The 56044-nt window shown below is 71.8% G+C and carries 51 protein-coding genes and 1 tRNA gene (1 of these 52 cut by a window edge); 28 read left to right on the forward strand and 24 right to left on the reverse strand.

The features are described 5' to 3' along the window. Nucleotides 1–113: 113 nt before the first annotated feature. From ACWCQM_RS23095 to metH, 3 genes are all read right to left on the reverse strand, one after another. Nucleotides 114–1706, reverse strand: coding sequence for an ABC transporter substrate-binding protein (locus tag ACWCQM_RS23095; RefSeq protein WP_450917041.1), 1593 nt, complete (start codon nt 1704–1706; stop codon nt 114–116). Between the two features lie 300 nt (nt 1707–2006). After that, entirely contained in the window at nt 2007–2705 is a 699-nt protein-coding gene (locus tag ACWCQM_RS23100; protein ID WP_450917042.1) for an HAD family hydrolase, read from the reverse strand. 139 nt (nt 2706–2844) lie between these two features. Then, nucleotides 2845–6357, reverse strand: a complete 3513-nt coding sequence (gene metH / locus ACWCQM_RS23105; RefSeq protein WP_450917043.1) for a methionine synthase — start codon at nt 6355–6357, stop codon at nt 2845–2847. Between the two features lie 240 nt (nt 6358–6597). Between metH and ACWCQM_RS23110 the strand changes: the two genes are divergently transcribed. The 6 genes from ACWCQM_RS23110 (at nt 6598) to ACWCQM_RS23135 (ending at nt 13815) form a co-directional block, all read left to right on the forward strand. Continuing rightward, the gene (locus tag ACWCQM_RS23110; RefSeq protein WP_450917044.1) at nt 6598–7362 is read left to right on the forward strand and encodes an IclR family transcriptional regulator; all 765 of its coding nucleotides are present in this window, start codon (nt 6598–6600) and stop codon (nt 7360–7362) included. Between the two features lie 271 nt (nt 7363–7633). After that, a complete protein-coding gene (locus tag ACWCQM_RS23115) occupies nt 7634–8425 on the forward strand; it encodes an MIP/aquaporin family protein (protein ID WP_450917045.1) in 792 nt (263 codons plus the stop codon). 40 nt (nt 8426–8465) lie between these two features. Continuing rightward, the gene (glpK, locus tag ACWCQM_RS23120; RefSeq protein WP_450917046.1) at nt 8466–9995 is read left to right on the forward strand and encodes a glycerol kinase GlpK; all 1530 of its coding nucleotides are present in this window, start codon (nt 8466–8468) and stop codon (nt 9993–9995) included. 12 nt (nt 9996–10007) lie between these two features. After that, nucleotides 10008–11618: an FAD-dependent oxidoreductase gene (locus ACWCQM_RS23125; RefSeq protein WP_450917047.1), complete on the forward strand. Its 1611-nt coding sequence runs from the start codon at nt 10008–10010 to the stop codon at nt 11616–11618. Between the two features lie 120 nt (nt 11619–11738). Beyond that, nucleotides 11739–12704 (forward strand): LLM class flavin-dependent oxidoreductase, encoded by a 966-nt coding sequence (locus ACWCQM_RS23130; protein ID WP_450917048.1) that lies wholly within the window; start codon nt 11739–11741, stop codon nt 12702–12704. A gap of 28 nt (nt 12705–12732) precedes the next feature. After that, entirely contained in the window at nt 12733–13815 is a 1083-nt protein-coding gene (locus ACWCQM_RS23135; RefSeq protein WP_450917049.1) for an LLM class flavin-dependent oxidoreductase, read from the forward strand. 9 nt (nt 13816–13824) lie between these two features. Here the strand turns inward: ACWCQM_RS23135 and ACWCQM_RS23140 are convergent, their stop codons facing one another. From ACWCQM_RS23140 to ACWCQM_RS23160, 5 genes are all read right to left on the reverse strand, one after another. Continuing rightward, nucleotides 13825–14982 (reverse strand): LLM class flavin-dependent oxidoreductase, encoded by a 1158-nt coding sequence (locus tag ACWCQM_RS23140; protein WP_450917050.1) that lies wholly within the window; start codon nt 14980–14982, stop codon nt 13825–13827. Nucleotides 14983–15004: 22 nt separating this feature from the next. Continuing rightward, nucleotides 15005–16186: an SfnB family sulfur acquisition oxidoreductase gene (locus ACWCQM_RS23145; RefSeq protein ID WP_450917051.1), complete on the reverse strand. Its 1182-nt coding sequence runs from the start codon at nt 16184–16186 to the stop codon at nt 15005–15007. Further along, nucleotides 16179–16733: an NADPH-dependent FMN reductase gene (gene ssuE, locus ACWCQM_RS23150; protein WP_450917052.1), complete on the reverse strand. Its 555-nt coding sequence runs from the start codon at nt 16731–16733 to the stop codon at nt 16179–16181. Before ssuE ends, ACWCQM_RS23145 begins: the two co-directional genes overlap by 8 nt. A gap of 63 nt (nt 16734–16796) precedes the next feature. Beyond that, complete coding sequence (sfnG, locus tag ACWCQM_RS23155) at nt 16797–17918, reverse strand: dimethylsulfone monooxygenase SfnG (protein WP_450917053.1); 1122 nt, start codon at nt 17916–17918, stop codon at nt 16797–16799. 230 nt (nt 17919–18148) lie between these two features. Next, nucleotides 18149–18277 (reverse strand): putative leader peptide, encoded by a 129-nt coding sequence (locus ACWCQM_RS23160; protein ID WP_382566187.1) that lies wholly within the window; start codon nt 18275–18277, stop codon nt 18149–18151. 76 nt (nt 18278–18353) lie between these two features. Between ACWCQM_RS23160 and ACWCQM_RS23165 the strand changes: the two genes are divergently transcribed. From ACWCQM_RS23165 to mtnB, 5 genes are all read left to right on the forward strand, one after another. Next, nucleotides 18354–19250 (forward strand): LysR family transcriptional regulator, encoded by an 897-nt coding sequence (locus ACWCQM_RS23165; RefSeq protein WP_450917054.1) that lies wholly within the window; start codon nt 18354–18356, stop codon nt 19248–19250. Nucleotides 19251–19340: 90 nt separating this feature from the next. Beyond that, nucleotides 19341–20012, forward strand: a complete 672-nt coding sequence (locus ACWCQM_RS23170) for a FadR/GntR family transcriptional regulator (protein ID WP_450917055.1) — start codon at nt 19341–19343, stop codon at nt 20010–20012. 321 nt (nt 20013–20333) lie between these two features. After that, the gene (locus ACWCQM_RS23175; protein WP_450917056.1) at nt 20334–20918 is read left to right on the forward strand and encodes a 1,2-dihydroxy-3-keto-5-methylthiopentene dioxygenase; all 585 of its coding nucleotides are present in this window, start codon (nt 20334–20336) and stop codon (nt 20916–20918) included. Then, complete coding sequence (gene mtnC, locus ACWCQM_RS23180) at nt 20915–21640, forward strand: acireductone synthase (RefSeq protein ID WP_450917057.1); 726 nt, start codon at nt 20915–20917, stop codon at nt 21638–21640. Before ACWCQM_RS23175 ends, mtnC begins: the two co-directional genes overlap by 4 nt. Further along, nucleotides 21633–22238: a methylthioribulose 1-phosphate dehydratase gene (mtnB, locus tag ACWCQM_RS23185; protein ID WP_450917058.1), complete on the forward strand. Its 606-nt coding sequence runs from the start codon at nt 21633–21635 to the stop codon at nt 22236–22238. The genes mtnC and mtnB overlap by 8 nt, the downstream gene beginning before the upstream one ends. 36 nt (nt 22239–22274) lie before the next feature. Here mtnB and mtnA read toward each other — a convergent pair whose 3' ends face one another. Next, nucleotides 22275–23321, reverse strand: a complete 1047-nt coding sequence (gene mtnA / locus ACWCQM_RS23190; RefSeq protein ID WP_450917059.1) for an S-methyl-5-thioribose-1-phosphate isomerase — start codon at nt 23319–23321, stop codon at nt 22275–22277. 429 nt (nt 23322–23750) lie between these two features. Between mtnA and ACWCQM_RS23195 the strand changes: the two genes are divergently transcribed. Genes ACWCQM_RS23195 through ACWCQM_RS23230 form a run of 8 tightly spaced genes read left to right on the forward strand, consistent with a single transcriptional unit; the run spans nt 23751 to nt 31873 of the window. After that, nucleotides 23751–24800, forward strand: coding sequence for a BMP family ABC transporter substrate-binding protein (locus ACWCQM_RS23195; RefSeq protein WP_450917060.1), 1050 nt, complete (start codon nt 23751–23753; stop codon nt 24798–24800). After that, nucleotides 24784–26463, forward strand: a complete 1680-nt coding sequence (locus tag ACWCQM_RS23200) for an ABC transporter ATP-binding protein (protein WP_450917061.1) — start codon at nt 24784–24786, stop codon at nt 26461–26463. Before ACWCQM_RS23195 ends, ACWCQM_RS23200 begins: the two co-directional genes overlap by 17 nt. Nucleotide 26464: 1 nt before the next feature. Continuing rightward, the gene (locus tag ACWCQM_RS23205) at nt 26465–27580 is read left to right on the forward strand and encodes an ABC transporter permease (protein WP_450917062.1); all 1116 of its coding nucleotides are present in this window, start codon (nt 26465–26467) and stop codon (nt 27578–27580) included. After that, nucleotides 27580–28488 carry an ABC transporter permease gene (locus ACWCQM_RS23210; protein WP_450917063.1) on the forward strand — a complete coding sequence of 303 codons (909 nt, stop codon included), beginning with the start codon at nt 27580–27582 and terminating at the stop codon, nt 28486–28488. Before ACWCQM_RS23205 ends, ACWCQM_RS23210 begins: the two co-directional genes overlap by 1 nt. Further along, entirely contained in the window at nt 28485–29243 is a 759-nt protein-coding gene (locus ACWCQM_RS23215; protein WP_450917064.1) for a nucleoside phosphorylase, read from the forward strand. The genes ACWCQM_RS23210 and ACWCQM_RS23215 overlap by 4 nt, the downstream gene beginning before the upstream one ends. Then, a complete protein-coding gene (locus ACWCQM_RS23220; RefSeq protein ID WP_450917065.1) occupies nt 29240–30529 on the forward strand; it encodes an amidohydrolase in 1290 nt (429 codons plus the stop codon). Before ACWCQM_RS23215 ends, ACWCQM_RS23220 begins: the two co-directional genes overlap by 4 nt. Next, nucleotides 30526–31137: a sulfite oxidase-like oxidoreductase gene (locus ACWCQM_RS23225; protein WP_450917066.1), complete on the forward strand. Its 612-nt coding sequence runs from the start codon at nt 30526–30528 to the stop codon at nt 31135–31137. Before ACWCQM_RS23220 ends, ACWCQM_RS23225 begins: the two co-directional genes overlap by 4 nt. Beyond that, on the forward strand, nt 31130–31873 hold the full coding sequence (locus ACWCQM_RS23230) for a ferredoxin reductase (RefSeq protein ID WP_450917067.1): 744 nt from the start codon (nt 31130–31132) through the stop codon (nt 31871–31873). Before ACWCQM_RS23225 ends, ACWCQM_RS23230 begins: the two co-directional genes overlap by 8 nt. Before the next feature lie 12 nt (nt 31874–31885). Here ACWCQM_RS23230 and ACWCQM_RS23235 read toward each other — a convergent pair whose 3' ends face one another. Then, complete coding sequence (locus tag ACWCQM_RS23235; protein WP_450917068.1) at nt 31886–32662, reverse strand: SDR family NAD(P)-dependent oxidoreductase; 777 nt, start codon at nt 32660–32662, stop codon at nt 31886–31888. Then, nucleotides 32662–33981 carry an L-fuconate dehydratase gene (locus ACWCQM_RS23240; protein WP_450917069.1) on the reverse strand — a complete coding sequence of 440 codons (1320 nt, stop codon included), beginning with the start codon at nt 33979–33981 and terminating at the stop codon, nt 32662–32664. Before ACWCQM_RS23240 ends, ACWCQM_RS23235 begins: the two co-directional genes overlap by 1 nt. A gap of 232 nt (nt 33982–34213) precedes the next feature. Here ACWCQM_RS23240 and ACWCQM_RS23245 point away from each other — a divergent pair, with 232 nt between their 5' ends. Next, complete coding sequence (locus tag ACWCQM_RS23245; protein ID WP_450917070.1) at nt 34214–35254, forward strand: PAC2 family protein; 1041 nt, start codon at nt 34214–34216, stop codon at nt 35252–35254. A gap of 138 nt (nt 35255–35392) precedes the next feature. Here ACWCQM_RS23245 and mshC read toward each other — a convergent pair whose 3' ends face one another. From mshC to ACWCQM_RS23265, 4 genes are all read right to left on the reverse strand, one after another. Further along, nucleotides 35393–36622: a cysteine--1-D-myo-inosityl 2-amino-2-deoxy-alpha-D-glucopyranoside ligase gene (gene mshC / locus ACWCQM_RS23250; RefSeq protein WP_450917071.1), complete on the reverse strand. Its 1230-nt coding sequence runs from the start codon at nt 36620–36622 to the stop codon at nt 35393–35395. A 153-nt stretch (nt 36623–36775) separates the two neighbouring features. Beyond that, nucleotides 36776–37648 carry an SCO1664 family protein gene (locus ACWCQM_RS23255; protein WP_450917072.1) on the reverse strand — a complete coding sequence of 291 codons (873 nt, stop codon included), beginning with the start codon at nt 37646–37648 and terminating at the stop codon, nt 36776–36778. After that, nucleotides 37612–38202, reverse strand: coding sequence for a DUF3090 domain-containing protein (locus ACWCQM_RS23260; protein WP_450917073.1), 591 nt, complete (start codon nt 38200–38202; stop codon nt 37612–37614). The genes ACWCQM_RS23255 and ACWCQM_RS23260 overlap by 37 nt, the downstream gene beginning before the upstream one ends. Nucleotides 38203–38308: 106 nt before the next feature. Next, on the reverse strand, nt 38309–39019 hold the full coding sequence (locus tag ACWCQM_RS23265) for a histidine phosphatase family protein (protein ID WP_450917074.1): 711 nt from the start codon (nt 39017–39019) through the stop codon (nt 38309–38311). Between the two features lie 44 nt (nt 39020–39063). Here ACWCQM_RS23265 and ACWCQM_RS23270 point away from each other — a divergent pair, with 44 nt between their 5' ends. Continuing rightward, nucleotides 39064–40059: a magnesium and cobalt transport protein CorA gene (locus ACWCQM_RS23270; RefSeq protein WP_450917075.1), complete on the forward strand. Its 996-nt coding sequence runs from the start codon at nt 39064–39066 to the stop codon at nt 40057–40059. A 19-nt stretch (nt 40060–40078) separates the two neighbouring features. On the opposite strand, the gene ACWCQM_RS23275 is transcribed toward ACWCQM_RS23270, so the two are convergent. Together ACWCQM_RS23275 and ACWCQM_RS23280 are read right to left on the reverse strand one after the other, a co-directional pair. After that, the gene (locus ACWCQM_RS23275) at nt 40079–40867 is read right to left on the reverse strand and encodes a ferritin-like domain-containing protein (RefSeq protein WP_450917076.1); all 789 of its coding nucleotides are present in this window, start codon (nt 40865–40867) and stop codon (nt 40079–40081) included. A 284-nt stretch (nt 40868–41151) separates the two neighbouring features. Next, nucleotides 41152–42204, reverse strand: a complete 1053-nt coding sequence (locus ACWCQM_RS23280) for an LLM class F420-dependent oxidoreductase (RefSeq protein ID WP_450917077.1) — start codon at nt 42202–42204, stop codon at nt 41152–41154. A 143-nt stretch (nt 42205–42347) separates the two neighbouring features. Here ACWCQM_RS23280 and ACWCQM_RS23285 point away from each other — a divergent pair, with 143 nt between their 5' ends. Beyond that, the gene (locus tag ACWCQM_RS23285; protein ID WP_450917078.1) at nt 42348–43331 is read left to right on the forward strand and encodes an aldo/keto reductase; all 984 of its coding nucleotides are present in this window, start codon (nt 42348–42350) and stop codon (nt 43329–43331) included. Further along, nucleotides 43328–45637: a helix-hairpin-helix domain-containing protein gene (locus ACWCQM_RS23290; RefSeq protein WP_450917079.1), complete on the forward strand. Its 2310-nt coding sequence runs from the start codon at nt 43328–43330 to the stop codon at nt 45635–45637. Before ACWCQM_RS23285 ends, ACWCQM_RS23290 begins: the two co-directional genes overlap by 4 nt. A 3-nt stretch (nt 45638–45640) precedes the next feature. Here ACWCQM_RS23290 and ACWCQM_RS23295 read toward each other — a convergent pair whose 3' ends face one another. Continuing rightward, nucleotides 45641–46312 (reverse strand): hypothetical protein, encoded by a 672-nt coding sequence (locus ACWCQM_RS23295; RefSeq protein WP_450917080.1) that lies wholly within the window; start codon nt 46310–46312, stop codon nt 45641–45643. Nucleotides 46313–46359: 47 nt separating this feature from the next. Here ACWCQM_RS23295 and ACWCQM_RS23300 point away from each other — a divergent pair, with 47 nt between their 5' ends. Then, entirely contained in the window at nt 46360–46548 is a 189-nt protein-coding gene (locus ACWCQM_RS23300) for a DUF5703 family protein (RefSeq protein WP_014157168.1), read from the forward strand. Between the two features lie 56 nt (nt 46549–46604). Here ACWCQM_RS23300 and ACWCQM_RS23305 read toward each other — a convergent pair whose 3' ends face one another. The 3 genes from ACWCQM_RS23305 to ACWCQM_RS23315 form a co-directional block, all read right to left on the reverse strand. Then, nucleotides 46605–47348 (reverse strand): chaplin, encoded by a 744-nt coding sequence (locus ACWCQM_RS23305; protein WP_450917081.1) that lies wholly within the window; start codon nt 47346–47348, stop codon nt 46605–46607. A 140-nt stretch (nt 47349–47488) separates the two neighbouring features. Further along, nucleotides 47489–47722 carry a chaplin ChpH gene (chpH, locus tag ACWCQM_RS23310; protein ID WP_014157166.1) on the reverse strand — a complete coding sequence of 78 codons (234 nt, stop codon included), beginning with the start codon at nt 47720–47722 and terminating at the stop codon, nt 47489–47491. Between the two features lie 147 nt (nt 47723–47869). Then, nucleotides 47870–49204 carry a M20/M25/M40 family metallo-hydrolase gene (locus ACWCQM_RS23315; protein WP_450917082.1) on the reverse strand — a complete coding sequence of 445 codons (1335 nt, stop codon included), beginning with the start codon at nt 49202–49204 and terminating at the stop codon, nt 47870–47872. A 183-nt stretch (nt 49205–49387) separates the two neighbouring features. Between ACWCQM_RS23315 and ACWCQM_RS23320 the strand changes: the two genes are divergently transcribed. The 3 genes from ACWCQM_RS23320 (at nt 49388) to ACWCQM_RS23330 (ending at nt 51417) form a co-directional block, all read left to right on the forward strand. Beyond that, nucleotides 49388–49472 (forward strand) — tRNA-Leu (locus tag ACWCQM_RS23320). A 506-nt stretch (nt 49473–49978) separates the two neighbouring features. Beyond that, nucleotides 49979–50602 (forward strand): hypothetical protein, encoded by a 624-nt coding sequence (locus ACWCQM_RS23325; RefSeq protein ID WP_450917083.1) that lies wholly within the window; start codon nt 49979–49981, stop codon nt 50600–50602. Nucleotides 50603–50646: 44 nt separating this feature from the next. Further along, a complete protein-coding gene (locus ACWCQM_RS23330) occupies nt 50647–51417 on the forward strand; it encodes a hypothetical protein (protein ID WP_450917084.1) in 771 nt (256 codons plus the stop codon). A gap of 300 nt (nt 51418–51717) precedes the next feature. On the opposite strand, the gene ACWCQM_RS23335 is transcribed toward ACWCQM_RS23330, so the two are convergent. The 3 genes from ACWCQM_RS23335 to ACWCQM_RS23345 all read right to left on the reverse strand — a co-directional run bounded on the left by ACWCQM_RS23335 (nt 51718) and on the right by ACWCQM_RS23345 (nt 55128). Next, complete coding sequence (locus ACWCQM_RS23335) at nt 51718–52680, reverse strand: arsenic resistance protein (RefSeq protein WP_450917204.1); 963 nt, start codon at nt 52678–52680, stop codon at nt 51718–51720. A gap of 343 nt (nt 52681–53023) precedes the next feature. Beyond that, nucleotides 53024–53986 carry a glycoside hydrolase family 43 protein gene (locus ACWCQM_RS23340; RefSeq protein ID WP_450917085.1) on the reverse strand — a complete coding sequence of 321 codons (963 nt, stop codon included), beginning with the start codon at nt 53984–53986 and terminating at the stop codon, nt 53024–53026. Further along, the gene (locus tag ACWCQM_RS23345) at nt 53983–55128 is read right to left on the reverse strand and encodes a rhamnogalacturonan acetylesterase (protein ID WP_450917086.1); all 1146 of its coding nucleotides are present in this window, start codon (nt 55126–55128) and stop codon (nt 53983–53985) included. The genes ACWCQM_RS23340 and ACWCQM_RS23345 overlap by 4 nt, the downstream gene beginning before the upstream one ends. Before the next feature lie 260 nt (nt 55129–55388). Here ACWCQM_RS23345 and ACWCQM_RS23350 point away from each other — a divergent pair, with 260 nt between their 5' ends. After that, nucleotides 55389–56044 carry the 5' portion of a pseudouridine synthase gene (locus tag ACWCQM_RS23350; RefSeq protein WP_450917087.1) on the forward strand. The gene runs 283 nt beyond the window's last position, so 656 of the gene's 939 nt are visible here — the first part of the coding sequence; it begins with the start codon at nt 55389–55391; its stop codon lies off the right edge, out of view.

The raw sequence follows: 56044 nt of genomic DNA on the forward strand, positions 1-56044 counted from the left end.
ATCACCGCCGACGCCGACTACCGCGACGCCCTCACCCTGCTCGTGCCCTGCACCTGCGGCCACGGCTACGTCGGATCGGCCCCGGCCCTCGCCGGTTCTCGTCAGATGCCGGGTCAGGCGTCGCCCTGGCCCAGCTCCCAGAGCTGGAGGTCGGCCGAGGAGTTGACGGCCCATTCCACACCGGTCAGTCCGTCGAGCGAGGCGACGTACTGCTTGCCCTGCCAGATCGGGAGGACGGGGACGTCGTCGGCGACGATCTCCTGGAGCTTCTCGAAGACCGGGCTGGCGGCGCTGCGGTCGGCCTCGCGGCGGGACTGGGGGATCAGCGTCTTCTGCGCGAGCTCCGACTCGTACGGCGAGTTGAGGAAGTTGTTCTCGTCGAGGAACGGCGCGGTGTAGTTGTCCGCGTCCGGGAAGTCGGGGAACCAGCCCATGCCGTAGACCGCGTAGTCGCCGTTCTTCTGCGCGGGGCGGTACTTGGCCCACGGGGTGCCCTCGACGTCGACGTCGAAGAGCCGCGTGGCGTTGAGCTGCTTGGCCAGCGCCTCGAACTCGGCCTTGGTCGCGGGGCCGTAGTGGTCCGTCGTGTAGTGCAGGGTGAACTTCACCGGAGTGCTGATGTCGGCCTTCTCCAGGATCTCGGAGGCCTGGCCCACGCTCGGCTCGCCGTACTTGTTGAAGAACGAGTTGGAGTGGCTGGTGATGCCGGACGGGATCAGCGAGTAGAGCGGGTCTGCGGTGCTGCCGTAGACCTTGCTGGCGATGGCCCCGCGGTCGATGACCTGGGCCATGGCCTGGCGTACGGCCTTGTCCTTCACCGCGGGGTCCTCGGTGTTGAACGCGAGGTAGCTGATGGCGAGGCCGGGCATCTCGGTGAGCTTGATGCCGTCCTTCGGCGTCTCCAGCATGCCCTGGGCCTGCTCGGGCGACATGGTGCGCGTCATCATGTCGATCTTCTTGTCGTCGAGCGCCTTGCCCATCGCCGCGGCGTCGGGGAAGAGGTCCAGCTCGACCTTCTCGTTGCTGACCTTCAGATCGCCCTTGTACTTCGGGTTCTTGGTGAAGACCACCTTGACGACCTGGTCGCCCTCGACCTCAGGCTTCATGGTGTACGGGCCCGACCCGTCCACCTGGAAGCCCTTGCGGGCCGACCTCGCCGGGTACTTGTCCTGCTGGACGATGCCGGCGGACGGCGTGGCGAGCTTGTAGGGGAAGGTCGCGTCCGGGGTCTTCAGGTGGAAGACGACCTGGTCCTCGCCCTTGGTCTCGATCGTGTCGATGTTGGCGAGCAGGCCGACCGGGCCGCTCTCGTCCTTGATGTCCAGGACGCGCTGGATGGAGTACTTCACGTCGTCCGGAGTGACCGGCGTGCCGTCGGCGAAGGTGAGCCCCTCGCGCAGCGTGCAGCGGTAGCTCTCGTTCTCCGTGTCCGTGAAGGCGCAGCTCTCGGCCGCCTCGGGGACCGGTTCGCCGCCGCCGCGCGGAATGTGGGTCAGGGTCTGCACGGTCTGGCGCAGCACGTTCCAGACGCCCGCTTCGTATCCGATCGCGGGGTCGAGCGGGGCCGGGTTGTCGGCCGAGGCGATGAACTGGTCCGTCGTCCCGACAACGATGGCATCGCCCCCGTCATCCGACCCGCCACAGGCGGCGAGCACGGGCGCGAGCAGGCCGACTACGGCCGGCAACACCAGCGTCTTGCGGTTCATCTGGACGTTCTCCCTCGGTCCTGGCACGTGAGAAAACCGAGGTTAATAGGCGCTGCGGGGGGCCTTGACCGGTGCCGGTCAGGGGCGTATCCACTGGGTGATCACCGATGACGGGTTGTCCATGCAGTGTCCAGGAATGTTTCGTGCACGAGTCCACCAAGTGGGACGTATGGGAGCCCAAAACGGACAGTCGCGCCGATCTTCAGCAGGCCCGAATGTCACGTGGAGTGACGAACATCACGTCCGCGTTCGGGCGTACGCATTGACATGGACCTGTTGTACGGCACGATCGGCCGACGCTCACTCGGCGGAGACGAGGCCGCGCAGGAAGGCGAGGTCCACGTGCTCCAGGGAGGGCACGACCGCTCTCCCCGGGGCGGGGGCGATGGGCGCGACCGAGGGGACGGCGACGACGCGGCAGCCCGCAGCCTCCGCCGCGGCGACGCCCGTCGCGGTGTCCTCGACGACCGCGCAGCGCCAGGGCTCCGCGCCGAAACCCGCAGCCGCGACGAGGTAGGGCTCGGGATGGGGCTTCGTGCGGGTCACCTCGTCGCCCGCGACCGTGAGCGCGAAGTGGTGGCGGCCGACCGAGTCCAGCACCCGGTCGATGATGCGCCGGTGGGAGGCGGAGACGAGGGCCGTGGGCACGTCGTGCGCCGCCAGCTCGGCGAGCAGCCGGGCGGCGCCCGGCATCAGCGGCACCCCGTCCCCGATGCGCGCCTCGAAGCGGTCGTTGAGGAGCACGGTGAGCTTCTCCAGGGAGATGGCCGCGCCGGTGACCTCGATGAGGTAACCCGCGCTCCGGGTCATCGGGCCGCCGACGACCACGTCACGCCATGCCTCGTCCAGCCGGTGACCGAGGTCCGCGAAGACCTCGACCTCCACGTCCCACCAGAATCCCTCGGTGTCGACCAGGGTGCCGTCCATGTCGAGCAGGACTGCTTGCAGCGTCGACCCTTCGGCCGTACGGGTCAGGGACGCGGGGACCGTACTGGTCATCCGGCACACCTCCAAGAGGGACGAGAAGGCCGGCCGCCTTCCCGGTGGGAACGGCGACCGGCCTGCACTGGACCGACCATTCTACGACTCGCCCGCGCACGGCGCGCGGAGTGCCGCTTACCGCGCGTTGAACTCCGTCCTACCGTGCGTTGAAGTACTTCGCCTCGGGGTGGTGGATGACGATCGCGTCCGTGGACTGCTCGGGGTGCAGCTGGAACTCCTCGGAGAGCTTCACGCCGATCCGCTCGGGCTCCAGGAGCTCGGCGATCTTCGCCCGGTCCTCCAGGTCGGGGCAGGCCCCGTAGCCGAGGGAGAAGCGCGCGCCGCGGTACTTCAGCGCGAACATGTCCTCGACGTCGGAGGGGTCCTCCCCGGCGAAGCCGAGCTCGCTGCGGACCCGTGCGTGCCAGTACTCGGCGAGGGCCTCGGCCAGCTGCACGGACAGGCCGTGCAGCTCCAGGTAGTCGCGGTAGGAGTTCGACTCGAAGAGCCCGGCGGTTGCCCCGCCGATCTTCGAGCCGACGGTGACGACCTGGAGGCCGATCACGTCCGTCTCCCCCGACTCCTCGGGACGGAAGAAGTCCGCGAGGCAGAGCCGGCGGCCTCGGCGCTGGCGCGGGAAGGTGAAGCGGGTGCGCTCCGAGCCGTCCTCGTGCAGCAGGATCAGGTCGTCGCCCTTGGAGACGCACGGGAAGTAGCCGTAGACGACGGCGGCCTCCAGCAGGTTCTCGGTGTGGAGCTTGTCGAGCCAGCCGCGCAGGTGGGGACGGCCCTCCCGCTCCACGAGCTCCTCGTACGTCGGTCCGTCACCGGCGCGCGCCTGCTTGAGGCCCCACTGGCCCTTGAAGAGGGCGCCCTCGTCCAGCCAGGACGCGTACTCCTTGAGCTGGATGCCCTTGACGACGCGGGTGCCCCAGAACGGCGGCTCGGGGACCGGGTTGGTGACGGAGACGTCGGAGCGCACGCCCTCCTCCGGCTCCGCGACCTCCAGCACCGCGGTGTCGCGCTTGGGGACGCGGCGCTGCTTCAGCTCGGGGAGGCTGGCGCCCGGGACGCCCCGCTTGACGGCGATGAGGGCGTCCATCAGCCGCAGCCCCTCGAACGCGTCGCGGGCGTAGCGGACCTCGCCCTCGTAGATCTCGTGCAGGTCCTGCTCGACGTAGGCACGGGTGAGGGCGGCGCCGCCCAGGATCACCGGGTACTCGGCCGCCAGCTTGCGCTGGTTCAGCTCCTCCAGGTTCTCCTTCATGATGACGGTGGACTTCACCAGGAGGCCGGACATGCCGATGACGTCGGCGCGGTGCTCCTCGGCGGCCTCCAGGATCGCGGAGACGGGCTGCTTGATGCCCAGGTTGACCACGTTGAACCCGTTGTTCGACAGGATGATGTCGACCAGGTTCTTGCCGATGTCGTGGACGTCGCCGCGCACGGTGGCGAGGACGATCGTGCCCTTGCCGTCGTCGTCGGTCTTCTCCATGTGCGGTTCGAGGTAGGCCACCGCGCTCTTCATGACCTCGGCGGACTGGAGCACGAAGGGCAGCTGCATCTGGCCGGAGCCGAACAGCTCTCCGACGACCTTCATGCCTTCGAGCAGGGTGTTGTTGACGATGTCGAGGGCCGGCTGGGTCCGCAGGGCCTCGTCGAGGTCGGCCTCCAGGCCGTTCTTCTCGCCGTCGATGATGCGGCGCTGGAGCCGCTCGTCGAGCGGCAGGGCCAGGAGTTCCTCGGCCTTGCCCTGCTTCATCGACTTCATGTTGACGCCCTCGAAGAGCTCCATGAGCTTCTGCAGGGGGTCGTAGCCCTCTTCGCGGCGGTCGTGGATCAGGTCGAGGGCGACCTTGACCTGCTCCTCCTCCAGCCGGGCGATCGGAAGGATCTTGGAGGCGTGCACGATCGCGGAGTCCAGTCCCGCCTTGACGCACTCGTCGAGGAACACGGAGTTCAGCACGACGCGGGCGGCCGGGTTCAGGCCGAAGGAGATGTTGGACAGGCCCAGGGTGGTCTGCACGCCGGGGCGGCGCCGCTTCAGCTCGCGGATGGCTCCGATCGTGGCGATGCCGTCCTTGCGGGACTCCTCCTGCCCGGTGCAGATGGTGAAGGTCAGACAGTCGATGAGGATGTCCGACTCGTGGATGCCCCAGTTGGTGGTGAGGTCGTCGATGAGCCGCTCGGCGATGGCGACCTTGTGCTCGACGGTGCGGGCCTGGCCCTCCTCGTCGATGGTCAGCGCGATGAGCGCGGCGCCGTGCTCGGAGGCCAGGGCGGCGACCTTCGCGAAGCGGGACTCGGGGCCGTCGCCGTCCTCGTAGTTGACGGAGTTCAGCACGGCCCGGCCGCCGAGCTTCTCCAGACCGGCGCGCAGGACGGGCACCTCGGTGGAGTCCAGGACGATCGGCAGGGTGGAGGCGGTGGCGAAGCGGCCGGCCAGCTCCTCCATGTCGGCGACGCCGTCGCGGCCCACGTAGTCGACGCAGAGGTCGAGCATGTGCGCGCCCTCGCGGATCTGGTCGCGGGCCATCTCCACGCAGTCGTCCCAGCGGGCGTCGAGCATGGCCTCGCGGAACTTCTTGGAGCCGTTGGCGTTCGTACGCTCGCCGATCGCGAGGTACGAGGTGTCCTGGCGGAACGGGACGGTCTGGTAGAGCGAGGCGGCGCCCGGCTCGGGGCGCGGGTCGCGGATCCCCGGCACGGTGCCGCGGACACGCTCCACGACCTGGCGCAGGTGCTCGGGCGTCGTACCGCAGCAGCCGCCGACGAGGGAGAGGCCGTACTCCTGGACGAAGGTCTCCTGGGCGTCGGCCAGCCCCTCGGCGTCGAGCGGGAAGTGCGCGCCGTCCTTGGTGAGCACGGGAAGCCCGGCGTTCGGCATGCAGAGCAGCGGGATACGGGAGTGGCGCGTGAGGTAGCGGAGGTGCTCGCTCATCTCGGCGGGGCCGGTCGAGCAGTTCAGGCCGATCATGTCGACGCCGAGCGGTTCGAGCGCGGTCAGCGCGGCGCCGATCTCGGAGCCGAGCAGCATGGTGCCGGTCGTCTCGAAGGCCAGCGAGCACAGCACCAGGAGGTCGCTGCCCATGGCCTCCAGCGCCCGGCGCGCGCCCAGCACCGCCGCCTTGGTCTGGAGGAGGTCCTGCGTGGTCTCGATGATCAGCGCGTCGGCGCCGCCCGCGATGAGGCCTTCGGCGTTCTGCTGGAAGCCGTCGCGCAGCACGGTGTACGGGGCGTGGCCCAGCGTGGGCAGCTTGGTGCCGGGACCGATGGAGCCGAGGACCCAGCGCTGCTGACCGGTGGACTCGGTGAAGCGGTCGGCGACCTCGCGGGCGATGCGCGCGCCGGACTCGGAGAGCTCGTGGATCCGGCCGGGGATGTCGTACTCGCCCAGGGCGGAGGCGTTGGCTCCGAAGGTGTTCGTCTCGACGCAGTCGACGCCGACCGCGAAGTACTCCTCGTGCACCGAGCGGACGATGTCGGGGCGGGTGACGTTCAGGACCTCGTTGCACCCTTCGAGGTTCTCGAAGTCCTCGAGGGTGGGGTCCTGGGCCTGGAGCATGGTGCCCATCGCACCGTCGGCCACCACCACCCGGGTGGCGAGCGCCTCACGGAGCGCTGCGGCTCGGGTCCGGCTGTCAGCTGAGGGGGTCGGCGACGAGGCCATGGATGTTCTCCCTGGGATGCGACGGCTGTCGGCTTTGCGCCCTTCTGCGGAGGGGGCACGCGGCCAGCGTAGCCGGGAGGCGACCGGGGCGGTCGTCGCGTCCCACGGGGCGGACTGCATGCTGTGCGGGGAACGGGCCCACTCACGGGTGTGACGCATAATCTTCGCGCCACCGGACAGAGGTCGGCATCGACCGATAGTGTTCAGCATTGTCGAACCGAGGTGGAGGAGTACGGCGCGATGGCGAAGAACATCCAGTCGCTCGAGCGGGCAGCGGCGATGCTGCGTCTGCTGGCGGGCGGCGAGCGCCGGCTCGGCCTGTCCGACATCGCGTCCTCGCTGGGTCTGGCCAAAGGTACCGCGCACGGCATCCTGCGCACCCTCCAGCACGAGGGCTTCGTCGAGCAGGACGCGGCGTCCGGCCGCTACCAGCTGGGCGCGGAGCTGCTGCGCCTGGGCAACAGCTACCTCGACGTGCACGAGCTGCGGGCCCGCGCGCTGGTGTGGACCGACGACCTGGCCCGCTCCAGCGGCGAGAGCGTCCACCTGGGCGTGCTGCACCAGCACGGCGTGCTGGTCGTCCACCACGTCTTCCGGCCGGACGACAGCCGCCAGGTGCTGGAGGTGGGCGCCATGCAGCCGCTGCACTCCACGGCCCTGGGCAAGGTGCTCTCCGCCTACGACCCGGTCGCGCACAGCGAGGTCACGGAGGTGGAGCGGCGGTCCTTCACGCCGCGCACCGTCACGGACGAGACCGAGTTCGAGTCACTGCTCGACCTGATCCGGGCCCAGGGCTGGGCGGCCGACGTCGAGGAGACCTGGGAGGGCGTGGCCGCCGTGGCGGCGCCCATCCACGACCGGCGCAGGATGCCGGTCGGCGCCGTGGCGGTGACCGGTGCCGTGGAGCGCGTCTGCGCCGGCGGAGAGCTGCGCCCCGAGCTGGTCGCGGCCGTCCGGGACTGCGCGCGGGCGGTCTCCCGTGATCTCGGCGCCGGGCGCTTCTGAGGCTTCGGGGCACACCCCTCCGCGTCCGTAACGATCGAGTCGCACGTCACACACCCCTTGACGCACCCCCCGCCGGGGAGAAACATTGCCGCTCACCGGTCGGCATTGCCGAACACCTAACGGCAATACGCGTTAGGGTGTGGCAGTGCCGAGGGCCGGTCAAGCCCTACAGGTGGGCTGTCCTCTCCTGAGAGGTACCCATCTGGGGCGCGATCCACCGGAGGGACCCGGTGTTTCGCCTTCCCCTGGACGAAGGACAAAGGAGTCGCGGGTGTCCAGCTCCGACATCTTCATCGGCGAGACCATCGGTACCGCCATACTCATCCTGCTCGGCGGCGGTGTCTGTGCCGCCGTCACGCTCAAGCGCTCCAAGGCGCAGAACGCCGGCTGGCTCGCCATCACCTTCGGGTGGGGTTTCGCCGTGCTGACGGGCGCCTACATCGCCTCCGGTGTATCCGGTGCCCACCTCAACCCGGCGGTCACGATCGGCCTGGCGATCCAGGGCGGCACCGCCTGGAGCGATGTGCCCCTCTACCTCGTCTCCGAACTGTTCGGCGCGATGATCGGCGCCGTGCTCGTCTGGGCCGTCTACTACGGACAGTTCCACGCGCACCTCACCGATCCCGGGATCGTGAAGGACCAGCCGGCGGAGGAGGGCCTGGTCGACCAGAGCGCCGCGCCGAAGGCAGGCCCCGTACTGGGCATCTTCACCACCGGCCCGGAGATCCGGAACGGGGTGCAGAACGTCCTCACGGAGATCATCGCCACGTTCGTACTCGTCCTGGCGATCCTCACCCAGGGCCTCAACGACGAGGGCAACGGTCTCGGCGTGCTCGGCGCCCTGATCACCTCGCTGGTGGTCGTCGGTATCGGCCTCTCGCTCGGCGGCCCGACCGGTTACGCCATCAACCCGGTGCGCGACCTGGGACCCCGGATCGTGCACGCGCTGCTGCCGCTTCCGAACAAGGGCGGTTCGGACTGGGGCTACGCATGGGTACCGGTGGTAGGACCGCTCATCGGGGCCGCACTCGCGGGCGGTCTCTACAACCTCGCCTTCGCCTGAGCCAGACCCTCCACACCACACGGACTTCCGGGAGCCAACCGTGACCGACGCACACACCACCGGCCCGTTCATCGCGGCCATCGACCAGGGCACCACGTCCAGCCGCTGCATCGTCTTCGACAAGGACGGCCGGATCGTCTCCGTCGACCAGAAGGAACACGAGCAGATCTTCCCCAAGCCGGGCTGGGTCGAGCACGACGCCAAGGAGATCTGGGAGAACGTCCAGGAGGTCGTCGCGGGGGCGATCGTCAAGGCGGGCATCACCGCCGCCGACGTCAAGGCGATCGGCATCACCAACCAGCGCGAGACCACCCTGCTCTGGGACAGGAACACCGGTGAGCCGGTCCACAACGCCCTGGTCTGGCAGGACACGCGGACCGACGCGCTCTGCAAGGAGCTCGGCCGCAACGTCGGCCAGGACCGCTTCCGCCGGGAGACCGGGCTGCCGCTCGCCTCCTACTTCGCCGGGCCCAAGGTCCGCTGGCTGCTCGACAACGTCGAGGGGCTGCGCGAGCGCGCCGAGCGGGGCGACATCCTCTTCGGCACCATGGACTCCTGGGTCATCTGGAACCTGACCGGCGGCACCGAGGGCGGCGTCCACGTCACCGACGTCACCAACGCCTCGCGCACGCTGCTGATGAACCTGCACACGATGCAGTGGGACGACAAGATCCTCAGCTCGATCGACATCCCCTCCGCCGTGCTGCCGGAGATCCGGTCCTCCGCCGAGGTCTACGGCACCGCCAAGGGCGGGGTGCTGGACGGTGTCCCGGTCGCCTCCGCGCTCGGTGACCAGCAGGCCGCCCTGTTCGGCCAGACGTGCTTCGCGGCGGGCGAGGCCAAGTCCACGTACGGCACCGGCACCTTCATGCTGATCAACACCGGTCACACACCGGTGAACTCCTACAACGGCCTGCTGACCACCGTCGGCTACCGCATCGGCGAACAGAAGCCGGTGTACGCCCTGGAGGGGTCGATCGCCGTCACCGGCTCGCTCGTCCAGTGGATGCGCGACCAGATGGGCCTGATCAAGTCCGCGGCCGAGATCGAGACGCTCGCCTCCTCCGTCGAGGACAACGGCGGCGCGTACTTCGTGCCCGCGTTCTCCGGCCTGTTCGCCCCGTACTGGCGTCCCGACGCCCGCGGCGTCATCGCCGGTCTCACCCGTTACGTCACCAAGGCGCACATCGCCCGTGCCGTGCTGGAGGCGACCGCCTGGCAGACCCGCGAGATCAGCGACGCCATGACCAAGGACTCCGGCGTCGAGCTGACCGCGCTCAAGGTCGACGGCGGAATGACCTCCAACAACCTGCTGATGCAGACCCTCTCCGACTTCCTGGACGCGCCCGTGGTGCGCCCCATGGTCGCCGAGACCACCTGCCTCGGCGCCGCCTACGCCGCCGGTCTCGCCGTCGGCTTCTGGCCGGACACCGACGCGCTGCGCGCCAACTGGCGCCGTGCCGCCGAGTGGACACCCCGCATGGACGCGGCCACGCGTGACCGCGAGTACAAGAGCTGGCTCAAGGCCGTCGAACGGACCATGAGCTGGATCGAGGACGAAGAAAGCTGAGGAGCAACCGACATGACCACCCTGCAGAGCGTCCCCGCCCTCGGGACGCATCCGGCCTCCGGCTCCCTCCCGAGCCGTGCCGAGACCCGGGAGCGGCTTTCCAAGGCGACGTACGACCTCCTGGTGATCGGTGGCGGCATCCTGGGCATCTCCACCGCCTGGCACGCCGCGCAGTCCGGACTGCGGGTGGCCCTGGTGGACGCCGGTGACTTCGCCGGCGCCACCTCCTCCGCCTCCTCCAAGCTGCTCCACGGCGGTCTGCGCTACCTCCAGACCGGCGCGGTGAAGCTGGTCGCGGAGAACCACTTCGAGCGGCGCGCGGTGTCCCGCCAGGTCGCCCCGCACCTGGCCAACCCGCTCACCTTCTACCTGCCCGTCTACAAGGGCGGCCCGCACGGCGCGGCCAAGCTCGGCGCGGGCGTCTTCGCCTACTCGGCGCTGTCCGCGTTCGGTGACGGCGTCGGCCATGTGATCAGCCCGGCCCGGGCGCAGCGCGATGTTCCGGAGCTGCGCACGGACGGCCTGAAGGCCGTCGCGGTCTACGGCGACGACCAGATGAACGACGCCCGGATGGCGCTGATGACCGTCCGCGCGGCGGTGGACGCGGGTGCCGTCGTCCTCAACCACGCCGCCGTGACCGGCCTGCGGTTCACCAAGGGGCGGGTCACCGGCGCCGAGCTGGAGGACCGTCAGGACGGCAGTGAGTTCGGCGTCGACGCCCGTCTGGTACTGAACGCCACCGGCCCGTGGGTGGACCACCTGCGGAAGCTGGAGGACCCGAACGCGGCGCCCTCCATACGTCTGTCCAAGGGCGCGCACCTCGTGCTCAAGCGCACCCGCCCGTGGAAGGCCGCGCTGGCGACGCCGATCGACAAGTACCGCATCACGTTCGCCCTGCCCTGGGAGGACATGCTGCTGCTCGGCACGACCGACGAGGAGTACGAGGGCGACCCGGCCGACGTCGCGGTCACCGAGAAGGACACGGCGCAGATCCTGGACGAGGCGGCGTTCTCCGTACGCGACCAGCAGCTGTCCCGCGATCTGATCACCTACTCCTTCGCGGGGCTCCGGGTGCTGCCGGGCGGTCCCGGGAACACCTCCAAGGCCAAGCGCGAGACGGTCGTGACCGAGGGACGCGGCGGGATGCTGTCGGTCGCGGGCGGCAAGTGGACGACATTCCGCCACATCGGCCGTACGGTGATGAACAAGCTGGCCGAACTGCCCGGGCACCCCCTCGCCGAGGACATGGAGCCGATGGCCCGGCTGCCCAGGAAGATGCCGCTGCCCGGTATCGCCAGCCCGAACGCCGTCGCGCACCGGCTGCTGGTCGACGGCGGTACGCCCGGGCCGAGGATGGCAGCCGACACGGCACGGCACCTCGCCACCCACTACGGCTCGCTCGCCTTCGACGTCGCGCGCCTCGCGAACGAGAACCCGGCGCTGGCCGAGCGCGTCCACCCCGACGCCCCGGAGATCTGGGCGCAGGTGGCGTACGCCCGCGACCGCGAGTGGGCCGAGACGGCGGACGACGTGCTGCGCCGCCGGACGACGCTGACGATCCGCGGGCTCGCGACGGACGGCATCCGGACCCGGGTCGAGGAGATGCTCGGCGAAGGGCGCTGACGGTGGCGGTTGCGCAGGGGCGGTCTCCCGGTCGGGGAGGCCGCCCCTGCGGCCGTCGGTCCCCAGGACGTGCCATGCGGCCGCCATACGGGTGCAATGTGACGCGGGGACAGTGGAGAGATGGCCGAACACCAGGGATTCCATCTGTCAGTGGCACTGAACGGCGGCGGCTCGCACCCGGCCGCGCCTGTCAGGGCCTTCACGCCCGAGGAGTACGCCCGGCTGGTGCGCGTCGCCGAGACGGGACTGCTCGACTTCATCACGGTCGAGGACGGCCCCGGGAGGCTGGACTCCGCCCTGCTGCTCGCCCACGCCGCACAGGCCACCGAACGGATCGGGCTCGTGCCGCTGGGGCCGACGACGGGTGACCCCACGGCGTGGGCGACCCGGATAGCGACGCTCGACCATCTGAGCGCGGGACGGGCCGGGGTGCGTCCCCGGGCCACGACGAGCGACGCGGAGCACGCCCGGCTCGTGGCGCTGCTGGGCACTCCCGAGGGCGACCGGCTGCTGGCCGGACTCTTCGGCGAGGCGGGCGACTTCCTCACCGAGGCCGTCGCGGCGCTGGACGAGGTCCTGCCCGCCGGGCACGGCAGGCCGCCGGTGGCCCTGCTCGCCCACGCCACCATCCCCTACCGGCTGGCGGCCGCCCACGGGGACGTCGTGTTCGTGACCCCGGCGGACACCGCGGACCTGGTCTCCATCCGCGAGGAGGTCGGGATCCTGAGGGAGGAGGCGGGACGCCCGGCGAGCGCGCTCCGCGTCTTCGCGGACGTCGATGTGGTGCTGGGCGGGAGCCAGGAGGCGGCCGACGCGCGTGCGGCAACCCTGGAGGAGACCGCGGGCGCCCCCTTCACCTCGGACGCCCTCGTGTTCACCGGCACCCCGGAGGGTCTGGCGGACCTTCTGCAGGAGTGGTTCGTCGACGGCGGCGCGGACGGCTTCCGGCTGCGCCCCGCGGTGATCCCCGACGACCTGGAGGCGATCGCCACCGGGCTGGTGCCCGTCCTCCAGAAGCGCGGGCTCTTCCGCACCGGGTACACCGCCCGCACCCTGCGCGGCCACCTCGGCCTCGCCGCCGCCTGATCCGCCCGCGACGGAAGGAAGTACCGCCTTGAAGTTCTCCGTACTCTCCCTCATCGGGCATGCCCCGCATCCTCTGACCGGCGAACTCCCGTCGGCGGCGCAGCGGTTCACCGAGGTGATCGAGACCGGTGAGGCGGCGGAGCGGCTCGGCTTCGACGCGTACGCGATCGGGGAACGGCATGCCGGGCCGTTCCTCTCGTCGAGCCCGGGCGTGGTGCTCGGCGCGCTCGCCGCGCGGACCTCCACCATCCGGCTGCTGACCGGGGTCACGGTCGTCGCGATCCTCGATCCGGTGCGGGTGGCGGAGGACTTCGCGACGCTCGACCAGATCGCGGGCGGCCGGATCGAGCTGGTCGTGGGGAAGGGCGCCGAGGCCGGCCACTTCAGCCTGTTCGGGCTGGACGAGGAGCGGCAGTGGGATCTGCAGAAGGAGAAGTACGAGCTGCTGCGGCGGCTGTGGACCGAGGAAGGGGTGGACTGGGAGGGGGAGTTCCGTCCGCCGCTGAAGAACGTGACGACGGTGCCCCGCCCGTACGCCGGTCCGCCGCGCGTCTGGCACGGCTCGGCGACCAGTCTCAACTCCCCGGAACTGGCGGCCAGGCACGGCGACCCGCTGTTCACGGCCAACGCGATCCAGCCCCGTGAGGCGTACGCCCGGCTGATCGCCCACTACCGGGAGCGGTTCGAGGCCTACGGACACGACCCGGCGGAGGCGCGGGTCGCGGCCGGGTCCGGCGGCCTGCTGATCGCGGACACCCCGCGGCGGGCCGTCGAACGCTACAAGGAGCTGTACGAGGCCAAGGTCGCCCAGTCCTTCAGGCCGCACCTCGAAGGCAGGGCCGGCTACAACACGCCGTTCCGCACCATCGAGGACGCGATGGCCGACGGGCCCCAGCTCATCGGCTCCCCGCAGCAGATCATCGACAAGATCCTGGGCTACCACGAGGTGTACGGGCACGATCTCCAGTCCGTCACCGTGGACGGGTTCGGCCTGTCGCAGGGCGAACAGCTGGAGACGCTCCAGCGGTTCGCCGAGGAGGTCGCCCCCGTCGTACGACGCGAGGCGCCCTCCACGCTCTGGGACCCGCCGGGGCCCCCGGCCGGCGGCTGACCTCCCGGGTCAGCGCCGGGGCGGGGCCTCGGCGAAGGGCACCTGGGCGGTTCCGGGGTCGGCCGGACCGCCCGGGTGGTTCCACAGCCCCCGGGCGGCGAGCCGGGGCAGGACGCCCTCGCCGAACCAGTACGCCTCCTCCAGGTGCGGATAGCCGGAGAGGACGAACTCGTCGATGCCGAGGCGGTGGTACTCCTCCACCCGCTCGGCGATCTCGTCGTGGCTGCCGACCAGCGCGGTGCCCGCGCCGCCCCGGACCAGGCCGATGCCGGCCCAGAGGTTCGGGTGGATCTCCAGGCCGTCGCGCCCGCCGCCGTGCAGGGCGAGCATCCTCTTCTGCCCCTCGGACTCGCTGCGGGCCAGGCCCTCCTGGACCGCGCGCACGGTGGCGGGGTCGAAGCCCGTGAGGAGCCGGCGTGCTTCGGCCCATGCCTGCTCGGAGGTGTCCCGGGCGATGACGTGGAGCCGGATGCCGAAGCGCGGGGTGCGGCCCTGGCGCTCCGCGAGCCCGCGCACCCAGGCGATCTTCTCGGCGACCTGGGCGGGGGGTTCGCCCCAGGTGAGATAGACGTCGGCGTGGCGGGCCGCGACCTCGCCCGCCGCCGGCGACGAGCCGCCGAAGTACACCTGGGGAACCGGGTCGGGGAGCCGGGCGAGCCGGGCCTCCTCGACGGTGAGGTGTTCGCCGTCGAGGTTCACGGTCTTGCCGTCCCAGAGGCCGCGGACGATCTCCAGGAATTCGCCGGTGCGGGCGTAGCGCGCGTCCTTGCCGAGGAAGTCCCCGTAGGCGCGCTGCTCATGGCTCTCGCCTCCGGTGACCACGTTGAGCAGCAGCCGCCCTCCGGTCTGGCGCTGGTAGGTGGAGGCCATCTGCGCGGCGAGCGTGGGCGAGACGAAGCCGGGCCGGAAGGCGACGAGGAACTTCAGCCGCTCGGTGTGCTGGCTCACCATGGCCGTGGTGAGCCAGGCGTCCTCGCACCAGGCACCGGTGGGTGTCAGCGCGCCCTCGAAGCCGAGGTCCTCGGCGGCGCGGGCGATCTGGGCGAGGTAGCCGACCGTGGGGGGCCGGTCGCCGCCGGCCGCGGTGACGGGGGTGCCGTGGCCGCCTCCCACGACATGGCGGCTGTCGCCGTTGGTGGGCAGGAACCAGTGGAAGGTGAGGGTCACCGGTGTTCTCCGATCGGGTGTGTCACAGCAGGCCGTGGCGGGGCGGGCGGGTTCCTTGCAGGGCGTGGCGGCCGAGGTGCTGGATCTTCCAGCGGACCGGGTCGTGGAGTGTGTGGGTGCGGGCGTCGCGCCAGTGCCGGTGGAGGTTGAGCGAGTCGAGCGCGGAGCGGGTGCCCGCGACCTCGAAGAGCGCCCCCGCGACCTCGACGGCCGCGTCCGCCGCGTAGGCCTTCGCGGCGGCGACGGCGAGGGACGCGTCTGCCGCGGTCTCGTCGGTGAGGGTGGCCCTCGCGGTGTCCACGGCGCGAGCCGCGGTGTCCAGGAGCGCGTCGGACGCCCGTACCCTCAGGTCGAGTTCGCCGAACCGCTGGACGAGCAGGGGGTCCTCGGCCGCGGTCTCGAATCCGCTCTCGAACCAGGGACGGCTCTTCGTCCTGACGAACTCGGCGGCCTCGGCCAGGGCTCCGGCGGCGATGCCCGCGTCGATGGCGGCGTGCAGCAGCTGGGCGTGGGCGCCGTGCAGCTGAGGGCCCTCGAAGGTGAGGTGGTGAGCGAACACCCGGTCGGCGGCCACCCGTACGCCGTCCAGGCGCACCGTGCCACTGGCGGTGGTGCGCTGGCCCATGCCGTCCCAGTCGTCGATCACGGTGACTCCGGGCGCGCCCGCCTCGACGAAGGCGACGTACGGCTTGTCCTCGGCGCCGAGGGCGAGCACGGGGATCCAGTCGGCGAAGAGCGCGCCGGTCGCGTAGTTCTTGACCCCGGTCAGGACGTACGAGCCGTCGGGCTGCGGCTCCAGCCGGGTGCGGAGGTCCTGCACGTGCCGGGTCCCCGCCTCCGACTGGGCGTTGCCGAAGCGCTTGCCGGCCAGCAGTTCACCGTAGAAGAAGTCCTGCTGTGCGGCGGTGCCCTGTCGGCGGATCACGTTGACGTAGGCGAAGTGGCTCTGCGGGATCTGCGCGAGGCTGGCGTCGGCGGAGGCGAGCACCCGGAAGACACGGGCCAGGGTGAGGGCCCTGACGTCGGCGCCTCCGTGGGCGGCGGGGACGGTGACGGCGAGCAGTCCCGACGCCGAGAGCTTCTCCAGCTCCTCCCGGGGCAGCAGCCGTTCCCTGTCGCGCCGGGAGGCGCCCGTGCGGAACTCCGCGGCGAGTTCGGTGGCCTTCTTCAGCGCCTGCGCGTCGTCGCGGATGATCTCAGCCATGGACGGCCACCCGCTCGGTGCTCTCCAGCGCGGTCGCGAACCGGTCGACGGTCGCGGTGAGCGCCTCGGCGTCCGCCGGGGCGACGGTGAGCACTCCGTCGCCGGCGACGCTGATGTTTCGGTCGAGGACGAACCACCCCTGGGTGATGTGGGACGCGCCCAGCGAGCTGAGCACGGGCCTCAGCGCGTAGTCGATGGCCAGGACGTGGGCGGTGGTGCCGCCGGTGGCGAGCGGCAGGACGGTCTTGCCCGCGAGGGCGTACTGCGGCAGCAGGTCGAGCAGGGACTTGAGCAGTCCGGAGTACGCGGCCTTGTAGATCGGCGTACCGATGACGACCCCGTCGGCCCGCGCGAACAGTTCGGTGGCGCCCACCACCGCCGGATGCCCGAAGTCGGCGCGGAGCAGGGCTTCGGCGGGCAGGGTCCGGGCGTCGAGCGGTATGACGGTGTGGCCCCGGCCGGAGAGCTGTGCGTCGAGATGGCGCAGCAGCCGGGCGGTGCGTGAGGTGGCGGAGGGACTTCCCGAGACGGACAGGACGGTGGCCATGGGCCCTCTTCTCGTGAGGCGCTGCGGGCGGCGTGCCCCGCGCGGTTCGGACGTGCCGGGAGGTCAGGCGCGGGCGGGCTCGGGGGCCGGCTGGGCGGCTTCGAGTTCCCGGACGATCGGGAGGACCTTCGTGCCGAAGTACTCGACCTCTTCGAGGTAGTGGAGGAAGCCGAGGAGGAAGAGGTCGACGCCGAGCCGCTTGTACGCGACGATCCGCTCGGCGATCTGCTCAGGGGTGCCGATCAGGCCGGTGCGGAATCCGTCGTTGTACTGGACGAGGTCCTCGAAGGACGAGTCCTGCCACATGCCCTTGCCGTCGGCGGTGGACCGTCCGGCCTGCCTGACGGCGGCGCCGAAGCCCTCGACGGCCTCGGAGTCGGCACGGGCGACGATCTCGCGGAGCGTCTCCCGGGCCTCGGCCTCGGTGTCGCGGGCGATCAGGAAGCCGTTGAGGCCGAATTTCGGAGCGGGGCGTCCGGCCGCGGCGGCCGAGGCGGCGACGTCGGCTATCTGTTCGGTGACCCCGTCGAAGTCCTTGCCGTTGCTGAAGTACCAGTCGGACACCCGGCCCGCCATGGCCCGGGCGGCGCTGGAGTTGCCGCCCTGGAAGATCTCCGGGTGCGGGCGGGTGGCGGTGCTGAGGGGCTTGGGCTTGAGCGAGAAGTCCCGGATCCGGTAGAAGTCCCCGGCGAGTTCGGCGTGGTCCTCGGTCCAGACGGCGCGCAGGGCCCGGATGAACTCCTCGGAGCGGCGGTAGCGCTCGTCGTGTTCGAGCCAGGGCTCGCCGAGCGCGGTGAACTCGTCCTTGAACCAGCCGCTGACGACGTTGACGGCGAACCGCCCCTTGGACAGGTGGTCGGCGGTCGCCCCGAGCTTGGCCAGGACGCCCGGGTGCCACAGGCCGGGGTGGACGGCGGCGATGACCTTGAGCCGCTCGGTGGCCAGCAGCAGGGCCAGGCTGAAGGAGGTCGACTCGTGCTGGTACTCGGCGCCGTAGCTCGCCATGTAGCGGACCTGGCTGAGGGCGTAGTCGAAGCCGTTGTTCTCGGCGAGGACGGCCAGTTCGCGGTTGTAGTCGTAGCCCCAGTCGGTGCGCTGCTCGATGCGGCTGGTGACGAGGCCACCGCTGACGTTGGGCACCCAGTAGGCGAAGCTCACGGGATCGGCGGAGCGGGGAAGGGACATGAGGACTCCCGGTGGTGGGGATGAGGGCATGGCGGGGCGGCCCCCGCGTCCGGCGCGGGGCGCGTGCGACGGCATGCCGGGGCACGGCGGCGCGCGGCGGAGCCGGGCGGGTACGGACGACGGCGGATCAGGGGTGGGAGCGGGCCCGGGGGAAGGACGGGCCGGTCCTGCTCAGGAAGGTGCGTGCGTGCGGGCGCGGAGGAGGGGTGCCTCGGACTCCGTGACGGCGGTCAGAACGCGCGACAACAGAAGGAACTGGCGACGCGGGCGAGGTCGATGTGACGTCGCCGCGTGAGATTCCGTCGGTCCTTCATGCCGGTCAGGTTAGTCGTGGCGGGCGTCGGCGGTCGAGTAGGCATTCACGAAGCGTTGATAGGGTTTCCCTTTCATCCGGCCCGGTCCCTGGGCCGTTCCCGGTCCCGGGGGTGCGTGGACGTGCGTGTGGAACAGCTCGAGTACATCGAGGCGGTGACCCGTCTGGGATCACTGCGCAGGGCCGCGGAGGAGCTCCATCTCTCACAGCCCGCGCTGAGCGAGACCGTGCGCAACCTCGAACGCGAGCTGGGCGTGGACCTGCTCGACCGCAGGCGCTCCGGAGCGAAGATCAGCGACGAGGGGCGGGAGCTGCTCCCGCACATCATCGGTGTGATCGACGCGGTGGACCGGCTGCGCGAGGCGGCGGGCCAGCAGCACCGCACCAGCCGGATGGTCCGTCTCGGGACGGTGAACGCCGCGACGGTCCCGCTGCTCGTCCCGGCGGTGCGCGCGTTCCGTGAGACACATCCCATGACGCAGGTGGAGGTCGTCGGGGCGCAGCAGGACGACATCCACCGCTCCCTCCTGGAGGGCGGCTTCGACCTGGGCCTCGTCAACTGCCTGGAGGGCGACGACGTGCCGCCGGACTTCCGGTCGACGGAGCTGCTGCGCGGGCGCGCCGTGGTGTGCATGCGCCCGGACAGCCCGCTCGCGGCCAGGGAGACCGTGCGGGTGGACGATCTGCTCGCCGGGCCGCTCGTCGTGATGCGGGCCGGCTATGTGATGCACCGGTACATGCACCGGCTGCTGGACGGCCGGACGCCCGCGTTCTCCTACTCCACGGACGGCGCGGAGATGGGCAAGCTGATGGTGGCGGAGGGACTCGGCGCGACCGTGCTCCCCGACTTCAGCATCGTCGGCGACCCGCTGGAGCGCGGCGGGACGATCGTCTGGCGTCCGCTGGAGGACGAGGGCGCCGCCGTCCTCCTGATGCTCCAGCGGCGGCGTTCGGGCTCGCTGCCCCGGGCGGCCCGCGACCTGCACCGCCTCCTCGTGGAGCAGGCGCGGAAGCTGTAGGACGGCGCGGGGAGGCGCGGGACACGCCCTGGGTGGCCACGGACGCATAATGAGGCCATACATCGGATGTCTTGCACGAGGAGGCCCTCCATGGCCGTCACCGACGAAGCGATCGAGAAGATCAAGGGGATGATCGTCTCGGGTGCTCTGGCCCCCGGGGACCGGCTTCCCAAGGAGAGCGAGCTCGCGGCCGAGCTGGGCCTGTCGCGCAACTCGCTGCGCGAGGCGGTGCGCGCGCTGTCGCTGATCCGGATCCTCGACGTCCGCCAGGGGGACGGCACCTACGTCACCAGTCTCGACCCGCAGCTCCTGCTGGAGGCGCTCAGCTTCGTGGTGGACTTCCACCGCGACGACACGGTCCTGGAGTTCCTCGCGGTCCGCCGCATCCTGGAGCCCGCGGCGACGGCGATGGCCGCGCTGCGCATCGAGGACGAGCAGCTGGACGCGCTGAGCGCCCAGCTGGACGCGCTGGGCGGGAACCCGTCCGTGGAGGAGCTGGTCGCCTGCGATCTGGAGTTCCACCGCGGCATCGTCAGGTCCTGCGGCAACTCGGTGCTCTGCTCCCTGCTGGACGGTCTGTCGGGGCCGACCACCCGGGCGAGGGTGTGGCGCGGACTGACCCAGGAGGACGCGGTGGGCCGCACCCTGCGGGAACACCGGGCGATCCTGGCCGCGCTGCGGGACCGGGACGCGGACGCCGCCCGCTCGTGGGCCACCGTGCATGTGGCGAGCGTCGAGCAGTGGCTGCGGTCGATGCTCTGAGCTGGGACTTCGGCCCACAGCCCCTCCGTCCCACCTGATGACTGCCGCATTCCCGTGCCCGGACGCTCGGGTTACGATCCGGTGGAAACCGGTGTCCTCGTACAGGCCCGGAAGCCATGGAGCAAGCGTTGATGTCACTCACGACCGCACGAGCGGCACAGCCGGGAACCGGGCGCACCCGTCTCCCGGCCGGACGCCGCCTGCCCGGTCCCGTCCGCACCGGCACCTGTTGCCGCCGTACGGCCTGACGCGCCTTCCCGTCCTGGCACCACCGCATCTCCCCCGCCGCGCACCCCACTTTCCAGTTCTCCGGGAGTCATCATGACCCTTCTCACCACCTGGCCCGAGTCCGGACCGGGGACCGTCGTCCGCCGCACCACCGACCCCGCCGAGATCGCTGCCGCCCTGGCACCGATCGGCGTGCGCTACGAGCAGTGGCCGGTCCTGGACCACGTGGCGCCCGACGCCGACAGCGACACGGTGTTCGCCGCGTACCGCGAGGACATCGACAAGCTGACGGAGGAGGAGGCGTTCAAGATGGTCGACGTGATCGCGCTGCATCCCGGCGACGACCCCGGCTTCCCCGAGAAGGCGAAGGCGGCTCGCGCGAAGTTCCTCCAGGAGCACACCCACGACGACGACGACGAGGTCCGCTTCTTCGTCGCCGGGTCGGGCATCTTCTATCTGCACGCCGGCGGCCAGGTGCACGCGGTGCTGTGCGAGAAGGGTGACCTGCTGGGCGTTCCGCGCGGCACGACCCACTGGTTCGACATGGGGACCAGCCCCTCGTTCACCGCGATCCGCTTCTTCCACGAGGAGGACGGCTGGATCGGGAACTTCACCGGCGACCCGATCGCCGGGCGCTTCCCCGACTTCGACACCATCGACGCGGAGTACCGGGCGTGAGCAGGGTCTTCGCCGTGGACGCCGTGGTGCTCGACATCGAGGGCACCACGAGCGCCACAGGGTTCGTGGTCGATGTGCTCTACCCCTATTCCCGCAGCCGGTTCGCGTCCCTGCTCACCACGAGGGCGGCCGAGCCCGCCGTGGCACGGGCCGTCGCGCAGGTACGGGAGCTCGCCGGGGATCCGGACGCCTCCGCCGCGCGGATCGAGGAGATCCTGAACGGCTGGCTGGACGAGGACCGCAAGGCCACCCCGCTCAAGACGCTCCAGGGCATCGTCTGGGCGGAGGGCTTCGCACGGGGCGACCTGGTGTCGCACTTCTACGACGACGTGCTGCCCGCGCTGCGTGCCTGGCACCGCGCCGGTATCGCCCTGCACGTGTACTCGTCCGGTTCGGTGGCGGCCCAGCGCGCCTGGTTCTCCTCGACCCCCGAGGGCGACCTGACCGGGCTGCTGTCCGGCCTGTACGACACCGAGAACGCGGGCCCGAAGCAGGAGCCGGACTCCTACCGCGCGATCACCGCGGCGACCGGAGTCCCGGCCGGCCGCACGCTCTTCCTGTCCGACCGTGCCGCGGAACTCGACGCGGCGCGCACGGCGGGCTGGCAGACCCTCGGCATCCGGCGGGCCGGGGAGCCGTACTACGCGAGCGGGGTGGGAGACCACCCCGAGGCAGATTCGTTTGCCGGGATCCATCCGAAGGGCGAGCAGGACGATGAGTGACGTGACGGAACAGGCTCTCAAGGCGGCGGGTGCCGTGCTGGCCGCCGAGTCGGCGCGCTTCGCGTCCTTCGGCTGGATGCGGGGCACCTCGGGCAACCTCTCCCAGGTGCTCTCACGGGACCCGCTGCTCCTCGCGGTGACCGCCAGCGGCCACGACAAGGGTGAGCTCACGGAGAACGACGTGGTCCTCGTCGACGGAGAGGGCAGGGCGACCGGCGAGGGCAGGCCGTCCGCGGAGGCCGAACTGCACGCGCGCGTGGCACGGCTGACCGGTGCGGGCGCCGTCGTGCACGTCCACACGGTCGCCTCGGTCGCGATGGGGCATCGCGAACCGGGCGGGATCGTCTTCAGAGACCTGGAGATGCTCAAGGGCGTCGGCCAGAGCGCCGAGGGCGTGGAGGTCACCCTTCCGGTGATCGCCAACAGCCAGGACATGAAGGTGCTGGGCGACCGGCTGGAGGCGGCGCGCGATCCGCGGATGCCCGCGGTGGTCGTCGCCGGGCACGGCCTGTACGTCTGGGGCGCCGACCCCCGGCAGGCCCGCCACCACACCGAGGTCGTGGAGTGGCTCCTCGAACTCACCCTGACGAACCGGTAGCCGCCGGAGCGCGCGGCGCGCACCCCGGCGCCACCGTCACCTCAGGTGCGTGCCGGGGAGTTCGCCCGCCGTGAAGTCCAGCACACCGCGCTCGGTCACCAGAGCCGTGATCAGCCGGCCGGGGGTGACGTCGAAGGCCGGGTTGTGGCCACGGGTGGCGGGCGGCGCCGTACGGACGCCGCCCCACTCCACGACCTCGGCGCCGTCGCGGAGTTCGATGTGGATGTCGTCGCCGGACCCGGTGGCGACGTCCACCGTGGTCGTGGGGGCGGCCACCAGGAAGGGGATGCCCGCGTCGGCGCAGGCGAGCGCGACGCCGAGGGTCCCCACCTTGTTGGCGGTGTCGCCGTTGGCGGCCACCCGGTCGGCGCCGACGACCGCGGCGTCCACCTCGCCCCTGAGGATGGTGCCGGCCGCCGCCGCGTCGGCCTGGACGTAGTGCTCGATGCCCTCGTAGTCCAGCTCCCAGGCGGTGAGCCGGGAGCCCTGGAGAAGCGGGCGGGTCTCATCGGCGTACACCAGCTCGACCAGCCCGCGGGAGTGCAGTTCGCGGATGACGCCCAGCGCGGTGCCCCAGCCGGCGGTCGCGAGCGCGCCGGTGTTGCAGTGGGTCAGCAGGCGCAGGGGACGGTCGAGTCCGGTGCGGGCGATGAGCCAGTCCGCGCCGAAGACGCCCATGTCCCGGTTGGCCCGGACGTCTTCGCGCTGGATGGCCGCCGCCTCGGCGAGCACCGCGTCCAGGCCCTCGTCGACGAACGGCAGGACGCGGTCGACGCAGACGGCGAGGTTCACCGCGGTGGGCCGGGCCTCGCGTACCCGGTGGACCGCCGCGAGCACCTGCTCGCGGTTCCAGCCCTCGCGCTCGCCCTCGATGAGGGCGAGGGCCACGCCGTAGGCACCGGCCGCGCCGATCGCGGGCGCTCCTCGGACCACCAGCGCGGCGATCGCGTCGCGGAGCCCCTCGGTGGTCTCGATCTCGATGTGTTCGAGACGGTGCGGGAGGACGGTCTGGTCGATGAGGCGCAGACGGCCTGCGGCCCACTCGACGGCGCGGAGCTCCCCGTGCGCTGCGGGCTGGGTCATCTGGGCTTCCTCCCGGGCGGTGCTGCTGAGTCCCGGTCACCGTACATGAGCTGCGGTGATAGCCCTTTGAGATGCTTGTCCGTTATTCGGACTGATGCTCTATCACGTCGTGAGCGGGTGTTAATGTCCTCGGCACGACGCCGGATCAAGCCACTGGAGGGGGGCCTCATGGACGTACGCACGACCAAAACACGTCCGGCAGCGGTGTGCGCACACCGAATGCCCGGGGGAACCCGAGCCCAGGGCACGCTCACCTCGCGCCGCCACATCGACCTCTGCCGATGTGCCGCCGCCGGCTGTTGTCTCTGAGGCGCCGGGCTCCCGTCGCTCCCGCCCGCACCACCGCCCCGTGCGTGCGATCCCCACTCCCCCGCTGCCGCCCGAGCGCGACTCCCGTGCCGGGCCCGCCCGATAGGCATTGACCCACTTATGTCGAAGAGACTCCGTACCGCCCTCCGGGCCGCCTCCGTCGCGACCGGCGCCGTCCTCCTGGCCACCGGCTGCAACGCGTCCGCCTCGAAGTCGGACCCGGCCTCCGGCTCCGCCGGCAGCGGCAAGTCCTTCGTCCTGGTGACCCCGGACGCGGTCGCCCAGAACGAGTTCCTCAAGCTTGCCGTGGCGGGTGTGAAGTCGGCCGCGAAGGCGCACGACGCCTCCTCCAAGGTCTACGAGTCCACGGACGACGCCTCCCGCCAGCAGAACGTCAAGGCGGCGGTGAACGCCTCGCCCGACGTCATCGTGCTGATCGGCTTCGAGTTCGCCGACCTCGCGGCCCAGCAGGCCGAGGCCGGCCCCGGCCAGCAGTTCCTGCTGGTCGACTCCTGCACCACGAAGACGTACGAGAACGTGACCTGCGCGACCTTCCGGGAGCAGGAAGCCGTCTATCTGGCCGGCGCCGAGGCCGGTCTGCTCAGCAGGAGCGGCAAGGTCGGCGCGGTGGACGTGCTGGACACCCCGCAGTTCCGCCGCTACAGCGAGCCGTTCGCCGCGGGTGCGAAGAAGACCGCCTCCGCCACGAAGTCCACGACCCGCTTCGTGGGCGGTGACTCCCCGTTCAACGACGCCGCCCGCGCCAAGGAGCAGGCGAGTTCGCTGATCTCCGGCGGGGTCGACCACATCATGGCCGCCGCCGCGGCGGGCAACTACGGCGTCTTCGAGGCCGCGCAGGCCAAGGGCGCGTTCGCGTACGGCGTCGACGTCAACCAGTGCTCGGCCGCCGAGGGCACCGTCGTGGACAACGTCGTCAAGCGGACCGATGTCGCCGTGGAGAAGGGCATCGGGACGATCCTCTCCGGGACCACCGGCAAGACCGTCTCCTACGGTCTCAAGGAGGGCGGCATGAGCCTCACCGGACTGGAGGACGGCGTCGCGGACTCCGGCTGTGTGATCGCCGAGCACACCGACGTCATCGCCGAGGTGAAGAAGCTGCGCGAACAGATCGTCACCGGGAAGCTGACGGTCGATGACCCCGCGGCCTGAGTCCCCCGCGGTCGAGATGCGGGGGATCGTCAAGGCGTTCCCCGGCGTCGTCGCCAACGACCATGTGGACCTGACCGTGCGGCGCGGCGAGATCCACGCCCTGATGGGCGAGAACGGCGCGGGCAAGTCCACGCTGATGTCGGTGCTGTACGGCATGGAGCGGCCCGACTCCGGCACGGTCCTGCTGCACGGACGCGAGGTCTCCTTCGCCGACCCGAGCCGGGCCATCGCGGCCGGGCTGGGGATGGTGCACCAGTCCTTCAAGCTGTTCCCCTCGCTGACCGTCGCCGAGAACGTCGTCTACCGGGCCGAGCCGCGCCGCTTCGGCCTGGTGGACCGGGCGGCGGCACGCCGTCGCACGGCCCGGCTCGCCGCCGAGCACGGGCTGGACGTCGACCCGGACGCCCGGGTGGGCGACCTGCCCGTCGGCGTACGGCAGCGGGTGGAGATCCTCAAGCTGCTGCACCGGGGCGCCCAGGTGCTGATCCTGGACGAGCCGACGGCGGTGCTGACCCCCGCCGAGGCCGACTCCCTCTTCGCCGTGCTGCGCGGGCTCGCCGACCAGGGCCGCACGGTGCTGCTCGTCACCCACAAGCTGCGCGAGGTGCTCGAAGGCTCCGACAACGTCACCGTGCTGCGGGACGGCCGGGTCGCCGCCCGGCTGCGCACCGCGGCCACCACCGCGGAGGAGATAGCCGCCGCGATGACGGGCCGCGATGTCGAGCTGGACCGGATGCACCCGGGCGGCACCCCGGGCGACGAGGTGCTGGCGGTACGGAACCTGAGCCTGCCAGGCCTCACCGATGTGTCGCTGTCGGTGCGGGCCGGGGAGATCGTCGGCGTGGCGGGCGTGGCCGGGAACGGCCAGGGCGAGCTGGTCGAGGCCCTCGCCGGGCTGCGCCCCGCCGTCTCGGGCGAGGTGCGTGTCGCGGGCCGGGAGGTCACCGGCGCGACGGCCGCCGAGCGGCGCGACGCCGGGCTCGCCTATGTCCCCGAGGACCGCGGGGAGGTCGGCACGGCGCGTGCCGCGTCCGTCGCCGAGAACCTCGCGATGGGCCATCACCGCAAGGGGCTCAGGTCCCGGCGGGGCCTGCTGCCGGGTGCCGCCGTCCGCGGCCACGCGCTGAAGCTCATCGACCGCTTCGGAATCAAGGCGTCCTCGCCCGAGATCCCGGCGGGAGCCCTCTCCGGCGGCAATCTGCAGAAGCTCGTCATCGGCCGTGAACTGGCCCACGAGGCCCCCCTGCTGATCGTCGAGCAGCCCACCCGCGGGGTGGACATCGGCGCGATCGAGAACATCCACCGCCGGCTCGTCGCCTACCGCGACGCCGGGCACGCCGTGCTCCTGGTCTCCGCCGAACTGAGCGAGATCCGGGGCCTGTCCGACCGGGTGCTCGTGATGTACGAGGGCCGGATCGCGGCGGAGTACGACCGCGAGGCGGCCGACGAGCGCACCCTCGGCCTCGCGATGGCGGGCGGTGCGGCACCACCGTCCGGCGGGGGTTCCGGAGCGTCCGGGCCCCGGCCCGGCGAGGAGTCCGCCGCATCCGCGCCCGCCGCGTCCCAGCCCGCCTCATCCGAGTCCGCCGCATCCGCGCCCGCCGCGTCCCAGCCCGCCTCATCCGAGTCCGCCGCATCCGTGCCCGCCCAGGAGAAGCGCTGACATGGCCACCGAGAGTCCGGACCCGTCCCCCTTCGCCCGGGTCCTGAGGTCCCCCGTCCCCTTCTCCGTGCTCGGCGCGCTCGTCGTCGGCACGCTGTTCCTGCTGGCCACGGGCTCGGACCCGGTGACGGCCTACGGCGCGGTCGTGGAGGGGGCGTTCGGCGCCGACGGCATCGGGTCCACCCTGTCGAGTTCGACCGCCGTCATCGGGCTGGCCGTCGCCCTGGCGATCCCGCTGCGGGCGGGGCTGATCAACCTGGGCGGTGACGGGCAGCTGGTGCTGGGGGGCATCACCGCCGCGGCCGTCGGGCTGTACTCGCCGCTGCCGGCGGTGCTCACCGTGCCGCTGTGCCTGCTGGCGGGCATGGCGGCGGGCGCCGCCTACGCCGCGCTCGCCGCCGTCTGCCAGAACCGCTTCGGGGTTCCGCTGCTGGTCACCAGCCTGCTGCTCAGCTATCCGGCGGTGTCCTTCGCCTCGTATCTGGCGCGCTATCCGCTGAAGGACCCCGCCTCCAGCCTCCCGCAGACCCGGCGGCTCCCGGCCGGTGTGGCGCTGCCGGAGTTCGGCACGTCCACGGTCACGCTGGGCCTCGTGCTGGTGGCCGCGGTGGCCGCCGCGTTCTTCTTCGTGGACACCCGCACCCCGGCCGGCTACGAGATCCGGATGACCGGCCTCAACAGCCGGTTCGCCTCCTACGCGGGTATCGACCGCCCCCGGCTGACACTCCGGCTGATGGCCGTGTCGGGCGCGGTGGCCGGTCTGGTCGGCGCGGTCGGCGTGCTGGCCTTCCCCTTCCGCTTCACCGACGGTTCGCTGACCGCGTCCGGGGACACCTGGACCGGTCTGATGGCGGCGCTTCTCGCCTCCGCCGCACCGGTCGGCACGGCGCTGGCCGCGCTGTTCTTCGCCGCCCTGAAGGTCGGCGGACTCAACATGGAGCGGGTCACCGAGGTGCCGAGCGAGCTCACCGACATCCTCCAGGCCATCGTGATCGTCTTCCTGGCGGCGCGATTCACCCTCAAGCGGCGCAGGCGTGCCGCCTCTTCACCCGGGTCCCCGGCACAGGCGCTCACGCCGGCCGCTCCGGCCGCCGCCCCCGAGAAGGAGACCGCCTGATGTTCCTCGACTCCGATCTCCTCTTCTCGGCGCTCCGCGCGCTCACCCCGATCCTGCTGGCGGCCCTCGGCGGCGCGATCTGCGAGCGCGCGGGTGTCTTCATGATCGGCCTCGAAGGCATGATGCTGATGGGCTGCTTCACCGCGGTCACCGTCAGCTGGTTCTCGGGTTCGCCCTGGCTCGGCGTGCTGGTCGCGGCCCTCGCCGCGGCGGCGTACTCGCTGATCCTCGCCGTCGGCACGGTCACCCTCAAGGGCGACGCGGTCGTGCTCGGCGTCGCGATGAACCTCCTCGCCGTCGGGCTGACGGGCTTTCTGCTGCGTACGACCTTCGGGGTGCAGGGCACCTTCGACGATCCCGCGCTGGCGGGCCTCGGCACGGTCCACCTCCCGGGCATCGCCTCGATCCCGTTCGTCGGTCCCGCCCTGTCGGGGCACTCCGCCCTCGTCTACTTCTCCTGGATCGCCGTACCGGTCGCCGCGGTGCTGCTCTTCCGCCACCCGTGGGGCCTCAGGCTGCGCGGCGTCGGCGAGACGCCGGACGCGGCGGCGACGCTCGGGGTGAGCCCCGCGCGGTACAAGTACGCCGCGATCCTCGTCTCCGGTGTGCTGTGCGGTCTCGCGGGCGCCCAGCTGGCGCTCGGCAACGTCACGCTGTTCTCGGAGAACATGACCGCGGGCCGCGGCTGGATCGCCGTCGTCGCGGTCATGCTCGGCCGCGCCGCTCCCGTCGGGGTGCTCCTCGCGGGGCTCCTCTTCGGCATCGCGGAAGCGGCCGGATTCCGGTTGCAGGGCCTCGGCCTCCCGCAACAGGCGACGGACGCGGCACCGTACGCCGTCACTCTCGTCGCCCTCTTCCTGACCACGGCAAAGCGCCGCCGCCGCACCCCCGCTGGAGCTTCCGCATGACCACCCAGTCCCTGCTGCCCGTCACCCGCATACCCCGCACGGGGCTGCCCGCCCACGCCTTGGTGGTCGGGGACCCGGCCCGCGCGGCCGCCGTCGCCGATCTGCTGGAGGACGCGAAGGAGGTGGCATACCACCGCGAGTACCGCACCTTCACCGGCACGTGGAAGGGCCTGCCCGTCGTCGTCGCCTCGCACGGCGTGGGCGGTCCGGGCGCGATCCTGCTCTTCCAGGAGCTCGCCGACGCGGGTGTGCGTACGTTCATCCGCTTCGGGACCGCCGGGGCCATGCGGCGCGGCATCGGTGACGGCGACCTGGTGATCGCCGAGGCCGCGGTGCGCGACGACGGCGTCACCCAGCAGCTGCTGCCCGCCGAGTACCCGGCCGTGTCCGCGCCGGAGGCCGTGCTCGCGCTCCAGCGGGCCGCCGAGACGGCCGGGGCTCCGTACCACCGGGGCATCGTGTGGACGCGGGCCGCCTTCCAGCCCGGCCTGATTCCGCTGCCGACGGCCGCGTACGAGAAGGCCGGGCTCGCCGCGATCGAGATGGAGCTCTCCGCTCTGTACGTCGCCGCGTCGCTGCGCGGCCTGGTGGCGGGCGGTGTGCTGGTGATCGACGGCGTGAACGCGGACGACCTGGTGGACGAGGAGGCGACGGGCGGCTACGACCCGCACCGCGATGTCGTCGCCGAAGGCGTGGCGCGCGGCAGTGTCGTCGGCCTGGAGGCGCTGCGCCTGCTGGCCGGAGGTGCCCGATGAGCGGCACAAGGGTCGATCTGCTGATCCACGGCGGCGATGTGCTGACCGTGGACGACAAGGGCACGGTCGTGCCCGGCGGTTCGGTCGCAGTGCGGGACGGGGAGATCGTCGCGGTCGGACGGGACCTGGAGGTCACGGCCGCCGAGGAGATCGACGCCCGCGGCTGCCTGGTCGCCCCCGGCCTGGTCAACACCCACACGCATCTCGCGATGACCCTTCTGCGGGGTCTCGCCGACGACGTGGACCTCCAGGAGTTCCTGGCCCGCGTGATCCCCGCCGAGGCCGCGCTGCTCAACCCGCGGAACGTGGCGGCCGGCGTGCGGGTCGCGATGGCGGAGAGCATCCGGGCCGGGGTGACCTCCGCGCTCGACATGTACTGGTTCCACGCGGCGGCCGAGGAGGCGGCGCGCGAGGCCGGATGGCGGCTGCACGGCGGGCCGACCTTCATGGACGTGCCCGACCCCGCCGACACGATCGTCTACGGGGACCGGCTCGCCTGGGCCAGGGAGCATCTGACCGCGCGGACCCCGGCGCCCGGCACCCGGCCGGTCGTCTTCGCCCACTCCGCCTACACGCTGACGCCCGCCCAGCTGACCGGCATCGGCGCGCTCGCCCGGGAGTTCGGGGCGCTGCTGCACATCCACGCGTCGGAGAACGCCGCCGAGGTGGAGACCGTCCTCCAGCGCCACGGCAAGCGGCCCGTGGAGCTCCTCGAATCGCTCGGGCTGCTCGGCCCCGACACGCTGCTCGCCCACGCGGTAGACCTGACCGGGGCCGAGATCGCGGCGATCGCCAGGACCGGCACGTCCGTCGCCCACTGCCCGGTCTCCAACCTGAAGCTCGGTTGCGGCATCGCGCCCGTACCCGCGCTGCTGCGGGCGGGGGTGACGGTCGGGCTGGGCACCGACGGGGCGGTCAGCTCCAACACCCTGGACATGATCGGCGCGATCCGCCAGGCGGCCCTGGTCCACAAGGCGGGCGGCGACCCGACGGCCGTCGGCGCCGAACAGGCCGTACGGATGGCCACGATCGAGGGCGCGCGGGCACTCGGGCTCGGCGGCCTGCTGGGCTCCGTGGAGGCCGGCAAGCGCGCCGACCTGATCGTGCTGGACCTCGGCGGGCCGCATCTCACCCCCCGCCACGACCCCTGGTCGATGCTGGCGTACGCCGCCCAGGCGTCCGATGTGCGCGACACGGTCGTCGACGGCCGTGTGCTGATGCGGGACCGTGTCCTGCTGACGCTCGACGAGGCCTCGGCCCTGCGCGAACTGGAGCGTACGGAGTGAACGTCACCCGCGGCTTCACCGGCCGTTCCCGCGCCGACGAGCGCGATCCGCGGCTCCCTCCGGGGCAGTACGACGCGGGCGACTCCTGGCCGGTCCTCTCCGCCGAGGTCACACCCGAACTCGCGCCCGGGGACTGGTCCTTCCGCGTCGACGGCCTGGTCGCCCGCCCCAGGACCTGGTCCTGGGACGAGGCCCACGCCCTGCCGCCCTCGGCGTACGAGGGCGACATCCACTGCGTCACCAGCTGGTCGAAGTTCGGGGTGCGCTTCGCGGGGGTGTCCCTGGACGCCTTCCTGGACCGGGCCGGTCCGCTGCCCACGGCCACGCACGCCGTGGCCTACGCGCACACCGGGTACACCACGAATCTCCCGCTGTCCGATCTGACGGGCGGCCGGGCGTGGATCGTCTGGGAGTACGGCGGAGGCCCGCTGGCCCCCGAGCACGGCGGCCCGGCACGGCTCATCGTGCCGCACCTCTACTTCTGGAAGAGCGCGAAGTGGATCGCGGGCATCCGGCTCCTCGACCACGACGAGCCCGGTTTCTGGGAGCGGAACGGCTATCACCACCGCGGCGACCCCTGGCAGGAACAGCGATACTCCGATGACTGACACCTTCACGCCTGCCACCCGTTTCGCCGTGCCCGGCCGGATCGTGAGCAGCAACCGCGCCGCCGCGTCCTGGCAGCGCGCCACCCTCACCCAGATCCGCCGCGAGACCCCGGACGCCGCCACCTTCCGCTTCGACGTGCCCGGCTGGACCGGCCATGTGCCCGGCCAGCACCTGATGCTGCGGCTCACCGCCGAGGACGGCTACACCGCGCAGCGCCACTACTCGATCGCCTCGGCGCCGGACGCGGACGGCCAGGTCGAGCTGACCCTCGACCATGTGCGGGGCGGCGAGGTCTCCGGTCATCTGCACACGGTGGCGCGGCCCGGCGACACCGTGGAGGTGCGGGGCCCCGTGAGCGGTTTCTTCGCCTGGCCGGGCGACCGGCCCGCGCTGCTGCTGGGTGCGGGCTCGGGCGTCGTGCCGCTGATGTCGATGCTCCGCCACCGCCGCCGGAGCGCCCCGGACGTGCCGCTGCGCCTGATCGTCTCGGCGCGCATCCCGGAGAGCCTGATCTACGCCCAGGAGTACGGGGACGAGACGACCACCGTCCTCACCCGCGCCGGGGCGCGGAAGCGGCTGTCGGCCGAGCACCTCGAACAGGTCGTGGCCGAACAGCCGCCGGGCGGCTGGGAGACGTACATCTGCGGCTCCAACGCCTTCGCGGAGCACGCCTCCCGGCTGGTGGTGGGCCTCGGGATGCCGGTGGACCGGATCAGGATCGAGCGGTTCGGCTGACCCGTTTGCCGGTCAGGTCGCGGGGCGCAGCCGCAGCCCCTGCATCCCTCCGTCGACGGCGAGCGCGGTGCCGGTGACGGACGCCGCCGCCGGGCTCGCCAGATAGACGACGGCCGCGGCCACCTCGTCGGCGGAGACCAGCCGGCCCAGCGGCTGGCGGGCGTCGAGCGCGGCGCGCTCGGCCGCCGGGTCGTCGGCCTGGTCGAGCAGCCGGCCGATCCAGGGGGTGTCGGCCGTACCGGGGTTGACGCAGTTGACCCTGATCCCCTCGCGGACGTGGTCGGCCGCCATCGCGAGGGTCAGGGAGAGCACGGCCCCCTTGCTCGCGCTGTAGAGGGCGCGCTGCGGCAGGCCCGCTGTGGCGGCGATCGAGCAGGTCTGGGTGATCGACACGGCCCCGGGGCGTGCGGCGGCCGAGCGGCGCAGATGGGGCAGGGCGTGGCGGGCGGCGCGGACCATGCCGAGCACGTTGATGTCCAGGACGCGGGCCCACTCGTCGTCGGTGTTGTCCTCCACGGTGCCGATCGAGCCGATGCCCGCGTTGGACACCAGGGTGTGCAGGCCGCCCAGTTCCGCCGCGGCCCGGTCGACGGCGCTCCGTACGGCGCCGTCGTCGGTCACGTCCGCCTCGATGGCGAGCGCCCCCGCGGGCGCGCCCTTCGGATCGCGGTCGAGCACGGCGACGCGGGCGCCCCTGGCGAGCAGCAGGGCCGTCACGGCTGCTCCGATTCCGGACGCCCCGCCCGTCACCAGGGCGGACAGTCCGTCGAAGTCCTGTGTATCGGGCATCAGTCGGTCTCCTCGGGGGTGCGACGGGCCTGCCAGACGGGGCCCTGCGGGTAGCGGTGGGCAGCGATCGAGGCGGGGAGCATCCGGGCGGAGAAGCCCGGTGTGCGCGGGGTGACGTAGCGGCCGTCCTCGATGACGGCCGGGTCGGCGAAGTGTTCGTGGAGGTGGTCGACGTATTCGATGACCCGGTCCTCCCAGGTGCCGGACACGGCGACGTAGTCGAACATCGAGAGGTGCTGCACCAGTTCGCACAGCCCCACGCCTCCCGCGTGCGGGCAGACCGGGATGCCGAACTTGGCGGCGAGCAGCAGGACGGCGAGGTTCTCGTTGACCCCCGCGACCCGTGCGGCGTCGATCTGGACGAAGTCGACCGCGCCCGCCTGGAGGAGCTGCTTGAAGACGACCCGGTTGGCGATGTGTTCACCGGTGGCGACCTTGACCGGCTGCCCGGCGCGCACGGCCGCGTGACCGAGCACGTCGTCGGGGCTGGTCGGCTCCTCGATCCAGTACGGGTCGTAGGGGGCGAGCGCGTTCATCCAGGAGACGGCGTCGGCCACGTCCCAGCGCTGGTTGGCGTCGACGGCTATGCGGACGCCCGGTCCCACGGCCTGCCGGGCGAGCGAGAGCCGCCGGATGTCGTCGTCAAGATCGGCGCCGACCTTCAGCTTGATCTGGGTGAACCCGTCGGCGACGGCCTCCTTGGAGAGGCGCACGAGCTTGTCGTCGTCGTAGCCCAGCCATCCGGGCGAGGTGGTGTACGCCGGATAGCCCTCGGTCAGCAGCCGCTCGGTGCGCTCGGCGCGGCCCGGTTCGGCGGCCCGGAGGATGCCGAGCGCCTCCTGCGGGGTGAGCGCGTCCGTGAGGTAGCGGAAGTCGACGAGGGAGACGAGCTCCTCCGGTGTCATCCCGGCGAGGAACTGCCAGACGGGCTTGCCGGCCAGCCGCGCCGCGAGGTCCCAGGCGGCGTTGACGACGACGCCGGCCGCCATGTGCATCACGCCCTTCTCGGGGCCGAGCCAGCGCAGCTGGGAGTCGTGCGTGAGCAGGCGGTACAGCTCGCCGAGGTCGGCGGCGGTGCGCGGTGCGGGCCTGCCGATCACATAGGGCCGCAGCGCCTCGACGGCGGCGGCCATGACATCGTTGCCACGCCCGATGGTGAAGCAGAAGCCGTGCCCCTCCTCGCCCGCGCCGTCGGTGCGCAGCACGACATAGGCGGCGGAGTAGTCGGGGTCGGTGTTCATCGCGTCCGAGCCGTCCAGCTGTTCCGAGGTGGGGAACCGGATGTCGTCGACCTCGAAGTCGGTGACGATCGGACTCATGTGTGCGCCCCCAAAGGCATAACATCGGATCTCTGCATGGTCATCCGATGTATAGCCTCCCCGAGGGCCGAGAGTCCAGGGTGCCGAGGAAAATAGATCAACTTCCCTCCGTACAGCTCGGATGAATCCGGAGGTGGCACGGTTCAGCCCAGGAGGCAAACGGACTGCGGCGGAACAGGGCGGAAGCCGTAAGGTTGGTCCGTACACAAGGGAACTTCGGAAGGAGGCCTGGGTGATCGAGCTCGAGGGGGTACCCGAGCTGATCGACCCGGTCATGGTGGCCGCGTTCGAGGGCTGGAACGACGCCGGTGACGCCGCCTCCACAGCGGTCGGACATCTGGACCGGGAGTGGAAGGGCGAGGTCTTCGCGGCGCTCGACGCCGAGGACTACTACGACTTCCAGGTCAACCGGCCCACGGTGTTCATGGAGGGCGGGGCGCGCAAGATCACCTGGCCCACGACCCGGCTCTCCGTGGTCCGGGTCGGCGGCGACAAGCCCCGTGACCTGGTCCTGATCCGGGGCATCGAACCCTCCATGCGCTGGCGTTCGTTCTGCAACGAGATCCTGGGCTTCGCCCATGAGCTCGGCGTCGAGATGGTCGTCATCCTGGGGGCGCTGCTGGGCGACACCCCGCACACCAGGCCGGTGCCGGTCAGCGGGGTCACCTCGGACCCCGACCTGGCCAGGACCATGGACCTGGAGGAGACCAGATACGAGGGCCCGACCGGCATCGTGGGCATCCTCCAGGAAGCCTGCACGCACGCGGGGGTGCCCGCGGTGAGCCTGTGGGCGGCGGTCCCGCACTACGTCTCGCAGCCGCCGAACCCGAAGGCGACGCTGGCGCTGCTGAACCGCCTGGAGGATCTGCTCGGGCTGCGGATCCCGCTGGGCGAGCTGCCCGAGGACGCCCGCGCGTGGCAGCTCGGCGTCGACCAGCTGGCCGCCGAGGACAGCGAGGTCGCGGAGTACGTGCAGACGCTGGAGGAGGCGCGGGACACCGCCGAGCTCCCCGAGGCGTCGGGCGAGGCCATCGCCCGCGAGTTCGAGCGGTATCTGAGGCGCAGGGACATCGGCGGCCCCGGCCAGGCGCCCGGCGGTCACGCCACCGAGAGCGGTGACGTGCCCTATCTGCGGGACACGTCCGGCGGCCGTACGCGACCGCCGAAGCCGCAGCGTCCGGAGAAGGGCAAGGGCCGGCCGAAGGACGGCGACGAGGGCGCGTCGGACGACCCGCCGTCGACCGGGCCGGACGAGGACTCCTCGGAGGGCTGACCGGGCGGTCCGGACGGCCTGCCGGGCCCAGCGAGGACGCCCGGGCCGGACCGTGTGACGGGAGAACGGCCCCGGACCTCCCGCGATCACGCGCGAGGTCCGGGGCCGTTCTATGTCGTACGGGTACGGGTGTGCGGGTTACAGGGCGACGCCCAGCAGCGCGTCGACCGTGCGCGAGACCAGACCGGGCGCGCCCTCGTCCGTCCCGCCGCCGGCGCTCTGCCGCTCGGCCCACCGGTCCACCGCGGCCAGTGCGGCCGGGGCGTCCAGGTCGTCGGCGAGCGCCTCCCGCACCTCCTCGACCAGGGCGTCCGCGGGCAGTCCGTCCGGCCGGGAGACCGCGGCGCGCCAGCGCGCCAGACGCTCGACGGCGTCGGAGAGCACCTGGTCGGTCCACTCCCAGTCCGACCTGTAGTGGTGCGCGAGCAGGGCGAGCCTGATCGCGGCGGGGTCCACGTCGGCCCGGCGCAGCGCCGAGACGAAGACGAGGTTGCCCTTGGACTTGGACATCTTCTCGCCGTCGAGGGCGACCATGCCCGCGTGCACATAGGCACGGGCGAAGGGGTACTCGCCGGTCAGCGCCTGGGCGTGCGAGGCGCCCATCTCGTGGTGCGGGAAGGCGAGGTCGGAGCCGCCGCCCTGCACGTCGAAGCTCATGCCGAGGTGGTCCAGCGCGATGGCGACGCACTCGATGTGCCAGCCGGGCCGGCCACGGCCGAGGCTGCCGCCGTCCCAGCTCGGCTCACCCTCCCGGGCGGCCATCCAGAGCATCGGGTCGAGCGGGTTCTTCTTGCCGGGGCGCTCCGGGTCTCCGCCGCGCTCGGCGGAGAGCCGCCGCATCGCCTCGGCGTCGAGGTTGGAGACCTCGCCGAAGTGCGGGTCGCACTCCACCGAGAAGTACACGTCGCCCTCGAGCTCGTAGGCGGCGCCCGCGTCCCTGAGGCGTTCGACGAGCGGGACGATGCCGGGTATCGCCTCCACCGCGCCGATGTAGTGCTGGGGGGGAAGCATGCGCAGAGCGGTCATGTCCTCCCGGAAGAGTGCCGTCTCGCGCTCCGCGAGCTCGGTCCAGTCCTCGCCGTCGCGCACGGCCCGCTCAAGCAGCGGATCATCCACGTCGGTCACGTTCTGGACGTAGTGAACCTGCCGCTTGGTGTCGAGCCACACGCGCTGAACGAGGTCGAACGCGTTGTAGGTCGCCGCATGACCCATGTGGGTCGCGTCGTACGGCGTGATGCCGCAGACGTAGATGCGGGCGACGGGACCGGGGTCAAGGGTGATCCGTCCGCCGGTCGCGGTGTCGTGGATCCGAAGGTCGCGGCCCTTGCCAGGCAGGGCGGGGACCTCAGAAGCGGGCCAGGCATGCATGTCATGAGCGTAACCGGATGATGCTTCCGGATACGAACCGGATGGCGGAGAGCGGCCGAATTCGCGGTCTTGCGCGGATGGCGTTTCTCACCTAAGGGCTGTCCCGTGGTCCCTGGGGCGGAGTACGGGACAGCCCCCAGGACAGGCGCCCGCTCACACCGGCGGCCAGGGGATCGCGGGCCATTCACCGCTCGGCTGCGGGTGGCGGCCGGATTTCCGCAGGTCCTCCACACGGGCCCGCAGTGCCTCCAGTTCGGCCGGGGTGATCAGTTCCCCCAACCGGGTGGCGAGCCGGCTGCCCGGCTCCAGTCCCGCGGAGAGCCGGTCGAGCACCTCGACCGCTTCCCTCGTCAGCGGCTCGCCCGCCCACCCCCAGAGCAGGGTCCGCAGCTTGTCGTCCGCGTTGAAGGTGACCCCGTGGTCGATGCCGTAGAGCCGGCCGCCCGGTGCGGGCAGCAGGTGCCCGCCCTTGCGGTCACCGTTGTTGATCACAGCGTCCAGGACCGCGAGCCTGCGCAGCCGGGGGTCGTCCGCGTGCACCAGCAGCGCGGTCTTCCCTTCGCCCACCTCGGCGAAGCCCACCGCTTTCCAGCCGTTCCCCGGTTCCTCGCCCTCCACGAGTGCGAGGAGCGGCGGCAGTCCGTGCACCTCGTCGGCCCCGGGCGCCCCGGCGCTCCCGTCGGCTTCGTCGGCCTCGATCCAGAGCTGGCACATGCCCTCGCCGTAGGGGCCCTCGCGCAGCACGGTCGGCGGCACGAGACCCCAGCCGGTGGCCTCGGAGATCTCGTACGCCGCGACCTCGCGCTGGGCGAGCGTGCCGTCGGGGAAGTCCCAGAGCGGCTGCTCGCCGGCGACCGGCTTGTAGACACAGGGGCGCTGCTCGCCCTCGTACGCGACGGTGCAGTACAGCACGGCGTTCGACGCGCCCCGGACCTGGCCGAGGACGGTGAGCTCACCCTCGGCGAGCAGGGTGCGCAGCCCGGCCTCCGTCAGGCCCCGCGACGGTATCCGTTCTGGCGCGGGCATACGTGTCCTTCCGGATCGAGGGGCAGGCTGCACAGCGGGCAGGGCGGCCGGCCGGCGTTCACGACGTCCAGGGCGCGCTTGGCGAAGGCCCGGGCCTGTGCGCCGCTCAGCCGGACGCGGAGCATCGGCGGACCGTTCTCCTCGTCCTGCAGGAGCCTTTCCTCCGCCTCCGCGAGGTCGTCCTCGGAGTCGGCGTCGAGCTCGACGAGGGCCTGTGCCTCGACGATCATGCGCTGCTCCTCGCCGTCCCAGGCGAGTGCCATCGTGCCGACCCTGAACTCCTCCTCGACGGGGGCGTCGAGCGGAGCGGTGTCGGCGACGTCCATGGGGGCCACGGCGGGCACCGGTGAATTGCCGCCGGTCCGCCGGACGACCTCGTCCAGGAGTTCGTCGATCCGTTCGGCCAACGCGGCAACCTGGGTCTTCTCCAGGGCCACGCTCGTGACCCGTCCCCGGGAGGATGCCTGGAGGAAAAACGTACGGCGGCCAGGCAGCCCGACCGTGCCGGCCACGAAGCGGTCCGGTGGGTCGTAGAGGAACACCTGACGGGACACGTCCTGTCTCCCTTGGGATGAGATGGCGGATGGGGGCGGCCCCGGGGGCACCGCGGGATGCTCCACGAGGCCACCTACGGCGCGTCCACCCTACTGCGCGGAGAGATCACGGTGCCCCAGCGCCGCCCCCGACGGCCGCGTCCGTTGCCGCGTCCCCCGCCGCGTCGGCCCCGATGGACTGTTCCCGGGGCGCCAGGGAGGCCAGGTCCCCGGTGTCGCCGAGACGGAGGAGGAACGGGCGCAGCCTCGTGTAGCGGATCGCCGTGACGGAGCACGGGTCCACCTGGACGCGCTGGAAGAGGTCGAGATGCATGCCGAGCGCGTCGGCGACGAGCGCCTTGATGATGTCGCCGTGCGAGCACATCACATAGGCGGCGTCGTCCCCGTGCTCGGCACCGATCCGGGCGTTCCACTCCCGCACGGCCTCGACGGCCCGCGCCTGCATGGCCCGCATGGACTCACCGCCGGGGAACGCGGCGGCGGAGGGGTGCTGCTGCACGACGGTCATCAGCGGTTCGTCGGAGAGCTCGGCGAGTTTGCGGCCCGACCAGTCGCCGTAGTCGCACTCGCTGATCCCCTCCTCGGTGTGCAGAGGGAGCCCCGGGCGGGCGTCGAGCAGCGGCTGGAGGGTCTCGCGGCAGCGCTGCAGGGGGCTGCTGACGGCCGCGGCGAGTTCGAGGGCGGCCAGCCGGCCGGGAAGCGCGGCGGCCTGTCCGGCACCGCGTTCGTCGAGGGCGACGCCGGGGGTCCGCCCGGCGAGCACTCCGGAGGTGTTGGCGGTCGAGCGTCCGTGGCGTACGAGGATGAGCGTGGGCATACATGCCAGCGTAGAGGTGCGTGAACGGTCCGCGGCAGGGAAGAATGCGCGGGGTGATCGTCGACTGCGGAATTTACCGGGACGGGCGCAGGACCGAGGGTCCCGCCGACTTCTCCGATGCCCTCGACGAGGCACGTGCGAGCGGGGACGCGTTCCTCTGGATCGGGCTGCACGAGCCGACGGAGAAGGAGTTCGACCTCGTCACCAGCGAGTTCTCCCTGCACCCGCTGGCGGTCGAGGACGCGCTGCGCGCCCATCAGCGGCCCAAGCTGGAGATCTACGACGACTCGCTGTTCGTGGTGATCAAGCCGGTGGTCTACGAGCAGAAGAGCGACACCGTGAGCGCCGGTGAGCTGATGCTCTTCATAGGGGATTCGTTCGTGGTGACGGTGCGGCACGGCGAGGGCGCGCCTCTCGCGGCGGTGCGCCGGCGTCTGGAGGCCGAGCCGGAGGTCCTGAGGCACGGGCCCACATCGGTGCTCTACGCGGTCAGCGACGCGGTGGTGGACCACTACATCGAGGTCGCGGCGGAGCTCCAGATCGACCTGGAGGAGCTGGAGGCCCAGGTGTTCGCCCCGACCGGCACGGGGGACTCCTCGAACACGGCCGCGAGCATCTACACCTTCAAGCGGCAGGTGCTCGAATTCCGCCGGGCGACCAACCCGCTGGGCGCCCCGATGGCGCGGCTGTCGAGTCCGGGCGTGCCCTTCGTCGACTCCGGCTCGCAGCCCTTCTTCCGCGACGTGAACGACCACCTGACCCGCGCCGTCGAGCATGTGGAAGGGCTCGACCGGCTGCTCTCGGACATCCTGTCGGCGCATCTGGCGCAGGTGGGCGTGCGGCAGAACGACGACATGCGGAAGATCTCGGCGTGGGCCGCCATGGCCGCCGTACCGACGATGGTGGCCGGGATCTACGGCATGAACTTCGAGCACATGCCGGAGCTCGGCTACGTGTGGACGTACCCGACGGTGATCGCGCTGATGGGCTTCGCGGTCTTCGGCCTGCACCGTCTGTTCAAGCGCCGGGGCTGGCTGTAGCCCGCTTCCCCGCCCGGCCTCAGGCGTACTCGGTCTCCGGTACGGCCGGGCCGCCCAGCGCGTTCACCAGGGCGGGCTGTTCGAGGCTCACCATGCGCCGCCAGCCCACCAGGCGCTCGTAGGCGTACATCGCGTGGATGCCCGCCGCCAGCACGGCTCCCTTGGCGCGGGGCCAGTGCAGCAGCTCGCCCATGTGGCTCATGACGGCGAGGCTGACATCGCGGTACACGCGGATCTCGGCGTGGGCGCACTCGCGCAGCACGGACTGGATGGTCCGGCCGTGCCCGGCCCTGGCGAAGCGCAGAAGCTCCTCGTGGCAGTACGCGAGGTGGTTGTCCTCGTCCCGCGAGATCATCCGCACGGCGCGGCCGATGGAGGGGTGGTCGGCGAAGTACTTGAGCAGGAGCCGCATCTGCTCGGACGCCCGCTGTTCGGTGACCCGGCTGTGGGAGAGGTAGACGATGATGTCGCGCTCGGTGAGCGGTGTGTCGCCGCCGAGCCGTTCGTGGGCGAGACCGATGCCCTGGCGCTCCAGCAGGAGGGTGTAGTCCGTCTCGTACGGCACCGCGACGGGTTCGAGTCCTCGCTGCTTCAGCAGGGCGTTGAAGATCCGGCCGTGCTTGTCCTCGTCGGCACCGTGCCGGGCGACCTTGGGTGCCAGCCCGCGCAGCCCGGCGGGGACGAGGGCGGCGATGCGCCCGTTCTCCCAGCCACCCTGCGACTCCCCGCCTGCCGCGATCGAGCAGAAGAGCCGGAACGACTCGTCGTTGTCGAGGATCTCCTGGAACAGACTCTTTGCCGAAAGCATCACTGCCACCTTTCGCACCGGTGTCCGCAGAGGCACAGTCAAATTCGGTACGCGCCGGTAGGCAACACGAGCGGGGCCGGGCGGGTACGAACGGGCGCCGCGCGGCGCCCGGACCTGCTCCGGCGCCCCGGCAGAGGTACGGGCCGTAACCGGGAGGGGGCCGGGCGCGTTGTTCCGTACGACGGCCGTGGCGGGGAGGACCCCCGAGCCCCCACCACGGCCGTAGTGCTGCGCCCGGCGCTACCGCTTCGCGGGGGTCACGAGGCCGGTGCGGTTCGTGCGGCTCACGCGGCCAGGCCGGAGCGCTCCAGGGCCTCGGTGCCCGCGCGCAGGGCCGCGATCCGCTCGTCGAGCGTGAAGCCGGCCGGGGCGAGGGTCAGGGTGGTGACACCGGCCGCCGCGTAGGCCCGCATCCGGTCGGCGATGCGGTCCACCGAGCCGAGCAGCGTGGTCTTGTCGATGAGCTCGTGCGGTACGGCCGCCGCCGCGCCGGTCTTGTCCCCCGACAGGTACTTGTCCTGGATCTCGGCGGCTTCCTTCTCGTAGCCCATGCGCTGGGCGAGCTGGTTGTAGAAGTTCTGCTTGCGGCTGCCCATGCCGCCGACGTACAGGGCGGTGTAGGGGCGGAACATGTCGGCCAGGCCGTTGATGTCGTCGCCGATGGCCAGCGGGACGGTCGGACAGACGTCGAAGCCCTCCATCGTCTTCCCCGCCTTCTCGCGTCCGGCCCGCAGGTGCCGCACCGCGGTCTCCTCGATGTGCTCGGCGGCCGGGAAGATCAGCAGGGCGCCGTCGGCGATCTCACCGGTCTGCTCGAGGTTCTTCGGTCCGATGGCGGCGATGTAGAGCGGGATGTGCTCGCGCTGCGGGTGGACGGTCAGCTTGATGGGCTTGCCGGGGCCGTCGGGCAGGGGCAGCGTCCAGTGCTCGCCCTCGTAGGACAGCCGCTCACGGGACATCGCCTTGCGCACGATCTCGACGTACTCACGGGTGCGGGCCAGCGGCTTGTCGAACTTGACGCCGTACCAGCCCTCGGAGACCTGCGGCCCCGAGACACCCAGGCCGAGACGGAACCGGCCCCCGGAGATGGAGTCGAGGGTGGCCGCGGTCATCGCCGTCATGGCGGGCTGGCGGGCCGGGATCTGCATGATGGCGGAGCCCACGTCGATGGACTCGGTCTGGGCGGCGACCCAGGCGAGGACCGTCGGCACATCCGAGCCGTAGGCCTCGGCCGCCCAGCAGACGTCGTAGCCGAGCCGGTCGGCCTCCTGGGCGACGGCGAGGTTGTCGCCGTCCATGCCCGCACCCCAGTAACCGAGATTGATGCCGAGCCGCATACCCACACTCCCTCTACTGATCAGTAACGTTCTGTGTCCCGGACTCTAGCGCGGGTGGCCGGAATCCGGCAGGCTCGCCCGGGTGCGGCCCGTTGTCCACAGGCTTCCACCCTGTGGGGCCCTGGCCAGTAATCTCAGCGCCCATGGAGCAGAGGCATCTCGGCCGTACCGGCCTTCGCGTGTCCCGGATCGGGCTGGGCACCCTCACCTGGGGCCGGGACACCGACGAACACGACGCCGCCGACCAGCTGAAGGCCTTCTGGGACGTGGGCGGCACTCTCGTCGACACCGCCGACGTCTACGGCGGCGGGGAGGCCGAGTACCTCCTGGGGCGGCTTCTGGACAATCTGGTGCCGCGTCAGGATCTGGTCATCGCGACCAAGGCGGGCAGCGTGCCCGATCCGTACCGCCGCTCCGACGGATCGCGCGGGCATCTGCTCGCGGCGCTCGACGCGTCGCTGCGGCGGCTCGGGACGGATTACGTCGATCTGTGGCAGATCCACGCCTTCGACCCGGTGACCCCTCTGGAGGAGACCCTTCAGGCACTGGACCTGGCGGTGTCGTCGGGGCGCGTCCGCTATGCCGGGGTGTCCGGCTTCAGCGGCTGGCAGCTGGCCAAGGCCGCGACCTGGCAGCTCGCCGCGCCCGGGCAGCGCACGAGGCTCGCGTGCACGCAGATGGAGTACTCGCTGTTGCAGCGGGGCGTCGAGCGGGAGGTGCTGCCCGCGGCGCTGGACCTCGGCGTGGGCCTGCTGCCGTCGTCCCCGCTCGGCCGCGGGGTGCTGACCGGCAAGTACCGCACGGGTACACCGTCCGGCTCGCGCGGCGCGTCGGAGCAGCTGGCCCCGTTCGTCGAGCCGTATCTCGACGAGCCCGCGGGCAGGATCGTGGACGCGGTGGCCACGGCCGCCGACGGCCTCGCCACGACGCCCCTCCAGGTGGCGCTCGCCTGGGTGCGGGACCGGCCGGGGGTGGTGGCTCCGGTGGTCGGCGCGCGCAACGCGCAGCAGCTGACCGAGGCGTTGTCGGTGGAGGCGCTTAGTCTTCCTGACGAGATCTGCCAGGCGCTCGACGATGTGTCGGCGCCCGTGCACCGCTATCCCGACCAGGACTGGAGCACGCTGTGACTGCGCATCCCCGGGGAGAGACCCCGGACCCCGCGGCCGAGAACGACGAGGACCGCGAGGACGCGGGCACCGGGGCCGCCGGCACGCCCGGCGCGGCGGACGCGGCCGGTGCGCCGGACCCGGACCCGGCCGGCGCGTCCGAGGCCGCCGACGAGGCGGGCGCGGCGGCGCCGGAGGAGTCGGAAGAGCCGGAGGGGGCCGCGGGGGCCGAGGAGACCGACGGGAGCACAGCGGGCACGCAGGACGCGGAGCAGGCTCCCGGGGCGGCCGGGCTGTCGGAGGCCGAGGCCGAGCTGGCCGCACAGCGCGAGCTGCGCCGGCGCATCGAGCAGCGCAAGGCCGAGAAGGACGGGCCCATCGAGGCCGGCACGAAGCTGAGCGGCCCGGCCGCCGATCTGCTCGCGGCCGTACGGGCCGTGGAGAGCGGGGAGAAGTCCGGCGCCGCCTTCTTCGACTCTCCCGCGTCCGCGCCCGCGCCCCGCCGCGCGGCTCCCACGCCCGCGCCCGCGCGTCCGCCCCACGCCCCGGAGCGGCCCGCCGCGCGGGTGGCCTCTCCCGAGGCGGCGGCATCGGTCGCCTCGGTGCTCGCCGGGGGTGGGGCTCCCGGGGCCCTGGCGGGCCCGGCCGCCGAGACGCTGGGCGAGCAGGCCGCGGACCTCCTGCGACAGGACCCCTGGCAGCTGCTGTCCGTGCCGGGTGTACGGCCGGAACAGGCGGACGGCTTCGCGCGGGCGCTGCTGGGTGCGGAGTGCGGCCCCGACGACGAGCGGCGCACGGCGGCTCTCGTGGCCTGGCTGCTGGAGCGGGCCGCGCTGCGCGGTCACACCGCGCTGGACGCGGACGCGGTGCGCGAGGGCCTGGCCGGGTTCGCGGTGACCGATCCCGGGGCGGCCGTCGAGAACGCCGTCGCGGAAGGGGTCGTGCTGGTCTTCCAGGAGGGCGTCGACGCCACCGGGGAGCCGGAAGCCGCGGAGGAGACCGCCGAGCACCCCGAGGACGCCGAGGACGGGGCAGGGGGCGACGAGGAGCCGGTGCAGGTGCTGCTCGGCCTCGACCGTTACGCCCTGGCCGAGGAGAGCCTCGCCGACGGCCTGGCCCGGCTGGTCAACTCCTGCGAGAAGGGCGCCGACTGGACCGACGCGGCCGCCGCCGCCCCCTCGCCCTCGGCGGCCGAGCTGATCCGGACGGCTGCCAGCGCGGGACTCGTCGTCCACAGCGGCGGTGAGAGCGCCCGGGCCGAGCCCGCCGCCCTGATCGCCGCGGCGCACGGACTCGGTCTGCGGGCCCTCGGCACCACGCACAGCGCCGACGGGCTGCGCCGGCTGGCGGACGCCGTCGGCGATCCCCGGTCCGCCGCCACCCTGTCCGGCCTGCTCTCCGGCGAGAGCGGGCACGGCCGGGACGCGGACGGCGCGTTCGCGCTCGACCTGCTGGTCGTGCTGGACGCCCCGCAGCTCGACGTGGAGACGGCCGCGATGCTGGTGGAGTCCCTCGCGGACGGGACCCGGCTGGTGCTGAGCGGTGATCCCGGGGTGCTCGGATCCGCCGGTGCGGGGCGGGTGTTCGCGGACGTGATCGCGGCGAAGGCCTGCCCTCACGTGGTCTCGCGCACGCCCGATCCCGGACCGATCGGCGAACTGGTCTCGGGCATCGGCATCGGCGAGCTGGCCCAGGTCGAGGCGCCGGGCAGGGAAGTGGTGATCGTGCCCGTGCGCGACGCGGGGGAGGCGGTCCACCGCACGGTCCAGCTGGTGGCCGACTCGGTGCCGCGCGCCATCGGCGTGCCCTCGGCCGACACCCAGGTGATCACCGTCGGCCACGGCGGCTCGGCGGGCACGAGGGCGCTGAACACCGCGCTCAAGCAGCGGCTCAATCCGGGGCCCGGCCGGTTCGGCGGCTTCGACCCCGGGGACCGCGTGGTCCACGTACCCGAGCCGGGCAGGGTGGTGCCCGGCTCGGTGGTCTCGGCCGACGCCGAGGGCCTCCACCTGGACTGCGGTGGCACCCCCGTCGTCGTACCGCCGGGCCGCGTGGAGTCCGCCGTACGCCACAGCTGGGCGCTCAGCGCCCATCAGGCCGCCGGGATGCGCTGGCCCGCCGCCGTCGTCGTCCTGCCGGGCGACGCGGCTCAGGGGCTCAGCAGGCCCTGGGTGTACACCGCGTTCAGCCGTGGGGAACGGCACCTGTCCGTGGTGCACGGCGTGGACCAGGCCCTGCCGCACGCGGTGGCCGAGGTCCCGGCCCAGGAGCGCACGACCCGGCTGCGCCCCCTGCTGGAGGCGCTGCCGACGCCGGACGCCTCGTAGCGGTCAGGGACGGCCCGGGAGGATGCCGGGCCGTTCCTGCTGGTCGCCGTCCAGATCGTCCTCCTCGTCGAAGACGGCGCTGACGTCGAAGCGGCAGACCACCAGTGCGGGGTCGGCGTCGTCGAAGGGCGCCCCGAGCCACTCCCCGGGCTCGGGAAGGTCCTCCAGGGCGGAGACCCAGAGGGTGGAATCGCCCTCCTCCAGGCCGAACTCCTTGTGCCGGGAAGCGATTTCGTCCGCCTCGTACTCGCCGAACAGCACCCCGATCGCGGCGTGCACCCCGGCGCCCGCGACCGGGACCTGGGTGCCGTCCTGGGCGTCCGGGTCGAGGTCGGCGAGGCGTTGTGCCTGGGCGATCAGCCGCTCCGGCTCGGCGACCGCGTAGTCGCGCCTGAGCAGCACGGTGAGGGCGTGCGGCTCCTCCGGGCCCGCGTAGGGCGGGAGGGAGTCCTCGGCGCCCGGGATCTCGAAGGGGGTGACCTCGTCGTAACGGTCGTAGAGCAGTTCGTCGTAGACCTCGGCCGCGGCGGCCAGTGCGTTGAACGCGTCGTAGACGGCGGGATCGTCGTCCCCTGTACGGCGTTCGACGGCCTCGAGGTGGCGGTCGAGCGCGGTTTTGACTGCATCGGCGGCGGCGCGTACCTCGGCAGCGGTGGGCTGCGCAGCATCAGACATGGGACAGACGCTATCCGTACCGGGGGTCTGCCCGCACAATAGATGCGATGCCGGAATACGAATTTATCGACGTGTACGTGCCGCGCGGGGTGTCCCGCAAGGAGGCGGCCCGACTGCTGACCGACCATGCCGAGTACGGACACTGGGAGTTGGACCGGCTGACGCTGCGCCTCGACGGCAGCCGCCGGGTGCGGCTGCGCCGCCGCATCATCCGCCAGCTCCGGGCCACCTGGTAGCACGAAGCGGGTTCCGCGTGCGCGGAACCCGCTCGTCGCACCCGGTCGCGATGCCGTTACGCGGCGCTGCGCGACCGTCGGTACAGGACCGTGCCCGCGCCGGCGAGCAGCATGCCCGCGCTCGCCGGGATCAGCAGGCCTAGCCCGCCTGCACCGGTCTGCGCGAGTTGCTCTCCCGCCACGAGCTGGGTCTCGGGAGCATGGGGGGATGCCGGTGTGACCGGGGTCTCCGGGGTGTGCGGCGTCTGCGGGACGACGGGGGGTGGGGCCGCCTCGTTGTCGTTCTCGCAGTCGTTGCCGAAGACCGGGTTGAGCAGTCCGACGACGGAGACGCTGTTGCCGCAGACGTTGACCGGGATCTCCACCGGCGCCTGCACCTGGTTGCCGGAGAGGATGCCGGGCGAACCGGTCGTCTCCGCCTGTGCCGACGTGCTGGGGGCCCGGTGCCTGCCGGTTCCCTCACCGCCGTCGCGTCCGCCCTGGTGGCCGGTCGCCTGGCTGCCGGAGTGGTGCCCCGCGGAGCCGCCGTCCGAGGTGGACGTGTGGCCGGAGCCCGAGGAGCCGTTTCCGCACTCGTTCCCGCTCGCGGGATTGAGCAGACCGCCGACGTCCACGGAGTTGCCGCAGACGTTGACGGGGACATCGACCGGGATCTGGATCGAGTTCCCCGAGAGCACTCCCGGTGAGTTCGACGCGCCTGAGGACGCTCCCGCGTCGGCGTGTGCGTAGCCACCACCGAGCGCGAGCACTCCGCCCGCCGCTGCCATGGTGATCAGGCCTTTACGTGTGACCTGTCGCATAGGTTGCTTTCCTGCCTTCTGGCCTACCGAAATGCCCCGGGCACAGCCGTGCGCGGGGCCGAATGCCCAGCGGCCCCGGAGTGCATGGCGCGCACTCCGGGGCCGACCGGACTCAAACCCTCACGGGTTGACGCGCATCGTCACGCGTTGACGCAGGTGTTGCCGAAGGCGGGGTTCAGCAGCCCGATCACGGAAATGGTGTTGCCGCACACGTTCACCGGAACGTGGACCGGAACCTGGACGACGTTGCCCGAGAGCACGCCGGGGCTGCCGATGGCGGCACCCTGGGCACCGGCGTCGGCGGAAGCCATACCCGCACCCGCGAGCACGAGACCACCGGTAGCAGCCGCGATTGCGACGACCTTCTTGATCATTATTCCTCCTGTGTTGACAAGTGCGGTCCCAGCCGCGGACCGCATCACGTGTAACGAGGAGGGGGTGAGGGGGCTACGAGCGGACGATCTCTTTCACCCTTTCCGGTGAGGCACGTACAGGCGGGCGAATCCGGTGGCGCGGCGGCGTCAGGAGTGATCGATGAACCGGTCGAGCACCCGTGCGCCGAAGGTCAGGCCCTCCACCGGAACCCGCTCGTCCACTCCGTGGAACATGCCGGCGAAGTCCAGCTCCGGCGGGAGCTTCAGCGGGGCGAAGCCGAAGCAGCGGATGCCGAGGTCGTCGAAGGACTTCGCGTCGGTGCCGCCGGAGAGCATGTAGGGCACCGCACGCGCGATCGGGTCCTCGGCCTTCAGCGCGAGCTGCATGGCGTCGACGAGGGAACCGTCGAAGCTGGTCTCCAGGGCCTTGTCGCCGTGGACGTCCTCGCGCTTCACCTTCGGGCCGAGGATGCGGTCGAGGTCGGCCAGGAACTCGTCCTCGAAGCCGGGCAGGAAGCGGCCGTCGACGTGGGCGGTGGCCTGCCCGGGGATCACGTTGACCTTGTAGCCGGCGCCGAGCATGGTGGGCGCCGCGGAGTTGCGCAGGGTCGCGCCGATCATCTTGGCGATCCCGCCGAGCTTGGCGAGCGTCGCCTCCATGTCCTCGGGGTCGAGCTCGGTGCCGAGCGCGTCGGAGAGCTCGTCGAGGAAGGACCGTACGGTCTTGGTCACCCTGACCGGCCACTTGTGGCGCCCCAGCCGCCCGACGGCCTCGCAGAGCTCGGTGATCGCGTTGTCGGTGTTGGTCATCGAGCCGTGCCCGGCGGTGCCGTCCACGGTGAGCCGCATCCAGTGCATGCCCTTCTCCGCGGTCTCCACCAGGTAGAGGCGCAGGTTCTCGTTGACGGTGAAGGAGAAGCCGCCGACCTCGCCGATCGCCTCGGTCACGCCGTCGAAGAGGTCCCTGTGGTTGTCGACGAGGTGGCGCGCCCCGTACGTGCCGCCCGCCTCCTCGTCGGCGAGGAAGGCCAGGACGATGTCGCGCGGGGGCTTGCGGCCGGTGCGCATCCGGTCGCGTACGACCGCGAGGGTCATCGCGTCCATGTCCTTCATGTCGACCGCGCCGCGGCCCCAGACGCAGCCGTCCACGATCTCCCCGGAGAAGGGGTCGTGGGTCCAGTCCGCCGCGTTGGCGGGCACGACGTCGGTGTGCCCGTGGATCAGCAGCGCGGGCCTGGAGGGGTCCTCGCCCTCGATCCTGGCCACGGTCGAGGCGCGGCCCTTGTGGGACTCGAAGATCTTCGGTTCCAGACCGACCTCGGCGAGCTTCTCGGCGATGTACTCGGCTGCGGCACGCTCCCCCGGGCCGGAGTGGTCGCCGTAGTTGCTGGTGTCGATACGGATCAGGTCACGACAGAGGTCCACGACCTCACTCTCGGCGGACTTGCCGATGCCGGCCGGGGCCGTGTTGCTCTCGCTCACGCTGCTTCCTTCCACTGTCGCGGTGGTTCTCCCCCTCATCCTCCCGCGCCCGCCCCGCACACCCAAGGCCGCCCGGCCACCGTCATGCGCCTTTCACATGCCCGGGGGCGTGATCGAGCACCCCCGAATGTTTGCTATGGTTTTCCACGTCGGAACGGGCACCGCCCGCAAGACACACACCCGGTCCGGGTGGCGGAATGGCAGACGCGCTAGCTTGAGGTGCTAGTGCCCTTTATCGGGCGTGGGGGTTCAAGTCCCCCCTCGGACACAGCGGAAAACCCCCAGGTCACCTGGGGGTTTTCGCGTTTCCGGGGACCCTCGGCCGGCCAGGCGTTCCACCGGCCCGCCGGCAGGGGGAGCACCGATGGGCGATCATCGCGACGCCGCCGGCCCCGGTGACGATCCGGGCGGCCGGGCCGTCGGGACCGTGCCGGCCAGGAGGCCGGCGGCGCTGTGGACGATCGCGCACGCGGCCGGGCGCACCGGGCCGAGCAGCAGCCCGGTCCGCGCGGCGACCGGCCCCTGCCCGGTGACCCGCGTCCCGCCGACGGGCCGGGGACGAATGGCAGGACATCGCCCGCACACGCGCGTTTCCGGGCAGAATTTTCCGCCGACTTGACGGAGATGCACACCATCTGCGGAGTTTCATCCTGCACATTTCCAATTCCAAGCGGAATTCAGTGATCCACTTTCATCGTCATTTTTCGATCTTGCGCATATGCCCCTGCCCCATTACGCTCCCCCTGTTTCGATCATCAACCCCGGGGGGGGACCATGGGATCTATACGTTTCAAAAAGGCGAGAGACGGAAAGGGAACAGTCGCGCGCAGACTGCTCGCTCCGCTGGCAGCCGTCGCCATCGTCGCGGCGGGCACCCTGTCCACCGCGACACCCGCGCAGGCGTACTCGCACAACTGCGGCAAGTTCTACGGGATCGGCGAAGGCGGAGCTATTTCGTACCGCTATTACAGCATCACGTCCACCTACCAGACGGCATTCGGAAACGCACAGGGCCGGTGGGACGCGACCTCTCCGAATTCTCCGGGTTACTTCAGCAAACAGCAGAGCAACGGCGACCCGATGCTGGAAGTCCGGGACGGTTCCTACACCTGGGACGCCTGGGCGCGTACATCCTGGCAGGGCTGCATCTTCGGAAACTGGTCGTACAACGAGGTGTACGTGGCGTTCAATTCCCGGACCATGAAGAACCTGACCGCCCGCCAGAAGAAGATGGTCGCGGAGCACGAGATCGGTCACACCTACGGGCTCGGCCACACCTCGCTCACCTGCTCCTCCGGACCGTCCCTCATGCGGCAGGGGTCCGGAAAGTTCGGCTGTAGCGGAGACGGCCCGTGGTCCGACGACATCCGGGGCGCCCGAGCGAAGTACACCCCGTGATGTCCGACAGAGAACGTGAGCGATTCCCGAGCATGGGTGGGCAGATGAAGAAGAAGATGGCTCTGGCCGCGCTGGCGGCCACCGTGGCACTGTGCGTGACCTCCTGCTCCGCCGGCGGCAGCAGCGAGGAGGGACTGATGCAGGGGGACGCGGACTACGAGGTCTACTCCAGCGTCGAGGACCTCACCACCGCCTCGCAGGCCGCGTACCACGTGAAGATCGGCCAGGAGGTCGGCCGGGAGTGCGACGACGGGGGCGACTCCGTGGGGGACGGCGGAGAGCCCTCTCCGGCGCCGGAGGAGGACTCGGACCCCGAGGACGCCTCCCCCGCGCCGAGCGTCAGTCCGGCGCCGTCCGGAATCGCGGGCGGCGAAGCGGAGTACGCGGACTGCCTTCCGATGGTCTTCTACAAGGCCGACATCGTGACCGAGATCTATCAGGGCGGCATCACGGCCTTCGGGGAGGACCCCGTATCCCTGGGCGAGATCATCATCGGAAACGTCGACACCAGCAAGATCGACCTGGAAGGGGCCTCGCCCCTGAAGACCGGCAGTTATGTCGTCATTTACGGCGACAGCCTCACTCCCGCCGAACACCCGGGAATCCAGAGCATCGCCGAGGACATCTGGACCCCGACCGGAGGCGATCAGGGAATTCTGGATTCGGACGCGGGCGGTACGACGGTGACGGCGCGCTCCTCCCAGATCACCTCGCTGACGAATTCCTCCGCCGCGCAGAGGGCGGCGAAGTCGGGTCCGCTCACGACTTCCGTGGAATCGCTGAAGGACGTCGCCAAAAGCGTCGAAGCACCGTAGTCGAACCACAGGTAAAACAAACCCCCGGGCGCGGGCTCGCGCCTGGGGGTTTCCGCCTTCTCCCGTGCCCATTCCTCGATGCGCGGGAACGTCACGGAGTGCGCCGGGAACATACGCGTTCATTGCGCCCCGTCGATGCGCGGGGCCGATTTCCTCGGGGCCACGGGGCGGTCGTCGGGGCGGGTGGGTGCTGCCAACCGGCGTGCCGAACGTGAGGGCGACGACCGGGACGGTGAGTCCCGGCCAGAGGTGCGGGTGCCGCACGGGCGCTCCGGGCTCGGGGGTGCGTCCGGAGCGCCCCTACCCCTGGCCCGCCCCCGCGCCGTGGGCCGGAAGCAGCCGCGGGACCGCCTGGACGTACACGACCATGCCGATCACCTCGACGAGGGTCTGGGTGACCACGACGACCGCGGCGACGGCCAGGGAGTCGGGCAGGGCCAGGGCGAGGGGGAGGACGACGAGGGAGTTGCGGGTCGCGCCGGTGAACACGACGGCCCGCCCGTCGGGGGCGTCGAGGCGGAAGAGACGGGCGACGGCACGCCCCGCGAAGGCCATCACGAGCAGGAACAGGACGTAGAACGGGACGACCCGGCCCACGTCGGCCAGGCTGTCGCCGAGCTTGGGGATCTGGGAGGCCACCACGGTCAGAAGGGTGGCGGCCATCAGCGGGACCATCGTGGTGCCCATCGCGTCAGCCGCCTTGCGCCCGGCGGTGCGGCGGGCGGCCCACGCCTGGGTGAGCCAGGCCAGGGCGAGCGGGATGACGATCAGGAGCAGAAACGCTTCGAGGAACGGGCCGGGTTCCACGACGTCGGCCAGGCCGGAGCCCATGAACAGGAACAGATAGAGCGGCAGCAGGATCATCTGGGCCAGCAGGAGCAGCGGGGTCGCGGCCAGGAGCCGCCGGCTGCTGCCGCCGGCCAGCCCGCTGAAGACGATGACGTAGTCGACGCACGGGGCCAGCAGGACCAGCAGCACGCCCAGGCGGACGGCCTGGTCGGCGGGGAGGAAGGGGAACATGGCCGCCACCAGAAGCGGCACCGCCACGAAGTTGACCACCAGGGCCGCGGTCAGGAACCGGCCCGCGCGCAGCGAGCGGAGCAGGTCGGCCGCGGGCACCTGCAGGAACGTGACGTAGAGCAGCACGGCGAGCACCGGGCTGATGGCGTGCTCCAGGCCCGGACCGGCGCCGGGAGCCACCTGCCCGCCCAGGCCACCGACCGCCAGGGCACCGACGTAGACGGCGACCTGATGGCGCTCCATGGCTTCGACCGGGCCGGATGACTGCGGCAACGTACGTGCTCCTCGCGCGGGACGGGCGACCGGGCCGCGGGGGTGCGGGCCGGAGGTGGTGGACGGCTACGGGCCGGGCGAGCGGACCCGCTGTGCCGTGGAATCGCGGAGCGCCGCCGGGACGCCGCCGCGTCCGGCGGGCCGGGAGCTCCGCTCATCCCCCGACCGTAGACCGTCGCCCCGACTCGACGGTCGGCCCGGGCCTCCGCCCGTGCCCGACACCCGCCGGGGCCTCGAACCCCAGTCACCCCGGTGGCCGGCCCCGGCGGGCTCCGGGGCCGGGAGCCGGTGCCGGAGCGCGCCGGTACCGGCCTCAAGGGTTCCCGGGGGTCCCGAAGTCCGGGGTGCCGTCCGCGCGCCAGCCGAACGGCTGGACGTGCGTATGGCGGTTGGGGTCGTCCAGCGGGTCGCCCGTGATCTCCTCGTACGGCCTGGCGTGGTAGACCAGCACGTCCGTGCGGCCGTCGTCGCCGACGGTGAAGGAGTTGTGGCCCGGGCCGTACTGCCCGGTCGCCGCGCTGCTCGCGAAGACCGGTTCCGGGGACTTGGTCCAGGACGCCGGGTCCATCAGGTCGCTCCCCTCGTCCGCGGTGAGAAGGCCCATGCAGTAGTTCGCGTCGGTGGCGCTCGCGGAGTACGTCATGAAGACCCGGCCGTTGCGCCGGACGACCGCGGGGCCCTCGTTGACCGCGAAGCCGACGCGTTCCCAGGCGTATTCGGGCGCGCTGAGGCGGATCTGAGGTCCCTCCAGGGTCCAGGGGTCGGCCATCCGGGAGAGGAAGATCCCGGTGTTGGCGTCCTGCCCGGGCTCCTGCTGGGCCCAGGCGAGGTAGCGCTCGCCCCGGTGCGTGAAGGTGTGGGCGTCCAGCGAGAAGGTGTCCCACGCCGTGGCGATCCGCCCCTTCTCGGTCCAGGTGCCCCTGAGCGGGTCCGGGTGGGTGTTCTCCAGCACCCAGATCCGTATCCTCCACACGTCGTCGGCGGGCGCGGCGGCGAAGTGGACGTACCAGGCGCCGTCGGCGTGGTGGAGCTCCGGGGCCCAGATGTGGGCTCCCATGTCACCGATGGCGTGCCTGGTCCAGATGACCGATTCCCCGGCCGTGGCCAGTCCGTTCAGGGTCCGGGAGGACCGCAGGACGATCCGGTCGTACGAGGGGACGCTCGCCGTGAAGTAGTAACGGCCGTCCGTGTGCCGGGTGATGTGCGGGTCGGCGCGCCGCTCGGCCAGCGGGTCGCGGAAGGACGGCCGGTCCCCGGGCGCGGGTCGGGGACTCATCGGACCGCGCGGGGCGCGAGCAGCCCCTGGTCGCGGAGTCCGGCGAGGACGAGGGCGGCGTACTCACCGGCACCGCGTACCGAGGTGTGGGTGTTGTCGCGCTTCTCGTCGTAGAGGTAGAGCGCCTTCGACCCCTCGGGGCCGAGCTCCTCGACCCGGGCCTTCGTCAGGGCGGTGAGGTCGACGAGCGGGGTGTCCTGTTCGACGGCGAGGGCGCGCATCTCGGCGGGCAGATCCACTCCCAGGCCGTTGACGAGCAGGGCGGTGCCGTTGTCGAGCGTGCCGTCGGTGTTGAACCAGCGGCGGACGATCGGCGTGACGAGCACGGGCCGCCCGCCCTCGGCGCGTACGTCCTCGATCATCGCGGTGAGGTTGGCCCGGTAGGTCTCGCGGTCGGTCTGCTTGTCGTTGTGGGCGAGCTGGACGAGGACCAGGTCGCCGCGGTGGATGCGGGAGCGCAGCGCGGGGAAGAGGACGGGCTTGTCGCGGAAGGACTGCGAACCCTCCCCGGAGGCGGCGTAGTTGGCGACCGTCACACGGTCGGTGAGGTACTGCGGGAGCTGCTGGCCCCAGCCGGTGTAGGGTTCGCCGGCCTGGTCACAGACGGTGGAGTCGCCCGCCAGGAGGATCTGGGGCGTACGGACGCGCTCGACATGCAGCCCGGCGAGCTGCGGGGTGGTACCCCCGACGACGAGGTCGAGACCGGGGCTGCCGGTGGCCCCGGTGGGCTCGCCCTCCGGGTCGCGGACGTCCACGGTGAAGCTGCGGCGGAGCGTCTCGCCCGGCGCGGTGGGCGTCTCGGCGAGCATGGCTCTGCGGGTCTCGGCGGTCACGGCGGTGGAGCCCGCGACGGAGCCGCCGCCCAGCACGAGCCGGACGCGATAGGTGCCGGGGGCGACGTCGAAGTGGCAGACGACGGGTGCGGCGCCCGCGCAGCCGGCGAGGCCGTTCCCCGCGCCGGGGACGGCTTCCCGCGCGAGGGCGGGTGCGGCGGCGGTGGTGGTCAGGACGGCGACGGCGGCAACGGCGGTGCAGGCGGCCAGCAGGGCTGTTCCGGTTCGGCGCATGACGGGCTCCTCGTCGAAGAACGGATCGGCTGATCGAACGAACGGCTCGGCGAGCCGGTCGTTGAATGGATTCAACGCACCGGAACCCTAGCGGGATCGGCAAGCGCTTTCTACGGTGTGGACGGTTTCGCCCCGCACCCTCGGCACGCTCCGCCGGCCCCCTGCGCGTCGGCCCGGTTTCGCGGACGCGCCCGTGCGCCGGGCGCCCCGCCCACGGGCCGGGAGCCCAGCACGCGGCCGGACGGGCACGGCTGACGGGGGACGCAGGCGCCGGTGGGATGATGGAGGGGCTGCGCCCGTCCGTGCCGGGCCCCTCCGGCGACAAGGACCATGCAATGAGAGGACGGGCCAGACCGCCCGCCGCCCCGCTCCCCCAGCGCGCGGGCGTGGACCCGGTGCGGGTCCGTCTCCCCGCCGATCCCGGCGGTGCCTGGCCCACCGTCCGGGACCATCTGCTGGACCGGTTCGCGGGGGCGGTCGGCGCCGGGCGGGTGGACACCATGCTGGCCGAGGGCCGTTTCGTCGGTGCCGACGGGACCGCGGTGCGGGCCGACGAGCCGTACACCGCCGGGCGCCACCTCTTCTTCCACCGGGACTTCGCGCCCGAGGAGCCGGTGCCCTCCCCCGTCGGTGTCGTCCACCGCGACGAACACCTGGTGATCGCGGACAAGCCGCACTTCCTGGCCACCACCCCGCGCGGCCGGCACATCACCCAGACGCTGGTCGCGCGGCTGCGCGACGAACTGGGGCTGCCGGAGCTCCAGCCCGCGCACCGGCTGGACCGGCTGACGGCGGGCCTGGTGCTCTGTGTCGTGCGGCCCCAGGACCGGGGCGCGTACCAGACACTGTTCAGGGACCGGCTGGTACGCAAGGAGTACGAGGCGGTGGCGCCGTACGATCCCGCTCTCGCGCTCCCCCGCACCGTGCGCAGCAGGATCGTGAAGGAGCGCGGGGTGATCGCCGCGCGTGAGGAACCCGGGGCGGTGAACAG

It is taken from the genome of Streptomyces sp. NPDC002125, from assembly GCF_053593715.1.

Coding starts and splice junctions, on each gene's coding strand:
- ACWCQM_RS23095 (WP_450917041.1), bottom strand. CDS start 1,706: ATGAACCGCAAGACGCTGGTGTTGCCGGCCGTAGTCGGCCTGCTCGCG.
- ACWCQM_RS23100 (WP_450917042.1), bottom strand. CDS start 2,705: ATGACCAGTACGGTCCCCGCGTCCCTGACCCGTACGGCCGAAGGGTCG.
- metH (WP_450917043.1), bottom strand. CDS start 6,357: ATGGCCTCGTCGCCGACCCCCTCAGCTGACAGCCGGACCCGAGCCGCA.
- ACWCQM_RS23110 (WP_450917044.1), top strand. CDS start 6,598: ATGGCGAAGAACATCCAGTCGCTCGAGCGGGCAGCGGCGATGCTGCGT.
- ACWCQM_RS23125 (WP_450917047.1), top strand. CDS start 10,008: ATGACCACCCTGCAGAGCGTCCCCGCCCTCGGGACGCATCCGGCCTCC.
- ACWCQM_RS23130 (WP_450917048.1), top strand. CDS start 11,739: ATGGCCGAACACCAGGGATTCCATCTGTCAGTGGCACTGAACGGCGGC.
- ACWCQM_RS23145 (WP_450917051.1), bottom strand. CDS start 16,186: ATGGCTGAGATCATCCGCGACGACGCGCAGGCGCTGAAGAAGGCCACC.
- ssuE (WP_450917052.1), bottom strand. CDS start 16,733: ATGGCCACCGTCCTGTCCGTCTCGGGAAGTCCCTCCGCCACCTCACGC.
- sfnG (WP_450917053.1), bottom strand. CDS start 17,918: ATGTCCCTTCCCCGCTCCGCCGATCCCGTGAGCTTCGCCTACTGGGTG.
- ACWCQM_RS23160 (WP_382566187.1), bottom strand. CDS start 18,277: ATGCCTACTCGACCGCCGACGCCCGCCACGACTAACCTGACCGGCATG.
- ACWCQM_RS23170 (WP_450917055.1), top strand. CDS start 19,341: ATGGCCGTCACCGACGAAGCGATCGAGAAGATCAAGGGGATGATCGTC.
- ACWCQM_RS23175 (WP_450917056.1), top strand. CDS start 20,334: ATGACCCTTCTCACCACCTGGCCCGAGTCCGGACCGGGGACCGTCGTC.
- mtnB (WP_450917058.1), top strand. CDS start 21,633: ATGAGTGACGTGACGGAACAGGCTCTCAAGGCGGCGGGTGCCGTGCTG.
- mtnA (WP_450917059.1), bottom strand. CDS start 23,321: ATGACCCAGCCCGCAGCGCACGGGGAGCTCCGCGCCGTCGAGTGGGCC.
- ACWCQM_RS23195 (WP_450917060.1), top strand. CDS start 23,751: ATGTCGAAGAGACTCCGTACCGCCCTCCGGGCCGCCTCCGTCGCGACC.
- ACWCQM_RS23200 (WP_450917061.1), top strand. CDS start 24,784: ATGACCCCGCGGCCTGAGTCCCCCGCGGTCGAGATGCGGGGGATCGTC.
- ACWCQM_RS23205 (WP_450917062.1), top strand. CDS start 26,465: ATGGCCACCGAGAGTCCGGACCCGTCCCCCTTCGCCCGGGTCCTGAGG.
- ACWCQM_RS23210 (WP_450917063.1), top strand. CDS start 27,580: ATGTTCCTCGACTCCGATCTCCTCTTCTCGGCGCTCCGCGCGCTCACC.
- ACWCQM_RS23215 (WP_450917064.1), top strand. CDS start 28,485: ATGACCACCCAGTCCCTGCTGCCCGTCACCCGCATACCCCGCACGGGG.
- ACWCQM_RS23220 (WP_450917065.1), top strand. CDS start 29,240: ATGAGCGGCACAAGGGTCGATCTGCTGATCCACGGCGGCGATGTGCTG.
- ACWCQM_RS23230 (WP_450917067.1), top strand. CDS start 31,130: ATGACTGACACCTTCACGCCTGCCACCCGTTTCGCCGTGCCCGGCCGG.
- ACWCQM_RS23235 (WP_450917068.1), bottom strand. CDS start 32,662: ATGCCCGATACACAGGACTTCGACGGACTGTCCGCCCTGGTGACGGGC.
- ACWCQM_RS23240 (WP_450917069.1), bottom strand. CDS start 33,981: ATGAGTCCGATCGTCACCGACTTCGAGGTCGACGACATCCGGTTCCCC.
- mshC (WP_450917071.1), bottom strand. CDS start 36,622: ATGCATGCCTGGCCCGCTTCTGAGGTCCCCGCCCTGCCTGGCAAGGGC.
- ACWCQM_RS23255 (WP_450917072.1), bottom strand. CDS start 37,648: ATGCCCGCGCCAGAACGGATACCGTCGCGGGGCCTGACGGAGGCCGGG.
- ACWCQM_RS23265 (WP_450917074.1), bottom strand. CDS start 39,019: ATGCCCACGCTCATCCTCGTACGCCACGGACGCTCGACCGCCAACACC.
- ACWCQM_RS23270 (WP_450917075.1), top strand. CDS start 39,064: ATGCGCGGGGTGATCGTCGACTGCGGAATTTACCGGGACGGGCGCAGG.
- ACWCQM_RS23275 (WP_450917076.1), bottom strand. CDS start 40,867: ATGCTTTCGGCAAAGAGTCTGTTCCAGGAGATCCTCGACAACGACGAG.
- ACWCQM_RS23280 (WP_450917077.1), bottom strand. CDS start 42,204: ATGCGGCTCGGCATCAATCTCGGTTACTGGGGTGCGGGCATGGACGGC.
- ACWCQM_RS23285 (WP_450917078.1), top strand. CDS start 42,348: ATGGAGCAGAGGCATCTCGGCCGTACCGGCCTTCGCGTGTCCCGGATC.
- ACWCQM_RS23295 (WP_450917080.1), bottom strand. CDS start 46,312: ATGTCTGATGCTGCGCAGCCCACCGCTGCCGAGGTACGCGCCGCCGCC.
- ACWCQM_RS23300 (WP_014157168.1), top strand. CDS start 46,360: ATGCCGGAATACGAATTTATCGACGTGTACGTGCCGCGCGGGGTGTCC.
- ACWCQM_RS23305 (WP_450917081.1), bottom strand. CDS start 47,348: ATGCGACAGGTCACACGTAAAGGCCTGATCACCATGGCAGCGGCGGGC.
- chpH (WP_014157166.1), bottom strand. CDS start 47,722: ATGATCAAGAAGGTCGTCGCAATCGCGGCTGCTACCGGTGGTCTCGTG.
- ACWCQM_RS23325 (WP_450917083.1), top strand. CDS start 49,979: ATGGGATCTATACGTTTCAAAAAGGCGAGAGACGGAAAGGGAACAGTC.
- ACWCQM_RS23330 (WP_450917084.1), top strand. CDS start 50,647: ATGAAGAAGAAGATGGCTCTGGCCGCGCTGGCGGCCACCGTGGCACTG.
- ACWCQM_RS23335 (WP_450917204.1), bottom strand. CDS start 52,680: ATGGAGCGCCATCAGGTCGCCGTCTACGTCGGTGCCCTGGCGGTCGGT.
- ACWCQM_RS23340 (WP_450917085.1), bottom strand. CDS start 53,986: ATGAGTCCCCGACCCGCGCCCGGGGACCGGCCGTCCTTCCGCGACCCG.